This is a genomic window from Rhizorhabdus sp. (assembly GCF_018006725.1).
Taxonomy (GTDB): Bacteria; Pseudomonadota; Alphaproteobacteria; order Sphingomonadales; family Sphingomonadaceae; genus Rhizorhabdus.
On sequence record NZ_JAGMXV010000005.1, the window covers coordinates 1 to 55,994 of the forward strand.

A 55,994-nucleotide genomic window follows, 5' to 3' on the forward strand; every position below is an offset into this window, starting at 1 on the left:
GCTTCGAGGCTGTACTGATCGCGGGTATCGTCGCGCGTCGATACGAACAGATAGGCGCTTTCGCCGGTATAGTCGGACGGCAGGCTCGACTTCACCTTGCGATAGCCGCAGACGACGGTCAGCGAGCCGATGTCCTGCATATTGTGCTCGACCCGCACATAGCCGCCGTCGACATTGATACGGTGGCCGTTGAGCGTACCGGGGCAGGTCGGCGCATTGGCATTGCCACGGCACAGCGTCGTACCGGTGTCGAACGGGCTCGCGCCGGTGGTCTGGATGCCGGGGAAGCCGATCACGTCGAACAGGAAGCCGGCAGGGGACTCGTTGACGCTCGGCGGAGAGTCACCGCGGTCGCGAAGCATTTCGTAGGTGAACAGGACATTGGTGTCGGGACCCGGTTCCCAAAGCAGCTTGGCGCGCCCGCTGAAATAGCGGGTACCGCCCCAGCGCTGGCCGCGCGCGGGCACGTCCATTGGGATGAAGTCGACATTGTTGGTCTTGGTCAGCCGGTAATAGCCGTCGCTCTCCTGGAAGGAGCCGGCGACGCGGAAGAACAGATTGTCGGCCAGCGGCAGGTTGATCGCGGCCTTCACGTCCTTGGTGTTGAAGCTCGAGTAGCCGAGCCGCATTTCGGCGCCGAAGGTCTTTTCAGGCCGCTTGGTGATCACGTTAACGACGCCGCCGACGGTGTTCTTGCCGAACAATGTGCCTTGGGGGCCGCGCAGGACTTCGATCCGGTCGATGTCGAACAGGTCGAACAACTGGGTCTGGACGTGGGCGAGCACGAAATCGTCGACGACGACGCCGACCGCCGGTTCGAAGGTGAGGATGATGTCGCCGGTCGACTGGCCGCGAATACCGATCGAGGCGGCGTTGAAGCCCGGAACATTGGTGATGACGACGTTGGGAACGTCACCGGCCAGCGCGCGAATGTCGGTCGCGAACTTGCGGTCGATCGCTGCGGAGGAAAAGGCGGTGACGGCGACCGGCGTGTCCTGAAGAGACTCGCGGACGCGGCGGGCGGTGACGACGATGTCTTCCAGGCCGGCCGCCTGGCCCTGCCGTTCCGGTTCGGGCGCGGTCTGCGCCAGCGCCACGGTGCTCGTCGATGTCAAGAAGGCGATAGTCGCCGTTCCCAGGGCGCGCGTCGCACCCCGGAGCAGTCCTTTCATGGCTCTCTCTCCGTCCCTCGGGACCGTCCGCTGCTTGCGAGCGAATCGGCTGCCCCTCCTCGCGATCCATCCGATCGCCCTCATAAAGGAACATAGATGTTCATTTTTGAAAAGAGCAAAAAACATGCATGAATGATTTTTTCCCAGGCGGGTCGACCGGGATTTGGATACGTTGATCATTGCATTGTAAAATAACAATTGTTTCTGAAATGAGGGGACTGGGCGTAACCGCGACATGGGGCGTCGTCGCGATCTTTTCCCCAGCCTTTGTCTGCTCGGTTACCGACTATGTCGGCGGAAATGCTGCGCAGCATTGTCCGTGCCGAGGATAGCAGGCTGGTTCTTGCGCTTGACCTGCAGCGGACTACAGGCTGGGTTCGTGCGGTAGCGGCCCGTCGGCCGCAGGAGGAGAATGGCGTGATCCGGAAACATGGTCCCTGGGCCCTGCTGGCGGCGATCGGCGCCTTCGCGTTGGCGGTCGTTGCGACCAGCAGGGGCGAGATGATCAACGCCCTGTGGGTCGTTACGGCGGCGATCAGCGTCTTCCTGATCGGCTATCGCTATTATGCGCTGTTCATCGCGCGCACCGTGATGCGGCTGGACGGGTCGCGACCGACGCCGGCTGTCCGGCGGGGCGACGGGCTCGACTATGTGCCGACCGAGCGCAGCGTGCTGTTCGGCCATCACTTCGCGGCGATTGCCGGGGCGGGGCCGCTGGTGGGGCCGGTGCTGGCGGCGCAGATGGGCTATCTGCCGGGCACGCTCTGGATCCTGGCCGGCGTCGTGCTCGCCGGCGCGGTGCAGGACTTCATGATCCTGTTCATCTCGATGCGCCGCGACGGGCGCTCGCTGGGTGAGCTGGTGCGCATGGAAATGGGCATGGCGGCCGGCACGATCGCGCTGATCGGCGCCTTCATGATCATGGTCATCATTCTCGCCGTTCTGTCGCTGATCGTGGTCAAAGCGCTGGCCGAAAGCCCCTGGGGCAGCTTCACCGTCGCAGCGACCGTCCCGCTCGCGCTGATGATGGGCGCCTATACGCGCTGGATTCGCCCCGGCCGCATCGGCGAGGTGTCGCTGTTCGGTCTCCTTGGCCTGATCGCTGCGATCGTCTTCGGCCAGGCGGTCGCGCAGTCGCCGGTGTGGGGGCCGGCCTTCACCTTCACCCCGCTCCAGCTCTGCTGGATATTGATCGGCTATGGCGGCGTCGCGGCAATCCTGCCGGTCTGGCTGCTGCTGGCGCCGCGCGATTATCTATCGACCTTCCTCAAGATCGGTGCGATCGCCGCGCTTGCGGTCGGGATCGTCATCATGGCCCCGCCGCTGCGCATGCCGCCGCTGACGCAGTTCATCGGCGGGGGCGGGCCGGTCTGGTCGGGCGGGCTCTTTCCCTTCCTGTTCATCACCATCGCCTGTGGTGCGGTGTCGGGCTTCCACGCTTTGATCTCCAGCGGGACCACCCCCAAGCTGATTGCCAGCGAGGATCATGCGCCCGTCATCGGCTATGGCGCGATGCTGATGGAGGCCTTCGTCGCGATCATGGCGCTGGTCGGGGCGTCGATCCTCGATCCGGGCATCTATTTCGCGATGAACAGCCCGGCGGCGGTGCTCGGCAGCGACCCCGCCAGCGCGGCCGCCGCCGTCACCGCGATGGGCTTCCCGATCGCGCCGGACGTGCTGACCCAGGCCGCGAAGGACGTCGGCGAGGCGACGATCATTTCGCGCACCGGCGGCGCCCCGACGCTCGCGGTCGCGATGGCGGAAATCTTCAGCCATGTGATCGGCGGCAGCGCGATGAAGGCCTTCTGGTATCATTTCGCGATCCTGTTCGAGGCGCTGTTCATTCTGACCGCGGTCGACGCGGGCACGCGGGCGGGGCGCTTCATGCTGCAGGACCTGATCGGTACGGTGGTCCCGTCCTTCCGCGACAGCGGCGCGGTGGTGCCCGGCCTCATCGCCACGGCGCTGTGTGTCGGCGCCTGGGGCTTCTTCCTTCACCAGGGCGTCACCGATCCGCTGGGTGGGGTCAACACGCTGTGGCCGGTCTTCGGAATCTCGAACCAGATGCTCGCCGCCATCGCGCTGATGCTGGCGACGGTCGTCCTCTTCCGGATGAAGCAGGACCGCTATGCCTGGGTCACGCTGGTGCCGACCGGCTGGCTGCTGATCTGCACGACCACGGCGGGGTGGCTGAAGATCTTCTCGACCGATCCGAAGGTCGGTTTCCTTGCCCATGCAGCCCTTTTCTCGGACGCGGCCGAGCGGGGCGAACTCCTGGCCCCGGCCAAGTCGGCCGACCAGATGGCGCGGATCATCTTCAATGACCGCATCGACGCGGGCCTCTGTGCCCTGTTCCTCGTCGTGGTGCTGGCAATCGCCGTCTTCGCGCTACGCAGCTGCCTTGCCGCGCGGCGGCTCGACCGGCCGAGCGTCCATGAGATCGGCGGGGAGGCGGTTGTCTGATGGGCGAATTGTTCGGCATGATCGCGCGGACTGCGCGGATGATGGTCGGGCTGCCGGACTATGGCACCTATCTGCGCCATATGGCCGAGCATCATCCCGACCAGGAACCGATGGACCGCACCGCTTTCTTCCGCAACCGGCAGGACGCGCGCTATCGCGGCGGCGGCGGGCGCTGCTGCTGACGGCCGGGCGGTCCGCGTCGGCCATCAGCGGCTGGGCCGTCAGATGCGGGTGCCGCCGCGCGCCTCGACCATGTCCTGTCGGTTGGTGTCGAAGTCGCTCGCATCGTGCCGCTCGCGCAACTGCATGTCGGGGCTGCCGACCGCGCGGTTGACGATGCGCCCGCGCCGGACGGCGGGGCGATCGGCGACTTCCGATACCCAGCGGTCGAGATGCGGATATTCGTGGACCGACAGGAATTCCTGCGCGCCATAGGCGTCGCGCATGATCCCGCCATACCAGGGGAAGATCGCGATATCGGCGATCGTGTAGTCGTCGCCCGCCATGTAGCGATGCTTGGCCAGATGGGTGTCGAGCACGTGCAGCTGCCGCTTGGTTTCCATCGCGAAGCGGTCGATCGCATATTCGATCTTGATCGGCGCATAGGCATAGAAATGGCCGAGCCCCCCGCCGACATACGGCGCCGATCCCATCTGCCACATCAGCCAGTTCATGGTCTCGGCCCGGCGGTGGAGATCGGTCGGCAGGAAGGCGCCGAACTTTTCGGCGAGGTAGAAGAGGATCGACCCGCTCTCGAACAGGCGGACCGTGGGATCGACCGAGCGGTCGACCATTGCCGGGATCTTCGAATTGGGATTGATCGCAACGAAGTCGCTGCCGAACTGCGCGCCTTCCTGGATCGGGATCAGCCAGGCGTCATATTCGGCCCCGGCATGGCCGAGCGCGAGCAGCTCCTCGAGCATGATCGTGACCTTCTGGCCGTTCGGGGTGCCAAGCGAATAGAGCTGCAGCGGGTGCTTGCCGACTGGCAGTTCCTTGTCGTGGGTGGCGCCCGAGACGGGACGGTTGATGCTGGCGAAGGCGCCGCCGCTCGGCTTCTCCCAGGTCCAGACGCTCGGCGGGACATAGCCCGGGGGAAAGTTGTTCGCGGGGTCCTGATCGGCCATCGGTCGTTCCTTGGGGGATTATGTGTTGGGCAAGGCCAGAGCGAAGGCTATGGCCGGGGGCAAGCAGACATGATCGCAAAGATCGTATCGCGGCCAGAAAGTTCAACCACCGGACGGGTCGCGCACAGGCAAGAGGATGCACTATGCGGGTCAACGCACTCGACCATGTCAACATCGTCACCGATGATCTCGACGGCACGGCGCTCTTCTACGCCGAGCTTCTGTCGCTCGAACGCCGCGACGGCCCGGCGCCGCTGCTGCCCGAGCATGTCCAGTGGATGTACGATGCCGGCGGCCGGCCGATCCTCCACCTGAACAGCATGGATTGTCCTCGCTTCTACGACCGGCCGGTCGAAGCGGGGCCGACCGGGCCGATCCACCATGTCGCGCTCAATTGCTCGGGGTTCGAGGAGGTGCGCGGGCGGCTCGATGCGATGGGCGCCGACTACCGGACCAACAGCGCGGATTCGATCGGGCTGAAACAGATCTTCACCCAGGATCCCAATGGCGTTCTTCTCGAACTTAACTTCTTCGAGGGGCCTGCGCCCGCTTAGGGGTGGCCTGCCGCCGGGTCAGCACCTCCGCCTTGGCGAGGCATTCGCGCCATTCGCTCGCTTCGCTCGAGTCCGCGACGACGCCCGAGCCGATGCCATAGCGGGCGAATGGAGCGCCGGTCGGCCAGTCGAGGGTACGGATCGCAACGTTGAACTCGGCCGATCCATCGGGCGCAAACCAGCCGATCGACCCGGTGTAGATGCCGCGAGATTCGGGTTCGACCGCCAGGATGGCCTCTGTCGCGCGGATCTTCGGCGCGCCGGTGATCGATCCGCAGGGGAACAGCGCGCGCAGCAGGGCTTCGGCGCCGATGCCTTCGCGCAGGGTTCCGGTGACAGTCGAGGTCATCTGATGGATGGTCGGATAGGTCTCGACGTCGAACAGGCGCGGGACCGAGACGCTGCCGGGGAGGCAGATGCGGGCGATGTCGTTGCGCAACAGATCGACGATCATCAGGTTTTCGGCCTGCTGCTTGGGATCGTCCGACAGCGCCGCGACGGCGAGCCGGTCCTTCTCCGCGCTGGCGCCACGCGTAGCCGTGCCCTTCATCGGCCGGCACTCGATCGCCTGACCGTCGCGGCGAAAGAACAGCTCGGGCGAGAAGGAGAGGATCGATCGGTCGTCCGTGCGAAGGATTCCGCCATGCGGTGCGCGGGCATGGTCGCGTAGCGCGGCATAGAGCGCCACGGGATCGCCGCTCACCGGTACGCGGCAGGGAAAGGTCAGGTTGATCTGATAGACGTCGCCCGCCGCGATCAGCCGCTGGACCTCGGCGAAGGCAGCGGCATAGGCCCTTCGCTCGATCAGCGGCTCGGCGGCGCCGGCGGCGGCCTGCGCTGCGAGGTCGGCTGTCCAGTCGTCGGGCAGATCGGTGAAGCCCTCGAACAAGCCGAACCACAGCAGCGGTCCGCTCTCCGGCGGCAGCGGTCGCGCCAGTGCCGCCAGCCGGGGTTCGAGTGCCAGGCCCGCTTCGAAGGTCAGACAGCCTGCCGCGTGCAATCCGCTCGTCAGCGCCGCGTCGAGCCGGGTCAGCGCTTCGTCGACGTCGGCGCCCGTCCAGGCGACGATGGTGTCGACCGGCTGCGCATAGAGCCGATTCCTGCCCGATGCGGCCAGGACGGCGAAGCTGCCCGACAGATCGGGGACGGGGGGCATGGGGCGCTTCAGGCGCCTCGCGCCAGCGCGATGGTCGAGCGGGCGACGCCATTGGGCAGCGCCCCGGGCTTCGCCACCGAAATTTCGGCGCGCATCACGCGCGGATCGGCGAGCAGCGCCTCGCCTAGCTGGCGCGCGAAATTCTCGATCAGCCCGATGCTCCGGTCGGCCAGACGCCGGCATTCCTCGACGATGCGGTTATAGTCGATCGTATCGTTGATGGTGTCCGCTTCGGGCGGCAATATGTCGAGCTGGACCGCGACGATCAGCGACTGGCGCCGGTTCTTCTCATGGCTGTGCACGCCGATGAACGCCTCTACCCGAATGTCGTCGACGCAGACGCGCTGGTGGAGGACGACCGGGGCCGAACGGCTGCGCCGGTAGTGTGCGGTCGGGTCTAGCGATCCGTCCGCCGGGGCCCGGTCGATCATGCGCTTGCCTTGTGTCATGCGTCTTTCCCTGCAGGCCCGGATCACCCGGCTAGACTATCGCGGTCGGTTCGGCGAGGCGGCCGGGAGTCCAGGCTGTCGGGCCTCCGCATGATGCGTCCGCTCCGTCGGATCACGACCTCCCCAGTCCGATTCGCCGATTGCCATCGCTGGGCCGCGAAGGCAATGCGGGAGCCATGAGACTGCGCTCGCTCCTCTTCGTCCCCGGCGATCGGCCGGAGCGTTTTCCGAAGGCCGCTGCCAGCGGCGCGGATGCGCTGATCCTCGATTTGGAGGACTCGGTGGCGCCCGAAGCCAAGGCCCGTGCGCGCGAGGCGATCGGCGAATGGCTGCGCTCGGCGCCCCCGGTGCCGAGCTTCGTCCGCATCAACCCGCTCGATTCCGGGCATGTCGGCGCGGACCTGCGCGCGATCGTCGCGGCGCGTCCGGCGGGGATCGTCCTGCCCAAGGCCGAAGGGCAGGACTCGGTCGCACGGTTGCTCGAACTGGCGGGGGCCGATTGCCCGCCGATCCTGCCGATCGCGACCGAAACGCCGGCTGCCATCTTCGCGCTGGGCAGCTACCGGGCCTATGCCGAGCGTCTGGTCGGCCTGACCTGGGGTGCCGAAGATTTGCCGGCGGCGATCGGCGCAGCCAGTTCGCGCGAGGAGGACGGGCGTTACACCCCGCCCTATGAGATGGTCCGCGCGCTGACCCTGTTCGGCGCCCATGCGGCGGGGGTCGCCGCGATCGAGACGGTCTATCCGAACATCGCCGACAGCGAAGGCCTTGCCGCCTATGTCGCGCGCGGCCGGCGCGACGGCTTCACCGGCATGATGGCGATCCATCCGTCGCAGGTCGAAACGATCAATCGCGGCTTCAGCCCGAGCGAGGCAGAGATCGACCAGGCCAAGGCGATCGTCGCGCTGTTCGCAGCCCATCCAGGGGTTGGGGCCCTAAAGCTCGACGGCAAGATGGTCGATCGCCCTCACCTGAAACAGGCCGAGGCGCTCCTGGCCCGCGCGGGTGTGCTTTAGTCCGCAGGCTTCCGCCTCAGCAGCGCCGATCGCAGGCATTCGCAGACCACCTCGTCGCGCTGGTTCCGCAGGCGGTGGTGGAAGGTGACGATGCCGGCGTCGGGCCGTGACCGGGACTCGCGCAGTTCGACGACCTCGCTCTCGGCGCGCATCGTGTCGCCGATGAAGACCGGCTTCGGCATGACCAGCTTGTCATAGCCGAGATTGGCGACGAGCGTGCCCAGCGTCGTGTCGCCGACCGACAGGCCGACCATCAGCGCGAAGGTGAAGGTGCCGTTGACGAGGATCTGCCCGAACTCGCTCTGACGCGCGGCCTCGGCATCGAGATGGAGCGGCTGCGGATTGTGGGTCATCGTCGAGAAGAGGAGATTGTCGGTCTCGGTAACCGTCCGGCGGATGTCGTGCGTCAGGCGATCCCCCACCGTCCATTCGTCGAACCAGCGTCCCGCCATCCCGGCCTCCTTCTGCTTGCGCTGTCGGGAGGATAGAAGGCGCGGCGCGCTCGGCAAAATCGAAACATTGCCCGGCGGCGCATAGACGCGACCTATGGCCGGCGCCGCTTCAACTGGCGCTGGTCATGTCCGTACCTCGTCCATATCATGTCAAAACATTGCCATGTTCCGAGGTGCAATCTTTTGCAGGACAGGGCGGTTGACGCATTCGCGGTGCCCCCATACCTGAATCACCTCCGTCCCGATGAGGAAGACCGTGACGTCCAGTACCATCCTGTTGGTTGAAGACGATCCCTCGCTCCGGGTCCTGACCGCGCGCGCGCTGCAGGAGAATGGCTATACGGTCCGTCCGGCCTCCACGGCGCCGGAAATGTGGATCATCTTCAATGCCGAGCCGGTCGACCTGATCCTGCTCGACATCATGCTGCCCGGCACCAGCGGCATCGAGCTTTGCCGGCAGGTCCGCCAGAAGAGCGACGTGCCGATCATCTTCATCAGCGCCAAGGGCAGCGAGACCGACCGCGTGATCGGGCTTGAAATCGGCGCCGACGATTATCTGCCCAAGCCGTTCAGCACGCGCGAGCTGATGGCGCGGGTGCGCGCCGTGCTGCGGCGTGGCGGCATGGACCGGCAGAGCGACGTCAGCCGGCGCAACGAGGCATCGTTCGACGGCTGGACCGTCAATTTCCCACGCCGCGAGCTCACCTCACCCACCGGCGCCATCGTCGACCTTACGGGGGCCGAGTTCGATCTGCTCTCCAGCTTCGTCCACAATGCCCAGCGGGTGATCGCGCGCGAGAGGCTGATCGAGCTGTCGCGGACCCGGCTGGGCGACGCCTCCGACCGGAGCATCGACGTCCTCGTCAGCCGGCTGCGCCGCAAGCTGCAGAGCGCGGGCAAGGATGCGCCGATCACCACGGTGCGCGGCGTCGGCTATATGTTCAACGCCGAGGTCTCGCGCAGTTGATCCATCTGGTGCGCCCATCGCTTGGGCTGGTGGGGCGGATCCTGATCATCCTGCTCCTGACGGTATCCGTCGAGTTCTGCACCAGCACGATGCTGTACGAGCGGGCGAGCCAGTTTTCGTTGCGCGAGGACGAGGCGCACCGCCTGGCCGAGCATCTGGTCATCACCCGCAAGCTGATCGCCGAGAGGCCACCGCGTGAGCGGCCGGCGATGGCGTCGCTGCTGACCACCGATCGTTATGACGTGCGCTGGGGCGAGTCTCTGCCCGATCCGCCGCGCATGGCGCCCGAACTGCGCGAGATGCGCGACCAGATCGTCAGCTGGGAACCGTCACTGGCCGATTCCGAAATGCGGCTGCAGCTGAAGTCGCCGGGGCTCAACTCGATGGTCGTCGGCGGCATGACCCTGCCCGATGGCAGCTGGATCACCTTCGGCACACGCGACGTCGAGAGCGGCTGGGATCTCGCCATTGGTCGGGTCATCCTGGCGCTGGTCCCGGCGATGGCGCTGCTCGTGATCGGCAGCTTGCTGATCAGCAACACGCTGAAGCCGATCCGGATGCTGGCGCAAGCGGCCGAGCGCTATGGCTATGGCGACCGTATCATCCTGCCCGAGGTGGGGAGCGGGGAGGTGCTGCGCGTGGTCAAGGCGTTCAACGCCATGCAGGACCGCATCCAGCGCCTGATCCAGGACCGGACCCAGGCGCTGGCGGCAGTCGGCCATGATCTGCGCACCCCGATCTCCAGGCTGCGTCTGCGCATCGACATGGTCGCCGACGGCGCGACGCGCGACGCCATGCAGCGCGATGCGATCGAGATGGAAACGATGATCGCCTCGCTGCTCGCCTTCCTCGGCGGCGACGAGAATGACCAGCCGCGGGTCCGGTCCGATGTCGCGGTGATGGCTGCGACCGTCGTCGACGATGCCACCGACCATGGGCATGACGTGCGCTATGAAGGGCCCGAACATTTCGACGCCTTCGTTCGCCTCTACGATCTCAAGCGCGCGCTCGACAATCTGGTGACGAACGCGCTGCGCCATGCGCAGACGGTTACCGTGACTCTCATTCCGATGGACGAGCGCGTGATCCTGCGGGTGGTGGACAATGGGCCCGGAATTCCCGAGGCCGATCTGGAGGCGGCGAAGCAGCCATTCGTCAGGCTCGATACGGCGCGCGAGCGGAACACCGAGGGGCTGGGCCTGGGGCTTGCCATCGTCGAACGGATCGTGGGCGCCCACGCAGGGGAGTTGCGGCTGACCAACCGGCCCGAAGGGGGCCTGCAGGCCGATATCGATATTCCCGTGAAAGGCGCGCAGAAGCTCGCTTGACCGCTGTCCGCAGTCGTTTCGTCGACAGCAATGATTTTTTACAGGGACGCTGCGCCGCCGCAAAGAGACTGCCCGATATTCGAGGCTCCCGCCGTCTTACCGGCGCACATTTCGGAGTCCAGAAATGAACGAGCTGATCGGACGCGTAGTCACGTTCCAGTCCAATACATTTCCCAGCAACAGCGACCTTTATGGCAAGCTGGCTCGGGATGGGCAGAGTCCCAAGGCCCTGATGATCTCCTGCGCCGATTCGCGCGTGGTGCCCGAGTTCATCGTTCAGGCGGCTCCGGGCGACCTGTTCGTTTGCCGCAATGCGGGCAACATCGTTCCCCCTTATTCGCAGGCCAATGGCGGCGTTTCGTCGACGGTCGAATATGCGGTCATGGTGCTGGGTGTGCGCGACATCATCGTCTGCGGTCACTCCGATTGCGGCGCCATGAAGGCCCTTGCCAATCCCGGCTCGCTCGAAGGCATGCCCAACGTCGCCGCCTGGCTGCGCCATTCGCATTCGGCGCAGAAAGTGGCCGCTGAAGCCTATCCGCAAGCAGGCGACAATGATCGTGCGCGCATCATTGCGCTCGAAAATGTCGTGACGCAGCTGTCGCATCTGCGCACCCATCCGTCGGTCGCCGCTGCGATCGCGCGCGGCGAACTCGCTTTGCATGGCTGGTTCGTCGACATTCATGCGGGCGAAGTGCTCGGTCTCGACGGCAAGACCGGCCGGTTCACCCCGATGACCGCCGACAAGCCGCTTCCGGTCGCGCTTCCGGCTGCCCAGCGCCTGGCCGCCGACCTGCTTCAGGAAGCCGCAGAATGAAAGCCGCCTCCGCCTCCCTCTTTTCGGGGGCCACGCTGTCACGCGACTTCACGGCGTCGATCGTCGTGTTCCTCGTGGCTTTGCCGCTCTGCATGGGCATCGCCATCGCTTCGGGCGTTCCGCCTGAAAAGGGCCTGATCACCGGGATCATCGGCGGCATCGTCGTCGGCCTGCTCGCGGGGTCCCCGCTGCAGGTCAGCGGTCCCGCCGCCGGCCTGGCCGTGATCGTGTTCGAAATCGTCCGCGATTTCGGTCTGGCGGCGCTCGGTCCGATATTGGTGCTGGCGGGGGCTATCCAGTTCGTCGCGGGCGTTTTCCGTCTCGGCGGCTGGTTCCGTGCCATCTCGCCGGCGGTTGTCCACGGCATGCTCGCCGGTATCGGGGCGCTGATCGTCGTCGGCCAGTTCCACGTCCTGTTCGACGCCAAGCCGCTGGCCAACGGCCTGCAGAATCTGGCGGCGATGCCCGGCCGCATGCTCGGCCTGTCCGCGTCCAACATCGAGGCGGCCGAACTGGCCTTCGCGATCGGCCTGTTGACCATCGTCGCGATGATCGGTTGGGAGAAGCTCAGGCCCAAGTCGATGAAGCTCGTGCCGGGTGCACTGATCGGCGTGATCGCCGGTACCGTCGCCGCATGGGCGTTCGGCCTGTCGATCACGCGGGTCGACGTGCCCGAATCGATCGTCGCGGCCGTCGCTCCTCCGGGCGAGGGCTTCCTCGGCCAGATCATGCAGCCGGCGCTTCTGGTGACTGCGATCGCGATCGCTTTCATCGCCAGCGCGGAAACCCTGCTGTCGGCGGCTGCGGTCGACCGCATGCACGATGGCGTGCGGACCGATTATGACAAGGAACTGCGCGCTCAAGGCGTCGGCAATTTCCTCTGCGGTCTTGCGGGTGCCTTGCCGATGACAGGCGTCATCGTCCGCAGCTCGGCCAATGTGCAGGCAGGCGCGATGACGCGTCTGTCGGCGGTTCTCCATGGCGGCTGGCTCCTCGCCTTCGTCGCGCTGCTGCCCTGGCTGCTGCGCGAGATCCCGATGGCCTCGCTCGCGGGTGTGCTGGTCGTGACCGGCTGGCGGCTCGTGTCGGTCTCGCATGTCCAGCATCTGTTCAAGCATCATGGCGTGCTGCCGGCGATGATCTGGGTCGCGACCTTCGTCATGGTCGTCTCCACCGATCTGCTGACCGGCGTGCTGGTGGGCCTGGCCCTGTCGATGATCGAGCTGCTGCCGCATGTCCGCAAGCTGAAGCTGAAGGTCGACACCGCCGAGAAGGCCGACGAGAGCGAGGTTCGGCTCGAAGGGGCGGCGACATTCGTGGCCTTGCCCAAGGTCTCCAAGGTGCTGGAATCGATCCCCGGCGGTCGTCCGGTCCGCCTCGACATGCGCGAGGTTCCCGCGATCGACCACAGCATGGCCGAGATGATCGGCGAGTGGGTTCGCCGCCACCGATCGGGGGGCGCCCAGGTCCGGGTCGATTGCGACGAGGAGCACCTCCGCCGCATGGCAGCCTAACCTGCCCTAAACGTAAGGTGTTGCAACAGCGTCACGCTCCCCGAACAAGGAGCGTGGCGCTGTCTTTTAGAAACAATTTGTAACAATCTAGAAACGTACCGCTGAACCTCATCTCCATAATGAGCGTGTCGAATGGAGACGCGATCCGCATAGAGATGGCGCACGTCGATGAGGAGGGACGATCCTAAACCGAAAAGGGGATTGTCTTTATGCGCTTTCCGAAACTCACCGCCGCAGTCCTGGCTCTTGCTGCCGCCACGCCGGCTCTCGCTCAGGACGAGGAAAGCTCCGCCTTCACCGTGACCGGCAGCGTCGGTCTCGTTTCCGATTACCGCTTCCGCGGTGTGTCGCAGAGCGACAAGGAAATGGCGATCCAGGGCGGTATCACCATCAACCACGAAAGCGGCTTCTATGCCGGCACCTGGGGCTCGAACCTGTCGGGCTGGGGCACCTTCGGCGGTTCGAACATGGAACTTGACCTGTTCGGCGGCTACAAGGTGCAGCTGACTGACGCGGTCGCGGTCGACACCGGCCTGACCTGGTTCATGTATCCCGGCGGCGCCGACAAGACCGACTTTGCTGAACTCTTCCTCAAGCTCAGCGGCACCGCTGGCCCGGTCAACCTTCTCGGTGGTGTCGCTTACGCACCCAAGCAGGAGGCGCTCGGCCGCTGGTATTTCAACGGCACTTCGGCCGGCACGGGCATTCCCGATGCGCCGGGCGACAAGGAAGACAATCTCTATATCTGGGGCGACATCTCCAGCTCGATCCCGAACACGCCTGTGACTCTCAAGGGCCACCTCGGCTATTCGAACGGCAATTCGGGCCTCGGCCCGAACGGAACCAGCGTTGCACCCACCGGCAAATATCTCGACTGGCTGGTCGGAGCGGACGTCGCGGTCGGACCGGTCGTACTCGGCGTGTCCTACATCGACACCGACATCTCGAAGAGCGAGTCGGCCTATCTGTTGCCGAACTTCTCGTCGACGAAGAACGGCTCGTCGATCGCCAGCGGCAAGGTGGTCTTCTCGGTCAGCGCCGCTTTCTGATCCGTTGACAATGCAAGGACGGGGCGTGCCGCTGGCGCGCCCCGTTTTTCATGCCGGGAAGCGCATCGACGCTGAAAGAAAGTAGCAGAAACATTTCGTTGCAAAGATGCTAATGACGCATCGCAGCAATTTCTCCTGCAAAGATCGGCGGATATCCGCGCTTTCCGAAAGGGGCTGGCGAGCTGTGGCGCAATCGCCATAGGTGGGATTCAGCTGTCGTCCTGCGTGCCCGCTGATCGACCCTTTGCGTCGCTCTGATCGAGGAAGCCCGTTTGCCTATTTGCGAATCGATCGCAATAAATGGCGGCGTAGACGAAGCCATGCCCACCGATATGCTGAAGACCCTGACTTATCTTTCCCTGCACTTGACTATCGGGTTCGGCGTGGCCTATGCCCTGACCGGATCGGTTCAGATCGCGGGCGGCATCGCGCTGATCGAACCCTGCGTCAACGCCGTCGCCTTCTTCTTCCACGAACGCGCCTGGAAACGCCATGAGATAGCGCGACGCGTTGGCGCGCCCATCGCGGCCTGAGCTGCTTCAATCAGCGGCGGCGTCCTCTCGCCGGGCGAACCGCAGGATCAGGAAGCCGAGCATGCCGGCCAGAAGCGATCCGGCGAGAATGCCGATCTTCGCCTCGGCCTGCAGGATCGGCTGCCCGGCAAAGGCGAGGAGCGTGATGAACAGGCTCATCGTGAAGCCGATACCGCACAGGAGAGCGGTCCCGAACAGCTGTGCCGGGGTGGCGTGAGCGGGCATGTCGGCGATTCCCGCCCGGACCGCGACTAGGGATGTCCCGAAAACGCCCACGACCTTGCCGATCAGCAGTCCAAGGCCGACTCCAAGCGTTATCGGCGCGGTGAACGCCTCCGGCGGAAGGCCAATGACGCGCACTCCGGCATTGGCCAGTCCGAAGATCGGCAGGATCAGGAAGGAGACCGGCATGTGCAGCAAATGTTCGAGCCGATGCAGCGGGCTACGGGTCTCGGAGTCCGGACGACCGGGCGTTTCCTGCAGGGGTATGGCAAAGGCAAGGGCGACCCCCGCCAGCGTGGCGTGGACGCCGGAGCCCAGGACCAGCACCCATAGGATGAGCCCCATGAGCAGATAGGGGGAAAGCCGACGAACGCCCAGCCGGTTCATCGCAAACAGCAGGCCGGCGCAGCCGGCTGCGCCGGCGAGATGCGGCAGCGACAGCTCCGCCGTGTAGAACAGCGCGATGATGATCACGGCGCCGAGATCGTCGATGATGGCGAGCGCGGTGAGGAAGATGCGCAGGGAAACGGGAACGCGCTTGCCCAGCAGAGCCAGGACACCCAGCGCGAAGGCGATGTCTGTCGCCGCCGGTATGGCCCAGCCATGGGCCGTCGGACCCGGATTGAAGATCAGATAGACGAGCGCAGGCACCGCCATGCCTCCGGCGGCGGCCAGCCCCGGCAATATCCGGCGCGGCCAGGAAGACAGTTGCCCGTCGAGCACCTCCCTTTTGATCTCCAGCCCGACCAGCAGGAAGAAGATCGCCATCAGCCCGTCGTTGATCCAATGCTGGACCGACAAGGGACCTATGAAGACATGGAGTGCGTGCTCATAGGCCAGGCCCAGGGGGGAATTGGCGATGACGAGCGCAAGCGCGGCGCAGGCCATCAACATCAGGCCGGCGGACGCCTGGCCGTGGAAAAACTGGCGAAGCGCGCTGCGCGGTTTCAGGCGGGACAGGACCATCGGGCCTCCGGGCATGAGTCTGACCGCTGGCGGCCCGACCAACGGCAAAACCTGCCCGCCCCAGCGGGACGTGCACCCGCCGTTGCTATTGCAGAGGCCTATCCCCCTCGCAACCCCGCTCGGCTACCGACGTCTGTACCGAAAATACCAGACTTCGTGGCCCTTCGCCCGTGCCTTCGCTTCGTAGCGCGTTTCGGGCCAGTCGTCGGGGCGGACGAGGAAATCGTGCGGGGTTTCGCCGAGCCATTCGAAATCGGGGGAGCGGCCCATCACCATCATCGCCCAGCGAACATAGACGGGGTGGTCGGTACCGAAACGGAATTCGCCGCCGGGCTTCATCTTGCGCGCGATCAGGCCGATCGGCCCGTCGTTCATGAAGCGGCGCTTGGCGTGGCGCGCCTTCGGCCAGGGATCGGGATGGAGCAGCCAGGCCCGTTCGAGCGAAGCGTCGGGGAGCCGTTCGAGCACGTCGATCGCGTCGCCCATATGCAGCCGGACATTGTCGAGGCCCAGTTCGTCAATCTTCAGCAGCGCACCGACGACGCCGTCGAGAAAGGGCTCGCAGCCGATGAAGCCGTGGTTGCGGCGCTGCGACGCCTGCCAGGCCATATGCTCGCCCTTGCCGAAGCCGATCTCGAGCTCCAGCGGCCGATCGTCGCCGAACAGCACGGGCGCGTCGAGCGCACCGGTTTCCTGCACGCTGATCTCGGGCAACAGGCGCTCGACCAGTTCCGCCTGTCCCTGCCGCAGCTTGTGTCCCTGCCGGCGCCCGTAGAGGCGCCGGATCGAGAGCGGATCATTCATGGTCGCGACCTATTTCGTAGACGGCCGCCGGCGGCAGGTTGCGCAGCGTGCTTGACAGGCGCCGGGCCTTGAGCCCGAGCCGGTCCATGACGGGCTTCCGCACCGGGCAGACCGGGCTGTAGCTGAACTGGTAGAGGCGTCCGCCGGGGCGCATCAGATCGAAACAGCCGCGCATGATCTTCATCTGCTGGGCGACGTTCATGCTCAGGATCGGAAGTCCGGAGATGGTCGCACCGGCAAGTCCGTTGGCGAACAGCGCGCGGTGGCGGTGTACGCCAGCCGCGTCGCCGCGCACGACGCGGGCCTGCGGGAAGCGCGTTTCGAGCATGCGCGCGAAGTCCGCCTCATTCTCGATCAGGATAAGATCCGATTCCTGCAGTCCCCGGTCGAGCAGCGCCTTTGTGAAGACGCCCGTGCCGGGGCCGAGTTCGATCACCGGGGCCATGTCGGGGGTGATGTGCGCGGTGATGAGGCGGGCGAGCGAGGGCCCCGAAGGTGCCACGGCGGCAATACCGAGCGGATCCCGCGCCCAGGCGCGCAGGAAGGCTGCGAGATCCGACATGGGCGCTCCGCTCGAGGTCACGACGCTGCCCTACTCGCTTCCCGCCACACTGCGCCAGAGGAAAGAAACGGCTGTTCAACAATAAGCCCGGCCGGGACAGCCGGGCCGGGCTATGGCGATCAGGCGAGGGCGGCCTTGAGCTTGTCGACCAGGTCGGTCCGCTCCCACGGGAACAGGTCACCCTCGGCCTTGCGCCCGAAATGGCCATAAGCGGCGGTCTTGCGGTAGATCGGCTTGTTGAGGCCGAGATGGGTGCGGATACCGCGCGGGGTCAGCTTGCCAAGCGCTTCGATGCCCTGGATCGCGGTCTCGATCGCGGCGTCGGTGATGCCTTCGCTCGCGGTGCCGTGCGTGTCGACATAGAGCGAGAGCGGCTCGGACACGCCGATCGCATAGGCCAGCTGGATCGTGCAGCGGCGGGCAAGGCCGGCGGCGACGATGTTCTTGGCGAGATAGCGGCTGATATAAGCGGCCGAGCGGTCGACCTTGGTCGGGTCCTTGCCCGAGAAGGCACCGCCGCCATGGGGGGCCGCACCGCCATAGGTGTCCACGATGATCTTGCGGCCGGTAAGGCCCGCGTCGCCGTCCGGCCCGCCGATCTCGAAGCTGCCGGTCGGGTTGATGTGATAGACGGTCTTGTCCGACAGAAGCTCGGCCGGGAGGATGTCGGCGACGACCTGCTTCACATAGGCCTTGAGCTCGGCTTCCTTCTCACCCTCGTCATAGCCTTTGCCATGCTGGGTCGAGACGACGATCGCCGTCGCGGCGGCCGGCTTGCCATTTTCGAAGCGCAGCGTGACCTGGCTCTTGGCATCGGGTTCGAGGAAGGGGGCGGCGCCGGAGTGGCGGTCGGCGGCCATGCGCTCGAGAATCTTGTGGCTGTAATAGAGGGTGGCCGGCATCAGGTCGGGGGTCTCGTCGCAGGCGAAACCGAACATGATGCCCTGGTCGCCGGCGCCCTCATCCTTGTTGCCGCTGGCGTCGACGCCCTGCGCGATGTGGGCGGACTGGCCGTGAAGATTGTTCTCGAAGCGGAACTGGTTCCAGTGGAAGCCGTCCTGCTCATAACCGATTTCGCGCACCGTCTCGCGGACGATCTTCTCGATCTCTTCCTGCGCGCCGGCGGCCCAGGCGCCATTCTCATAGACGCCCTTGCAGCGGATCTCACCGGCAAGCACGACCAGCTGGGTGGTCGTCAGCGTCTCGCACGCGATGCGCGCCTCCGGGTCCTTCGACAGGAAGAGGTCGACGATGGCGTCCGAAATCTGATCGGCAACCTTGTCGGGATGGCCTTCGGACACGCTCTCGGAGGTGAAGAGATAGTTGCTGCGCATAGGTACTGACTGACCCTCTTGGGATGATAGTCGCCTGATAAGGCGCTCGCTGCGAATAGGATATAAAGAGTTCGTTATATCGCCCTTAGCGCCGCTTGCTCGCGTCCGCAACGGGCGACGTCCTGAGCCGCGGCTACTACGGATTCGGAACCGGCCTCTGAAAACCCCTTACGAAATATACCGGACATTAATCTGATTCGGGACATGAGCGAGGCTTGGACAAAAGGGGATTCGCCCCGAGGAACCACATTATGCCTTACAAGGTTGCGATCGACTGGCTCTATGGCTGCCCGCGAGACCCCTCCGCAGAGGAGAATCGTGCCACCACGGCCGCGCGGCGTGTTTTCGAGCGGGCCGGGATCGACGGCTGCACGGCCGAAAAGGATTATTTCGCGCAGGGCGGGCTGTTCGGCAACGAGGCTGCCATGACGGGCCTGGCAAGGGTCTGGCTGGACGCGCGCGATGCGGCCAACATGGCGGCGACCGAGAGCTGGCCCGATCCGACCCGCGCCCGCATCTCGATCGAGTGCCGACCGAACAGCTGACGTTTCGACAGGCAGAAGCGCCCCGGGGGCGGCGGGACGCTTCAGGCCCGGCCGCGCACCGCGAAAGCGAGACCTGCCGCAGTCAGCAGCAGCGCGAAGACCATCGGCAGCAGGTTGCCATGGCGCGAGAAAGGCGTCGTGGGGCGGACTGGTGGTAGCGGCGCGTTGATCGCCCCCGACTGTCGCCATGGGAGGGCGTGGAGCAACCGGCCGTCGGCATCGACGATCGCCGAAATTCCGGTCGGCGTCGATCGGATGACCGGGATGCCCTCTTCTACCGCCCGCAGGCGGGCCTGGGCGAGATGCTGGGGCGGGCCCCAGCGCCCGAACCAGGCGTCGTTGGACGGATTGAACAGGAAGTCCGGCCGGTTGCGCGCATCGACCACCTGTCCCGAAAAGATGATTTCGTAGCAGATCTGGATTCCGGCTTTGCCGAAGCCGGGAAGCGGCAGCGTGGCCGGGCCGGGGCCTGGCAGGAAATCGACATTGCCCTGGACGAGGCGCGACAGTCCGATCGCCGACAGTATCGGTCGTGCCGGCAGATATTCGCCATAGGGAACGAGATGGGCCTTGTCGTAACGGCCTATGATCCTGCCCTGCGGATCGAGGCCGAACAGGCTGTTATGCGCCGCCGTCAATTGCCCCGCGCGGTCGAAGATCAGCGAATCCCCGCCCAGCAGGATGCGGTCGCCCGGCCCCAGCAAAGCGGCAATCCGTGCGCGGGCGTCGGGATCGATCTCCAGAAAGTCGGCCGTGGCCGCCTCGGGCCACAGGATCAGCCGGGGCCGGGGGCCGGGCGGTCCCGTCAGCGTCTGCAGCCGCTCCAAATTCTTGCGCTGGAGCGCAGGATCCCATTTCTCGTTCTGGTTGATGTTGGGCTGAACCACGGTCAGCAGCGGCCCATTGCCGGGCGGCAGAGGGCGGAGCAACCAGGCCGACAGGATCTGAGCGAGCATCGCCACGAGCAACGCCCAGCCGACCCGTTGCCACCGGATCCGCTTCGTGCCCGGCAGGATCGCCAGCAACCAGATGCCCGACAGCAGCACGATCCATCCCGACAACCCATAGGTTCCGAACAGACGGGTCAGGCCGATCCAGGCGGGTTCCGCGCTGTCGGGCGCGACCAGGACTGCGCCGAGCGGGTTCCATGCGAAACCGGTGAACAGCGTCGCTCGCATATATTCGGTGACGATCCAGCTGGCGGCGAACAGGGGGATGAACGCCGCCGGTGCGGGCGCCGGCAGTTCGACCTCCCGGGCTGGCTCCATCCCCTCGGGAATGAGGCCCTTCAGCTTCGCCCGCCGCCGCTCTCCATCGAGACGGAAGCGACGCAGATGCAGCGCCAGCGGAAGGCGGTGCAACGACCAGGCGAGGATGCAGGCGAGCATCGGATAGACCGCCAGATAGAGCGCGAGCAGGAAGACCGCGATGCCGCCCAGCCAGTGGGGCATGGCGTCCTGATAGGTGAAGGCCTGCGCGATCCAGTTGTTGCCGAAGGTGAAATGCCCGACCCCGAACGCCCAGCCGCGCCACGCGACGTCGCGCAGCCGGTCCGCGCGCATCGTCAGCCCCATGAGCGCGGCGATGCACAGCAGCGTGATCGCCCACCAGTTGAGAGGAGCGAAGCCGAGGGCCGAGGCGAGGCCGAGCGCAAAAGCGATGGCCGGGTATTTCAGGGGGACGAGTTTCTGCATCACCGGCTTTTAGGATTGCGGTGGCCCCCCAATATCCTGTGGGCCAATCGACCGAAACCCGTGGTCGGCTATTTGGTGTCATGGAATGCAAAAAATTCCGCCGGGCCGCCGCTTGACAGCGTCATGGGGCCTTCACATATGCCCGCTAGCACTCGCTGACGGTGAGTGCTAAAAGTTTCCAGTCTGAGGGAATCGACAGGGCCGCTTCCGGCTCGTCGAAAGTTGCTAGGAAAGGGTGAAGCGCATGAGTTTCCGTCCGCTGCACGATCGCGTTCTTGTTCGCCGCGTCGAAGCCGAGGAAAAGACCGCTGGCGGTATCATCATCCCGGATTCGGCCAAGGAAAAGCCGCAGGAAGGCGAAGTCGTTGCCGTCGGCAACGGCGCCAAGGCCGACGACGGCAAGGTTACGCCGCTCGACGTCAAGGCCGGCGATCGCATCCTGTTCGGCAAGTGGTCGGGCACCGAGGTGAAGGTCAACGGTGAAGACCTGCTGATCATGAAGGAAAGCGACATTCTGGGCGTCGTCGGCTGAGCTGCCGCACCGGAATTTCCTGAACATCTACCCGTTATAAACATACAGCTAGAGGAATAGAGACCATGGCAGCGAAGGACGTTAAGTTTTCGCGCGACGCACGTGAGCGCATTCTGCGCGGCGTCGACATTCTCGCCGATGCGGTAAAGGTCACGCTGGGGCCGAAGGGCCGCAACGTCGTTATCGACAAGTCGTTCGGCGCCCCGCGCATCACCAAGGACGGCGTTACCGTCGCCAAGGAAATCGAACTGAAGGACAAGTTCGAGAACATGGGCGCGCAGATGGTCCGCGAGGTTGCCTCGAAGACCAACGATCTGGCCGGCGACGGCACGACCACCGCGACCGTTCTGGCGCAGGCGATCGTCCGCGAAGGCATGAAGTCGGTTGCGGCCGGCATGAACCCGATGGACCTCAAGCGCGGTATCGATCTCGCGGTCACCAAGGTCGTCGAGAACCTGAAGGCGCGTTCGAAGCCGGTTTCCGGTTCGAACGAAGTCGCCCAGGTCGGCATCATTTCGGCCAATGGCGACAAGGAAGTCGGCGAGAAGATCGCGGAAGCGATGGAGAAGGTCGGCAAGGAAGGCGTGATCACCGTCGAAGAGGCGAAGGGTCTCGAATTCGAGCTCGACGTCGTCGAGGGCATGCAGTTCGACCGCGGCTATCTGTCGCCTTACTTCATCACCAACCCCGAGAAGATGCAGGTCGAGCTCAACGACCCGTACATCCTCATCCATGAGAAGAAGCTCTCGAACCTGCAGGCGATGTTGCCGATCCTCGAGGCCGTCGTGCAGTCGGGTCGCCCGCTGCTGATCATCGCCGAGGACATCGAGGGCGAGGCTCTGGCCACGCTCGTCGTCAACAAGCTGCGCGGCGGCCTGAAGGTCGCAGCGGTCAAAGCACCGGGCTTCGGCGATCGCCGCAAGGCGATGCTCGAGGATATCGCGATCCTGACCAGCGGCGAGATGATCTCCGAGGATCTCGGCATCAAGCTCGAGAACGTCACGGTCGGCATGCTCGGCACCGCCAAGCGCGTCACCATCGACAAGGACAACACCACGATCGTCGACGGTGCCGGTTCGGCCGACGCGATCAAGGGCCGTGTCGAGGCGATCCGCAAGCAGATCGAGAACACCACGTCCGACTATGACCGCGAGAAGCTCCAGGAGCGTCTGGCGAAGCTGGCCGGCGGCGTCGCCGTCATCAAGGTCGGCGGTGCGACCGAGGTCGAGGTGAAGGAGCGCAAGGACCGCGTCGACGACGCGCTGCATGCGACTCGCGCTGCGGTCGAGGAAGGCATCGTTCCCGGCGGCGGTACCGCGCTGCTCTATGCCACCAAGGCTCTCGAGGGCCTGAAGGGCGCGAACGACGACCAGACCCGTGGTATCGACATCATCCGCAAGGCGATCACCGCCCCGGTGAAGCAGATCGCCCAGAATGCCGGCCATGATGGCGCGGTCGTCTCGGGCAACCTGCTGCGCGAGAATGACGAGACCAAGGGCTTCAACGCCTCGACCGACGTCTATGAGAACCTCGTCGCCGCCGGCGTGATCGACCCGACCAAGGTCGTCCGCACCGCGCTGCAGGACGCAGCCTCGGTCGCCGGCCTGCTCATCACCACCGAAGCGGCGATCTCCGAATCGCCCGAGGACAAGCCGGCGATGCCCATGGGCGGCGGCATGGGTGGCATGGGCGGAATGGGCGGCATGGACTTCTGATCGGCCTTGCGGCGGGCGCTTCGCCGTCCGCCGCAGCCATCGGTGTCCGCCGACCATCCGGTCATCGGAAAAGGAAAGGGCCCGGGGGTTATCCTCCGGGCCCTTTTCTCATGATCAGCCCCTGATGGGCCAGGCTGGGCGGCGCCGTGGCCGGCGGGTTATCGCGTCGACCCGGACAGGGCGAGCACCGGAGGCAGCACATTGCAGATGTCGACGCCGCCTGCCGGGCGGATGAAGAACACGTCCTGCCGGTTGGCGCGTGCTTTGGTCCAGGCGGCGAAGGTGGCGCTGTCGGTCTTCATCACCTCGAAGCGCGGACGCTCTCCGGCGGGCAGGTCCGCTGCGATGCGGGCGCTGGTGATCACGGGTCGCGCTTCGCCCTCCTTGTAGAAGCCGAGCATCTCGGTGCCACGCGGAAGCGCCGCCAGCATCTCCATGCCCGCCAGCACCCGGCCGACGGTCGCGATGTTGCGGTCGAGATGGCGTGGTGCGTGTCCGTTGACGACATAGAGTTCGGCTCCCGTGCCGGTATCGGGTGCGACGTTCCGGCCTACCCCGACCATGCCGTAGCAATGCGGCAGCCAGGCGAGCCCTTGGCCGTCGGCCGCCACGGGCCAGCCACCGGCATGGCCTACTTTGGCCGCATAAGGGTCCGGATAGGGCAAGGCACGCAGGTCGAGCCCCGCTGCAGGCCGCTCATATTCCGCAGGCGGCGCCGCGACGATCTCGGCGGGCAGCGGCTTCTTCTCGGTCGCGTCGCCCCACTGGACGACATAATTGTCCTGGACCCGGTTGATCGCGGTCCCGTCGAACCAGCCGGCGCGGACCAGCTTTCGGATATTGTCGACATGGACCGGGGCGAACTCCGGCGCGAGCGCGATCACGACGCGGCGCCCGCCGTCGAAGTCGAGCAGCAGCACATCCTCGTCGGGAAAGGCCTGCCAGTCGTTCGACTGGCTGGCGGCAAGAATTTCTCCCGCTGTGGCAGGGGCCTTGCCCGCATGCGGTGCCGGCGACGCCGCGAGCAGGGGCAACAGCGCCGACAGGATCAGAATGGCTTTCACACTTCGTGCAACGGAGCGGACGGGGTGGCTGGATGCTTTTGGGGTCATCCCCGCATGATACATGCTCCAGCGCCTTGCGGAAGCCGCCGCGCCAAGCTAGGGAGCCAGCCTTCCAGTGCATGCGGAGCGGTGGCCGAGTGGTCGAAGGCGCTCGCCTGGAAAGTGAGTATACGGCAAAACCGTATCGAGGGTTCGAATCCCTCCCGCTCCGCCATTCTACATTGAAAAATAGGCATAATTTCGGCGATTGGTTCGGCGTTACCAATAAGGCCCCCTAAACCGAATAATGCTTTGTCTCTCCATGAGCGGCTGACTGGCGTTTGGACGATTCGGCTCGTCGCATTTGTTTGCCGCGTTATTGATTTGTAGGATTTTCCCTACTACCTGAGACGGCAATGGAGCCCGCCAGGCCTCTGCCCCTCGGGGTATGCACACTTGGTGGGCCTTTTTTTTGTGAGCGAATTGCGGCTAAGCCAGCCCTATGGCTCGCACCTTTAGTAAACCCTCGCTCACATTGGCGCAGCAAATCGCCCACCTTCGCAATGAAGGAATGACGGTTGCGGATGTCCTGCGTGCGGAGCATTGGCTGGCCAACGTCAGCTACTATCGGTTGAGCGCCTATTGGCTGCCGTTTGAATATCCGAAAGGAAGTCCCGCGCCTCGCTTTCGGCCGGGAACCGACTTCGACACCATCACCGCTCTGTATACGTTTGATCGAAACCTAAGGCATCAAGTGGCGCGCGCTGCCGAGCATGTTGAGGTTGCGCTTCGCGGCAGTTGGGCCTTTGCCTTGGCGCAGCAGGGCGGCAGCCATGGCTATCTCAATGCCTCGCTCTACTCTGACCGGAAGATATTTCACGATAACCTTGGGCGGCTGGCGCGCGAAGTTGGCACCTCTCCCGAAACCTATATTGAGCATTACCGCCGCACATATAGCGAGCCAGCTATGCCAGCCGTGTGGATGGTAGCTGAAATGATGACCTTCGGGGCTCTTTCTCGCTGGTATTCATCGTTGGCGGACAAGGCGCTGCGCAATCGGATAGCTGCAAAGTTGGGCCTCCCGGAGGCGCTTCTAGTGCCGCTGGTCAAGCACCTCGTCACCGTCAGAAATATTTGCGCTCATCACGGCCGGCTGTGGAATCGCCGCTTCAAGGTATCTCCGCGCTTACCGCTAAAGCCCACCGATTTAGCGGGGACACTTGACTATACAGTCACATCGGCACCGGGCACCCTCTACAACACGCTCACCCTGCTAGCACACCTCATGCGCATCATCGCCCCAACATCGACGTGGCGCGATGACATGAAGGCTCTGCTATCAGTGCATCCGACTGGCGATCTACCCGCAATGGGCTTTCCTGCGAATTGGGCGACCCGGCCGTTATGGGCTTAAGATTATGATTGGACCGCCTTCTGGGCCGTTAGGCGCGTTCATCGGAGTCTAGCCGTGCCCAGCTCGGCAACTCCCATTCGGCATCCTGCTCGCGCAATCTGGCGATAACAGCCTTGCGAAACGGTAGCGATGCCGCGCGCGCAGCCCTATTGTCAGCAACGCGCTTCTGGTGCGACATGCCAGCATAGGTGCGGACGCGTCTGTTCACATCGTCCCAAAATGGATGATCGAAGAGGCCTTCCCAATGGAGGTACTGGCCTTTGACCCAGAGCCAAGGCTTGCCGTCACGCTCGTAAGCAACAATGCGCTCATGGGTGACGGTATCCTCCGCCAGTTGGTCCACCTCATCGATTTTGAAGCGCGGCAGTTTCTCGGCCTTACGGCCATCCCACCAGTGCAGTGCAGCGATAGCGATCAGGAAGGCCGCGCCAGCGGGCCAGCCATAGTCCCGGCCAAACGCATAGGTGCCCACGAATACCACGCCGACCATGACAACCTTATTGACCTCGCGGGATGCAATATTGCGGATTCGTTGATCCATTTGCAGGTAATCAATACGTCGATCGCGCTCCCGCTCGAACGCCTCCCGTGCACGTTCATTGCGCCGCACGTCCAACTTTCGCTGATCTTCGGCGCGCTCGTCGTCGGTACGCTCATCGTTTCCCAATATCTGCCGGAACGACTTCCCTATGTCGTCGTGCTCGTCGGTCATCCCATCCTCCCCCGAAAAGGCGTATCACCTCTGTTCTAACAATCCACATCCCGCACCAACCGCGCAATCTCCTTAAGATAGCGCACCGCCGCCAATGTATCGGCAGAATATCCCCCGTGCTTTCTCGCGTTCCGATTACCGATCGGCGCTCCCGGATTCGTCCCGCCGTGCATCCTGCAACGGCGTTTCCCCCTCACGACCAGGGACTGGCACTCCCCACCCGAGCGGGTCCGGGCTAGGCAGCGCGGCGCTTCTATCCGAGTCGCCTGAACCGATTGCATGGGATTGATCCGCATTTTTCGCCGTTTCCCTTCCCCCCGTGTGGAGATTTTCGGTGATGACGGCTTGGCCGCCGCGATTGTCGACATGGATATGGCGTACGACCTGTTCGCCCCCGCGCCGCATCCTCGCAAGCGTCTCCATTTGCCCCTGAGAGGTGCGCAGCAGCTTCGTGGCGAGGTTCCCGAAAGTCTGCACGTGCGGCACCCATTCCGCCGACCCAATCTGACTGAGTGCCCGGATTGCGGCATCATGGGTGACATACATCTGGACCAGCAACAGGGCTTCGGCTTGGTTTTGCGGGGCCATGCTTTCGATGAATGACAACGCGGCATTGTAGCGCGCTTCCGTATCCGCCCCGACCGATCCGAGATATTTGAGCAGTTCGTTTGCCCGCGCGTTGACGGGATCGATCGATACAGCGGCGAAAGCCTTTTGCAGCTTAAGCAAGCCCTGCGCTTCGCATTTCCCCAATCCAATCGACTTGCCACCCCCGGGCCTCTCGGAGAGCGTCACCTGCACCGGCTGTCGGATCTTCCGCTGCGCTATCGCGATCTCCGCCAGTTCGGCCCTCTGATCTTCGCTCAAATCAGCCCAGCCGGGGATGCTGGCCGAAAGAGAGCGTTTCGTTTCTTCCGTGTTGTCGGTGTCGGGAACGGCGATCGTGATGCTTTGGCTTTCGGGCGGCGCACTGTCGATTTTCGGGGTGCGGGGGCGCTTACGCTTGGTCATCGGTCTGAACCTTCATGTTGGAGATTGGCCCGGGCCTTCGCCCCGATGTTCTGAGAGGTGGCACAACGCTTACCGATGATGCGCCCTCCAGGTTCGAGCCTGTTAAGGTTTGCTAAGGTTGCCGCTGCTTGTGTCGCGCCTTTCAGTACGTAGGAGAGCGCCGCTTGCAGGTTGCACGAGTGCAGGTCGGGATTGCCCTTCTCCAGCCCCAGCCGCCCGCCTATGGGCTTGCTGTGGATCACGCTGCGCCGATAGGGCTGGCCGGTGATGCGGCGCAGCCAGTCGCGCTGCCGCCGGGCCATTCGATCGACGAGCGCCGCCGGGACGTGGGCAAGAATATGGCAGTGGCCGCCCTTGCCGTGGCCTCCCTCATGAACCCATAGCCATGCCGTGCGAGCGCCCCGCCGGGCCAGACACTTCGCCATCAGGTCAATGAACCTGCCCGTTGCCTTCGCCATGGCCTCCAGAGGCACTCCAGCCGCCTGCCAATGGATCGTAATCATGCGGTTGAGGGGGAGGCCGATCGCACCCGCATGATGCGCGGCGGCGGTCAGATTGCTAACCTGTGAGGCGGTTAGGCAGTGGCTTTCGCGATCGGCGCGGTTGCGAGCGCCACCCCTGCCGGGCTTGCAAGCGAAATACGGTACGCCACCTATAATAAGATAGCTAACAGCATGGGGCGTGCCAGATTGCGCGCGTGCCGGATTTTCGGGCTTTTCGTCGCAACCCGGCAAGTTTGAAACTTCACCGAAAATCGCATTCCGGTGAAGTTTCAAAGCGCCGCCATGTCGGGGCAGCTCGGAGCCTTTCGACATGGCGGCGACCATCATGATTCAGCGTGTTCGGCTGGGGTCGCAACCCAGACGATCGCGTCTTTGCCGGTAATGTTGCGACGGCGCTGGCCGCTGTCGCGAATGATGCCCTTGCGCCGCAATTCGGACGTGCGCGGCTGGATCGACCAACGGTCCATCTTGAGCCGGGCCGCCACTTCATCGGCGGTGAGGCCGGTGTCCCCGGCATCGCGGATTGCGGCCTCAGCCATGCGCTGGAGCCGCCCCAGCTTGGGAGCGAGCGCGTCGGCGGCGGCCATGCTGGTATCGATACCGCGATGGCCGGGCGCATCAGGATAGCTCGTCATGACGCGCCTCCATCTGCCAGAGGCGGCTGGCCGTGCTGATCGAGCAGCTTGACCAACCAATTGCGCTGCCGATCGGTCAGGGCCGGAGCGACGCAAACATGGCCCAGGAACCCGGCCGTCTTGTGCGAGAGGCCGGGAAAGCCGTTGAGCAGCGCGAGCGCGGCCGGGCGGTGATGCGGGAAGGGCCTAGCCATGCGCGCCGCTCCCGAAGCAAAGCTGCGCGATGTCGCGCGCCATCCACGGGGAAAGGCAAAAACGGGACGCGAGCAATTGCGCCTGCCAGTCCGAAGCGTTAGAGGGGGAGTGCAACCAGCCGCCAAGTTGATTGCGCGAGACCCCGCCGACGCAAACGGCGGGGTTTTGCATAATTGCGATCATGGATCACACCTCTCCGGTGACCAGCGCGCGAAGCGCATCGGCGGGAATGATGCGGCGACCGCCGACGCGAACGGTTCGGAGCGTCCCATCTGCAATTCTTGCGTATAGAGTAGTCCGACCTAGGCTGGACGCCTGACAGGCTTCCCGAATGCTATAACCGATCTTCGGGGGATCGTTCTGAATGGACTGCATAATGGCGTATCCCGGCGGTCCGAGCGGGATTGCGTCGGACTCGCGGGGCCACAAATGATGCTCAGATTTGGCCGTTGGCAAAGCTTTTAGGGTTCAGCCAGTCATGACGGGCGGCCGGGAATGAGGGTTGAACCCCCTCCAACAATCACGCTTTTCCGGCAGTTTTTGGGTTCCGCCCGTTTTTCTTCGCGGCGGACGCCCGAAGCCCGTTTTCGATGCTCTTCCGGTCTGGAAAGCCCGTGAGCATGGCTAGGCTATCGACTTGACTGCCCGTGCACGGCAGGTCCGGAAAGGCTGCAGCCCAAGCCGCCTCTATCGCGACTTTTCGATGCTCTTTGGTTGATGCTCCCTCAGCCGATTGCCAGCCTTTTTGGAGCGCAATCTGGATGGCGAACCGGAGGTAGGGTGACAGCCGCGCTAGGTCCGTGGTCGCTATGACTAACGGGGCATGGGCAAACGTCGAGACGGCGCTCATCAGCCCCTCGCGATCGACAAAGATATAGACGAACCATTGTCGCTGATTGGCTGCCGATGTCAGAAACCAGCGATCAAAGCCACCCTTGGCGGCAAATTGGGTAAGAGCGTCATCTACGTTCCATTCGTGCGGTGCCATGTCGCCAAGCACCCCGCCAGCCTTCAGACGATAGAACGATTGAAGTTTGCCATCCCGGCAGAGTTGGGCGATCCAATCGATGGCGAACCGCAATCGGGTGACGCAATCCAAATTGTCGTCGAAGTCGGCTAAATCTCGCGCGGCCTTTTCTTGGCCGCGACGTATCATGCTTTCGCGCTCAGCTTCTGTAAATTCTCTGCGAGTCTCCGGGCGCACCCCCGCTTGTCGCTGCGCAAGGCTGATCGGCGGTGGCGCCCGAGTTATAAGGCGATCTATGGAGCTAGGGTCAAAGTCCTTGGGCCGATCATACCAATGGTGAGCGTTCAGCTCTTGGCCTGTCCACTCGTCGCCATATCTAGCCTTGCCGACGATCCGAATGGCTTCGATCAAGCAGCAGCGCCCGGAATCGGCAGCCCGCGTTCCCAGCGCGGTTGACCATTCGATGATACGCTGGCCCGGCCGTAATGGATTTTCCGTACTGCTCATACCGCCTCCCAAGCGGCTCCCATGATGTGATGGGGAAGCGCGTGGGATGCGCGCTTTTCGGCTGGCCTGCCTATCCCCGCCCCGATATTAGAACATCATAGGAACACGATCCAGCCGCTCAATAGTAGTTTTCCGGTTCGCGTTCATCGATCGGGCCGCTTGCTTCCATCGGGCGGAATGCCCGGTGAAGCTCTATCCGGCCTCGGCTTGCCTGATCGGGGTAACGTTGCCGCCAGCCGCCGCCCTACTCGCGCAGTAGGTCGCCCAATCGGCCATCAACCTCCGCCGCTTGTCGAACAGATCGCCGCGCCGATAAGCGGCCTCCGCCTTGTTGCCGATTGTATGGGCCAGCGCCATTTCGCAAACTTCATGCGCATAGCCGGTGCATTCGGCTGACCAATCGCGGAAGGCGGAGCGGAAGCCGTGAACGGTCGCATCAGCCTTCATGCGGCGCAAAAGCATCGTCATTGCCATACTCGACAGCTGGCCGCTCTGTTCGCCGGGAAACAGCCAATCTTTGCCAAGATGACGGGTTGCCTCCAATATCTCGACAGCACGAGGTGACAGCGGAACGCGATGTTCCTTGCCCGCCTTCATACGATCCGCTGGGATCGTCCAAACCGCTTTTTCAAGGTCAACCTCGCCCCATTTCGCGCCGATGACTTCGCCAGTACGGGCAGCGGTAAGGATGGCAAACTCAAGCGCCAGCGCCGCAACAGCCTCGCGCTCCCGGAGCTTCGTCATGAATGCTGGGAGTTCGTCATACGCCATCGCCTTGTGATGGCCACGGGTAAGCCGGGCGCGGGCCGGGAGTATCTGGGCAATATGGCCGCGCCAGCGGGCAGGGTTCTCGCCTTGGCGATAGCCGCGCGCTTTTGCAGCATCCAAGATCGTTTCGATGCGCCCGCGCACCCGGCTGGCTGTCTCAGGCTTGGCCCTCCAAATAGGTTCTAGGATTGTCATCACATGTTCTGTGCCCACCTCTGCCACCGGAACATCGCCGATGACGGGATAGACATAGGTAGCGAGAGTGTTGCTCCATTGCTGCCGATGCTTTGCGTTTCGCCAGCTATGCTCATTCGCCTCGATATGGGCCTTCGCAACGTCCTTGAACGTCTTTCCGGCTATCTGCGCCGCCTGTTGCGCCGCAATGGCCTCAGCGGCCTTTATCTGGCGTTCTGCGAGCGGATCGATGCCGTCCTTCACCTTGAGGCGCAGCGCCGACGCCCTGAGGCGAGCATCGGCCAAGGTGATGGCATCGGGGCCAGCCGCCGGACCAAGCCCAAGGTCGCGCGACTTGCCCTTGAGCATGAAGCGAAAGACCCAGGAACGCGCGCCAGTGTCTTTGACTAGCAAGTGCAGGCCACCGCCATCGGCATGGCGACCAGCCGGTGCATGTTTCACCGTCATGGGGGTGAGCGCATTGACCAGTTTCTTTGGCACTTGGAATCCCTTGCCGGGAATCGAACCTGCCAGAGCCTTGCCATTGTGGCGGAGTGGCAGTCGTTCCCTAAACCGTTCCCCGATAGTACGTCGGTTTTATGGGAACGCAAGCGAACGCTATGGGACGATTATGGGTGCTACGCGAGGAATGAAGCCTGTTTTATAGGGGTTGATTGAATGGCGCTGGACGATGGCGAATGGCAGTATGGCGGACTCCCGCTCCGCCACATGCCCACAGTACGGACCAAAGACATGGGCGGCCGGTTGTATCGGTCACATGGGTGACAACCGCGTGCCGAACGGGGAGCGATGGTTTGCGGTTTCCTCCGTTGGAAACGAGACCGTCGGCAGATGTCTATAGTGGCAGATCGGATGTCAGCTTCACGGTCTTGAGCGTGAAGCTCGAATTGATTGAAATGATGAGCCAGGTCGGATGTGTGACGTGGTTCAGCTTGTCAGTCGCGGCTGGACGCCACCTGCTCATCGAACAGCGTCAGATAGTCGGCGGCGACCTGAGCGGCCCGATGACGGTCCACCAGCCAGCGTGAACTGGACACTGGCGCGTTGCGCTGCAAGCGCTCTTCGATCGCGCGCGCGATGGCTGCGGGATCGGCCGGGACGATCGTGCCGTCGTCGTCACAGCGGATGATCTCGCGCATGGCCGGCGAACAGGGCGTCGTGACGACGGGCACGCCCGTTACCAGCGCTTCGACCGCCACGGCCGGATAGCCTTCATAGCGTGAGGAAATCAAAAACAGACTCGCTGCCCGCAATGCTGGGAGCAGGTCGGGGACATGGCCGCCGAAAAGGACGCGATCCTTTATTCCCAACCGGCAGGCCAGCCGATCCAGCGCGCCGCGCAGCGGGCCAGAGCCATAAATCAGCAGCTCGATATCGAGCGCCCGATCAACCTGCGCGATGGCCCGTAAGGCAAGCGCAAAATTCTTCTGATCGACCAGGCGACCCGCGCACAGGATACGCGACCGTCCCGGCGGCAGCGGCCGCTGCGCCACCGGTCGCTCGTCGTCGATATTCGGTTCAGCGATCGTCGTGAGGTCGGCCTGATCGAGTATCGCCTGCGCCTCCATGGCGAGCGATGGCGCCATCGCGACGAAGCGATCGATCCGCCTGGCCTGACGACGCAGGAGCGCCCCGTACAGCCATTGAGACAAGGCGCTGCGGTTCGGCCGTCTGAGCGGATTGCTCAGCTTGCAGACGACCGGCGGGCATTGATCTCCCAGACTCGCGGAAAGAGCCGCCGCGACCGCGATGTGAAAATTGCCCGGAATGAACAGCAGATCCGGAGCGCTCGCGCCGATGGTCGGTGCGAGGCGTCGCCCCAGACGCATCCTGGACAGGAACCCGCGTGGCACGGCAGGGCACGCACAGGCGATTTCGACCGATGCGGACAAAAGTGCACGCGCCGGGCCTTCCGGATTGCCGACGAACAGGGTCACGCACCGCCCGGCGGCTGCCCAGCGGTTCGCCAGGCGTATGGCGATGCGTTCGCTTCCGCCGGTCGAGAAGTCATGCATCACGATGCCGATATGACGGGCGACTGGTCGCGGACTTGGCGCAGCTGTTTCCCCGATCCCCCAATAGCGGCCGGCCGCTGCCGGATCATATTTCATAGGCTGTCCCGTCCGGATGCATGTCCGGATGACGGCGCGGCGGGGGCTGGGCCGCAGTTTGCAGCAGTATCGGGAATATTTCTGGGATGGCATATCAGCGACTGCGGCGCTGATCGGCCGGCGGCGTCGATGGACTATGCGTCCGTCATCGCCCGCCCCAGCGCCGCTGCGCATCGCCTATGTCATCAACTCGATGGAAGGCGGAGGCGCTTCGGCCCCCATCGCCGCGATTACCGAGGTTCTCCGGAAATGCGGCGCAGAGGTGCGGGTGTTTGCGCTCTGCCGCCGGGACGGACGGGGTATTCCTGCCCTGCAGGTGGCGGATATTCCCGTCGACGTTCGCGATGGCGCCGAAAGCGATCATCTCTCGGCGTTCCGATGGCTGCTGGCACGGCTCCGTGACTATCGCCCGACCCTGTTGTGGACTTCGCTGACCCGGGCCACGCTGCTCGGACAGCTGGCGGGTCAGTGGCTGCATCTGCCGGTCGTCAGCTGGCAGCACGCCGCCTATCTGAAACCTGCCAATCGCCGCTTGCTGCGTGCTTCGCACGCATTTTCCACCTTGTGGGTGGCGGATTCCGATGTGGTCGCGGATTTCACCGTCGAGCGGCTCGGCGTATCGCCGCAGAGGTTGGTGAGCTGGCCGATCTTCCGGGCCGATCCCGCCGCGCGCCGCGCCGCGCCGGGGACGCAGGGCCGCCGCCTCAGGATCGGGAGTCTTGGGCGTCTTCATAGGGTCAAAGGCTATGACACGCTGCTCCTCGCTGCGGCCTCGCTGCGCGCGCTGGCGATCGATTTCGAACTGGAGATTGCAGGCGAAGGGCGTGAACGATCGGCGCTGGAAAAACAGGCAGCCGATCTCGGCCTCGACAACGTCGTCTTTTCGGGGTTCGCCACCGATGCGCAGACCTTTCTCGCAAGCCTCGATCTCTATGTTCAGCCATCGCGTTCCGAGGGCTTCTGCATCGCAGCGCATGAGGCGATGCAGGCGGGACTACCCGTTATCGCCTCGGCCGTGGGCGAACTGGCGCGTTCAATCTCACCGGGCGTGACGGGCGAACTGGTCCCGCCCGATCAGCCCGATCTGCTGGCGATCAAGTTGGGGCTGCTACTGAACGACACGGCGCGGCTGGCGCGCATGGGCGAAGAAGCGCGTCGGCAGACGGTGACACGGTTCGGGCCATCGGCATTCGAAGCTGCGGGTCGCGCCGCGCTCGACTGTCTGTTCAGCCTCGCAGCCTTGCCGGCAGTCGAGCCAGTTCGCGCCGAGCCTCTATCGCCAGACCCCGAACGGACAGCTTTGTCCGCTTGACGTCGATCAGGGTGACGGGGCCCGCCGCAGAAAGAGTGTGCATGCCTTCCGCATAGGGCATGACGCTGTGGGGTGGTGCGATCGGCCCATCCAGGCGCGCCGAGAAATGCTCGGTAGAGAGGGTACCGATGTCGAGCATAGCGATACCTCCGCCATAGGTTGTCAGGCAATTCTGGACGGGCAGCAGCAGCTTGTCATCGATCAGGACCGGCGTCCCACCCGGCCGTGCGCTTACCGGATCCTGCCGCATCGGGTTCCGGTGGTGCGGGCGCCATTCGCCGGTCAGCGAGTCCGAATAGGCCACATGGAGTTCGGCGACCTTGCTCTCGCGATCGCTGGCCGATGTGTAGAACAGCCACCAGCGCCCCTGATGGTGGAACGGGGTGGCGTCGACCGCGACGCAGTCGAGCGGGATCACCGCTGCCGGTTCCCAGCGGAAGGGGAAGTCGACCGCGCGATACAGTGTCAGCCGACCCGAGCGGTGTGCTTCGGGCAGCATCCAGGTCTCCCCGTTCGCCTCGAACACGAAGGGGTAGGAGAGGTGCCAGGGCTCCGTCAGTATCTCGCGCCGGTCCATCAACTGGAAGTGCCGGTCGTAGATCAGCAGTTCGATCGTTCCGCGCCGGTCCCGATAATCGAAGCGTTCTACGAACAGATGGAGCAGCCCGTTGCGCCACAGGCCGAACGGGTCCGCCAGAAAGGCATAGGGCCGCTGTTCGGGCAGCCAATGTAGCCGCGCATCCCCGACTCCGCCGACAGCGACGATGTCTTGCAGCGATCGTTCGACGATCGCCGGCCGCCAGATGTCCTTGCGCAGCGGCACGATCAGACGGCGATGGGCAGTTCGGCCTCGCACGTCCGCATAGGAGCCCCCAAGCGTCCGAGCACTGCGCGCGCCGCCCTGATGGCGGATGGCTCGCCGGTCAGATCGACGCTGTCCGCGAACAGGCGCTGCTGGATGGTGGCATAGCGGCTATGCGCGATCGTCGCCCATTCCAGTGCGGAACCGAGATCGGCAGGATCTGCGATAACCGGGCCGGCGGCCCAATGTGCATAATTGGGGTCGTCGCGCCAGGCGACCCCGTGGCTGTTGAGAAACACGCAGGGGCGAGATCGATACAGGAACTCATAAATCTGGCTGCTGACATCGCCGAGGTAGATGTCCGCGCCGAGCGTGTAGCTCATGTCGGTCGAGGCTGAACTGCCCAGATCGATATGGATATTGGGGGCGTCGTAGAAGCGCTGCTCGATCAGACCGGGGCGGTCGATGCGCAGCTTGTCGATCGTCACCACGAAAGGCCGGTGGAACAGCATGACGTGCGGCGCGAAGATCAGGTTGAAACGATCGTCGTGCAGGAAATGCTCGAGCACCGCCCGCCCGTGTCGATACCAGGACGACAAATGGGGGGAGGGGTGCGGATTGTAGAGGACGGTCGGCTTGTCGTCGTCCTGCATCGGCAGGCGCGGCCGCCGATCCTTGATGAGGTCGAACTTGGCATAGCCGACCATGCTGATCCGGTCGGGCGACACGCCGGCTTCCTCGGTCAGGCGACGACGGATCTTGGGGCCGGACACCAGCACATGATCGAAGCCCGCGCTGGCCTTGTTGAAGCCGATCGCACGGTCGCCCGCGCCATGGCGCGTGTGGATGACCGGTAAGTTCAGTCCATAACGGGTCTTGAGGATCAATGAGGTCTTTTCCGTCACGACCAACGCGTCGAGCGAGCGAAACAGCTCCAGATTGTCGCGGTACATGCCGATCTTGCGCACCGGCAGAGCCCATTCGAGCGCGCACGATAACAGGCGTGTCGAGGTTCGCCGCAACGACAGTTCGATGACCTCCAGTCCGCTGGCGTCGGGCCCGCCGAGGCGGAACACTTCGGCGGTCAGTGCCGGGTTGGTCGTGGCGATCACGACCTGCACCGATGGAGACAGATGCCGCATGGCGAGCGCGATGGGCAGGGCGTGGGCGACCTGATGAACCTGGTCGTGGTTGAAGAGAAAGCCGATCCTCATGCTCGCCACGACGCCGCTGTCGTGCACCTGCCGCAGCCCGTGGCCGAATTATTTTCGGGAGAACTGTGGGCGCGCCATCTCCGGGCCGTCTCGCCGCCAGATGGTAGGACGACCTCGATGAAAATGAACAGGAGCAGGCTGTCGATTGCGGTTCTGGCCTTGGCCGCTGCGGGGCTGTCGTGGAAGCCGACGCAAGGGGGAGCGCCTGTGCGGCCCGCGATCACCGCTTCAACCCTGTCGACCCGCGATGGGGTGCTTACCGTGATGACCTATAATGTCGAAGGCCTGCCCTGGCCGATCAGGCTGGGCCGCGATGCGGCGTTCAGCCGGATTGGTGACCGGCTCGCGGTGCTCCGTCGGCGGGGAGATCAGCCACACATCGTTATGCTGCAGGAAGCCTTTACCGAGGAGGCGAAAGCGATCGGTCGACAGGCGGGATATCGCTTCGTCGTGGACGGCCCGGGCCCCGATTTGCACGGCACAGCCGCACCGACGCCCGCAGATACCGCCTTTCTGCAACAGGCCAGCTTCTTGGCCGGGGAGCGCAGCGGTAAGCTGCTGGGCAGCGGTCTGCAGATTCTCTCCGACTATCCGGTCCGCTCGATCCGGCGCATGGCCTTTCCCGACTTCGCCTGCGCCGGCTTCGACTGTCTCGCCAACAAGGGGGCGGTGCTGGCGATGATCGACATTCCCGGCAGTGTCGTGCCGGTGGCGGTGGTCGACGTGCATCTGAACTCGCGGCGGGCTTCCCATGTCGACGACGCTCGGTCGCTCTACGCCTTCCGACGCCAGATGGATGCGCTGGAGGCCTTTCTCGCCGCCAATCTGCGCCCCGACACGCCGCTCCTTCTGGCGGGTGACTTCAACGTCGGCCCACGGCCGTCGCGCACGGCCTATTTTCTTGCGCGATTGCACGATCTCGGCAGTCATGTCCGCAGCGGCGTGCACGACGCGCTGCGGAGCTGTGCCATCGCTCCCGCCTCGTGCGGCGGACCTCTGCCGGCGGACGCAGCCTATTCACTGAAACGTGCGAGGGATTGGGAGATCGTGATGCCCGGCTCGCGCATGGCGATGGATGTGGCGGGAATCAGCGTACCCTTCGGTCACGATGCGGCAGGCGGCATGTTGTCCGATCATGTCGGTTACATCGCCCGCTATCGGATACGCCCTGCGGTCGCCGGTCGAGACCTGCGGGGCCATGGCGGATCCGCACGGGCCGCCTGAGCTTCAGCGATTGCCGGCTTCCAGCTTGCGCAGAAAATGCGCGACCGACACGCCGCGCATGAGACGTATGTGGTAGCGCATATTGTGCTGCGTGTTGGCCAGGTCGGCGTCGCTTTCGGGGAAAGCCGATGCGTCGGCCAGAAGTCCATCCATGTCCATCAGGGCGACGGCCGTGGGGCTGTGCCTGGCCCGTTCAAGTTCACTCCGCAGTGCCGGCAAGGCCTGTCGCATCCGCGTCGGCCAATCGGCGGATTGCAGGCCCTTGGTACGCGCCTCGACCGTTTCGGCGGGCAACCGGTCGCCGAACGCCTGGTTGAACAGCCAGGCCGTCTGGCCGTCGCGCAAAAACACGTCGGTCGGCACGCCCGACAGGAACTCGACGAGGCGGATATCGGATGTCGGATCGCGGGAGTCGAGGCCAGTGGCCGCGAGCATGCCCTTCATATGCTGGCCGAGATGGTCGACCCGCCACAGCACCATCCGCCGCATCGCATGCACATCGCCCCAGGCCCGAAAATGCGTGTCGAAACCTATCGTCTCGACATGCGACCGGAATGTCTCCGACCGGGCCAGATCCTCGCGCAGCGCCGTATATTCGCTGACCACATAGTCCTGTCGGCCGAATAGCCGACGGAGCAGCAGGACGATCGGGATCGGCAGATGAGGCACCAGGCTGACCGACAACAGGCCGCGCAGACTGTCGTGCCGGTTGCGATGCAGCGCTGCGACCTCGCGCGACCAGCGCAGCAGCCGCCCGCGTGCGACGAGTTCGGCCAGGCGCTGCGTGCCCAGCGTGCTGACCGTCATATTGCCGAACTGCCCGTTGAGCAGCATCGTCGCGCCGCGCGCGGCCGCCTGCCTGGCGATTTCGCTGTCCCACAAGCTGTTGGTCGGGTTGAGGACCGGATATTCGCAATAGAAGAAATGGCGGTCGAACTCGTCCCCCACCGTCCGCTCGGCGCAGTCGACCAGAACATGATCAATGTTCGGGTACATCGCGGCGGCTCGCGCTGCGCCGGGGCCTTCATTGCCGAAGCGTCCCGTCACCGGCGGCAGGTTCGCACCCGGCAGCGGGACATGGGTATAGGCGGTCAGCCGCCTGCCACTCTTGGCAAGCTCGGCCGCCGCGCTGACCGAGACCAGTCCGCTGTCGCGCCCCGCGCTCAAATGGCTGGCGACGCCGCCCGTCGTGCGCAGCGAGTCGGCAATGGCCCGGTCGAACAGTTCGCGAAACGCATCGACATAGTCGTCGACGCGCGCGAAGCGGGGGGAGCGGTCCTGCGTCCGATCGTACCAGTCCACCTGGTCGGTGCGGCCATCGCCGTAGATGCGCAGCATCTGGCCCGGTTCTACCCTATCGATCCCCGCGAAGAAGCTGCGCGGGCCGACCTGCGGCAGCAGCGCGATATGGTCGCGCATGCGCTCCGCATCGGGCGCGCGGGGAATGTCGGGCAGGGCGTGCAGCCCCTTCGCCATGCTCGCGACATGGATGCGGCCGGGCGCGCGGTGGACGAACAATGGACGCTGGCCCAGGGGATCGCGCACCAGCCGCAAGATCCGTGCGCGCGCATCCCACATTATGAAGGCAAAGCTGCCCTTTAGCCGGTCGAGCGCCTCCTCGCCCCAGCGCTCCCACGCGGCGAGGATATAGTCGGCATCGCCTATCGTCGTGGTCCGATCCGCCGACAGCCCCAGCGCTTCGGCCAGCTCGGGTCGATTGTCGATCCGGGCATCGGCGACAAGGTACAACCCGCCATCCGCGCCCTTCAACGGTTGCCGGTCGAACCGGTCTTCGGGGAGCATATGGGCGAGCTCGATGCCCAGCGCGATCGGTCCCAGGTCAATCCGGTCGCTGCGATAGCCGCCATAGATTGCGAGCGCGCGCTGCATCGCGGCGCAGGCGTCGCCTGCACCGGGCGCGCCGTCCAGATGCCAGCTGCCGCAGACTCCCGTCACCCGTCATTCCCTTTCGCGCCGCCGCGGAGACCGGCATCCGTCTCTACTGCCAGCGGGACAGGAGGCAACCGGCGATGCGCGGTTGACGATGATACCGACATGGTGGCATTGGGGCGCCCTCGGCAGACCATGCCGAAGGCCCGGTGAGCGGGTGTAGCATAGTGGTAATGCTCCAGCCTTCCAAGCTGGCTAGGAGGGTTCGATTCCCTTCACCCGCTCCAGCCCTCCGTGCTCCTCGCCCCTTGATCAGTTGAACAAGGCGTTCCCGCGCAGCCTTGCGGTGGCGAGCGTCACGAAGGCGCGGACCTTGGCGGGGGCGTCGCGGCCTTGCGGGTAGAGGATGTGGATGGGAAGCGCCGGCTCCTCATGCTCGGCCATCACGATCCGCAGCTCGCCCAGGCGTAGGGCCGGACCGATCTGATAGTGCAGCACGCGCGTCAGCGCATGGCCCGACCGGGCGGCCGTGATCGCCGCTTCGTTGGTGTTGCATTGCAGGGTCGCATCTATCGTCACGCGCTGGTCGCCGGCGAAGCGCCATTCGGGCGATGCCCATGCGCTGGTCGATGCGGCGATCCGGTGCTGCCTCAGATCGGCAGGCGAGGTCGGAACGCCATGACGTTCGAAATAGTCCGGCGACCCGCAAACGACCCTGCGCACCTCGCCCACCTTAGTCGCGGTAAAGCCGGAATCGGCCAGATGGCCGATCCTGATGGCCACGTCGACGCCCTCGTCGACGATATTGACCGGGCGATCGACGAACAGGGTGCGCCCGGCCGCAGAGGGATGCTGCGCGAGATACTCGGTCATGATCGGCAGGACATACATATGTCCGAACATCACCGAGGCGGTGACCGCGAGGGTGCCGCTGGGCGTCGCATAGGACCCTGCAGCGGCGGCTTCGGCCTCGGCGATGTCGGCAAGGATGCGCCGGCAATCATCGAGGTAGCGCGCCCCGGCTTCGGTCATCCGCACCGACCGCGTGGTGCGGACGAACAGCTGGGCGCCGATCAGGTCCTCGAGCGCGGCGACCGCGCGGGTCACGGCCGGGGCGCTCATGTGCAGGACGCGCGCCGTTTCCGCGAAACTTCCCGTCTCCGCTACCTTGGCGAAGATGCGCATTGCCTGCCATCGATCCATGCCAGCGTCCCCTTCGCTGGCGATCCTAGTCGACGCGAAGAGTGCCGTCGATCAGGCCGCCGGCCGGAGTGCCCGCCGGGCGGTCACAGGCCCAGATCGCTCAGGCCGGGATGATCGCCCGGCCGTCGGCCCAGCGGCCAGCGGAATTTGCGCTCCTCCTCGCGGATAGGCATTTCGTTGATGCTCGCATGGCGGCGCGCCATCAGCCCGTCCTCGGCGAATTCCCAATTCTCGTTGCCATAGGCGCGGAACCACTGGCCGCTGTCGTTGCGATATTCATAGGCATAGCGGACCGCGATGCGGTTGCCCGTGAAGGCCCACAGCTCCTTGATCAGGCGATAGTCGAGCTCGGTGTTCCACTTCCGGGGCAGGAAGGCCTGCGCCTGGTCGCGGTTCTCGGCGAAATCGACGCGGTTCCGCCAGCGCGTGTCCGGCGTATAGGCGAGCGCGACCTTCGCGGCGTCGCGGCTGTTCCAGCCATCTTCGGCAAGGCGCACCTTTTCGATCGCGCTCTCACGGGTGAACGGGGGAAGGGGAGGTCTGCTCATCGGCATTTCCTTCGTCTGTGGTCGTAATCGCTTGTCTGGGGGGGCCTCGTCACGGGGCCGCTTGCCGCCAGTCGCCGGTCTTCAGCGTATGGGGCGACCAGCCGCCGTCTTCGCGAAAGGACCAGCGCAGCGCCAGGGCACCACGGCGCAACACGATCCGGCGGGGGCGAAAGGTCCATAGCCGCTCGGCGCCCTGGAAGGCTTCGATCTCGGGCGAGTCGAACAGGATCTCGGCGTCCCCGATCATCTGCAGCACGTCGCCGCTGGCATGGTCGACGAACAGCAGGCCCGCCTTGCCGTTGAGCAGGATGTTGCCCAGCGTGTTGAAGAACAGATTGCCGTCGAAATCGGGGATGGTCAGCACATCGCCGGCACCCGCGCGCACGAACCCCGCCTTGCCGCCGCGATGCGATATGTCGACCTGCCGGCGCCCGTCGCGATCGGCATAGGAGGCGACGAAGAAGCTGTCCGCCGTTTCGATCATGGCGCGGGTCGCATCGTCCAGCGCTGTCAGACTTTCGACCGGTGCATCATGAGGCTGCGTCACATCGCGCGCGAAACGGGCATCGCGCAGCTGGATATAGCGGGGGCAGTTGCCGAAGCTCTGTTCGACCGCGACGCGCAGGACGCCGTCCGCGCCAGTCAGGGTGCCGTTCATCCGGTTGCGACGGCGGCTGTGCATCTCGATGCCCAGCAGGCCCAGCGAACGGCCGGCACCGATCCCCGATGCGGCGGGGTCACCCGCTTGCGGCCGGGCTGCGATGTCGAGCGTCGTCGGCGACGGTGACGCGATGAAGCCGGGCGGTCCTTCGAGGATCGTCGCCCAAACGTCGTCGGACTCGTCGACGCTTCCCACCAGGATGAACGGCAGCTGGGCATAGAAGGCGCGGTGCTGGTCGGGCATATGGTCCCGGATCACGCGGGTGCCCACCTCGGCCATGCGCTCGGCCACGCCGAGCCTTGCCTGGATGCGCCGCTCGCCATCGTGCCACACCGGATGTGTGCCGGGCTGTTCTGACATCGCCGGATCCTTTCGTGCCGCTATCGCGCAAGGCGCGCGCGCCTTGTCCGGTTCAGGCGGCGAGACCAATCGGCGTCCGTGCGAAGGGTACGAAGCCGGGCAAGGCTTCGACCCGACCGAGGAAATCGATCACGGCGGGATAAGCCGACAGGTCGACATTGCCCTCCGGCGCCCGTGCGACATAGCTGTAGAGCGCGACGTCGGCGATCGTCGGGGATGCCCCGGCCAGCCAGGCGCTCTCCGCAAGCCGGGCGTCCAGCAGCCCCAGCAGGCGGTGCGAGCGGGCGATCACCTCTTCTGCGTCGAACCCTGCGCCGAAGACGGTGATCAGGCGGGCGGCGGCTGGTCCATAAGCGAGTTCTCCCGCCGCGACCGACAGCCAGCGCTGGACCGCCGCCTCGCTCTGGGCATCGTCGGGCAGCCAGTCGGTGCGGCCGGACTTGCGGGCCAGATAGACCAGGATGGCGTTGGAATCGGTGATCACGACGTCGCCGTCGACCAGCACCGGCACCTGGCCGAAGGGATTGAGTTTCAGGAATTCGGGCTGCTTGTGCGCGCCGGCCGCGAGGTCGACTTCGACAAGTTCATGCGCGACGCCCAGAAGCGATGCAAACAGGACGGCCCGATGGGCGTGGCCGGAAAGCGGATGGTGATAGATCTTCATGGATGCGGCCTCTGGCTCGGGGGACCGGAGACGTTCCGACCCATGCGCCAAGATTGCGCCCATCCTTTCCCGGCCAGAAGCGGCCTTCTCGTAAGCTCAGCATTGCCGCCAGCGGAATAATCCGGTCCGGCCATAGCTGGTGAGCGGCGCGGCCATGCTATCGCATGGCGTCCATCACCCTCCGGCCACAGCGTAACGGACCTCCTGCAGGTCGAGCTCGCGCACCAGCTTGCGTGCGGTTTCGCTGCCCAGTTCGCGCTTGCGGACGCGGCGGAAGATCTCGCGGCGTTCGGCCTTGAGGGCGGCGAGGCGCAGTTCGCGCTCGATTGTCTCCAAGCTGCGGGCCAGTGCCTGTTCCTCCGCCGCGCCGCGATGGGTTTCCATGCGTGCGCGGTAGCCGTCCATGATCCGCGAGGCGGCTGCGACATAGATGTCGGCGTCGGGGCGACCGGCGGCCATGTCATGTTCGAGCTGCTCGACCGCCGCGATGGCCGCCTGCGCGGCAGCGACGCGGGCGCGGTTCTCTTCGGCCAGGTGCGATGGCTCCTCGGGTAGCTTCAGGTCGCGCAGCAGCCAGGGCAGGGTGGCGCTGGCGGTCAGCAGCGACACGATGATCACCCCCATCGCCAGGAAAATGGCGAGGTCGCGCGCCGGAAAGGGCGAGCCATCCGGCATGGTCAGTGGCAGAGTGAGCACGCCCGCGAGGGTGATCGCCCCGCGCACGCCGGCAAAGGACGTCGCGGCGACGGCGCGCCAATTGGGTGCGCGCTTCCATTCCCCGGCGCGGAAGAAGGTCCAGCGCAGCGAGACCCACACCCACAGGAAGCGCAGCGCCGCCAGCCCGACGTTCAGTGCGAGCACATAGACGGCAAGCCACCAGATTTCGCGGTGTCCGGTCGTCCGGACGATATCGGCCGCGCCCTCCAATATGCCGGGCAACTGCTCGCCGAGCAGCACGAAGATGATGCCGTTGGCGACGAACTGGATCACGTCCCAGATCGAGTTGCGGCGGATACGGGTGGCGGCCGCGACTTCGCCCCGGCTCTCGACGAAGCCCATGGTAAGGCCGGCTGCGACCGCCGCGAGAATGCCGGAGCAATGGATATGCTCGGCGAGCAGATAGGAACCGAAGGGGATCAGCAGGCTGATGACGATCTGCGCGCCGCCCTCCTCGCCATAGCGGCGGCTGATGAACGCCTTGGCGCGGGCGACGCCCCAAGTTACGCTGATGCCGACAGCGATTCCGCCGAGTGCGACCCACAGGAAGCTGAGCGCGGCCTGCTGGATCGAGAAGGCGCCCGTCAATGCGGCGGCGACGGCGAAGCGCAGGCAGACGAGTCCCGAGGCGTCGTTGAGCAGCGATTCGCCCTCCAATATGTGCATCATCCGCTTCGGGATGGGCACCCGCTGGGCGATGGCGGAAACCGCGATCGGATCGGTGGGCGAGATCACCGCCGCCAGTGCGAAGGCGACCGCGAGCGGCATGGTGGGGATCATCCAGTGAATGAACATCCCCATGCCGAGGACGGTGAACAGGACCAGCCCGAGCGCCAGTTCGAGGACGGTCTGGCTGTCGCGGAACAATTCCTCGCGCGGAATGCGCCAGCCGTCGAGGAACAGCAGTGGCGGGAGGAACAGCAGAAAGAAGATTTCGGGATCGAGCTCGACCCGCCAGTCCGCGACGAGACCGATCGCGGCGCCGAGGGCGATCTGGAACAGCGGGCGCGGCAGGGGCAGCGGGACGGCGCGCGACAGGATGCCGCTGACCACCACCGCGAGGAGCAGCAGGAGAATGATCGTGATGGAGTCCAAAAGCTCGGTTCCTGTGCGCGCCGGAAGAGCGCCCCTCTGTTGCGGCGCGGCGGACAGGCGTCAAGCGAAGAGGGAGCGGCGGTAACGAACCAGCGCAGGCCGAAGGCAGCGTCCGCTTTGACCGGAAGACTGCCTTCGCCGGGAAAATGGGCGCCCCCCTCAGCGGCCGGGGCGCCCGAGGATCAGAAGAAGCCGAGCTTCTTGGGGCTGTAGCTCACCAGCAGATTCTTGGTCTGCTGATAATGGTCGAGCATCATCTTGTGCGTCTCGCGACCGACGCCCGATTGCTTGTAGCCGCCGAAGGCCGCGTGCGCCGGATAGGCGTGGTAGCAATTGGTCCAGACGCGCCCCGCCTGGATCGCACGGCCGAAGCGATAGCAGGTGTCGGCCTCGCGGCTCCATATGCCGGCACCGAGGCCATAAGGCGTGTCATTGGCGATCGACAGCGCCTCTTCCTCGTCGCGGAAGGTGGTAACCGACAGGACCGGACCGAAAATCTCCTCCTGAAAGATGCGCATCTTGTTGTCGCCGCGAAAGACGGTCGGCTGAACATAGAAGCCATCGGCGAGATCGCCGTCGAGCTTGGCGGCCTCGCCACCGATCAGCAGCTCCGCGCCCTCCTGTCGGCCGATGTCGATATAGGACATGATCTTGTCGCGTTGTTCCGACGAGGCCTGCGCCCCGATCATGGTGGCTTCGTTCAGCGGATTGCCCTGCACGATCGCAGCCACGCGCTTCAGCGCGCGTTCCATGAAGCGGTCGTAGATCTTCTCATGGACCAGGGCCCGGCTGGGGCAGGTGCACACCTCGCCCTGGTTGAGCGCGAACATGGTGAAGCCTTCGATCGCCTTGTCGAGGAAGTCGTCATCCTCGCGCGCGACGTCCTCGAAGAAGATGTTGGGGGATTTTCCGCCCAGCTCGAGCGTCACCGGGATCAGGTTCTGGCTGGCATATTGCATGATCAGACGGCCGGTGGAGGTCTCGCCGGTGAAGGCGATCTTCGCGATGCGGCCCGACGTCGCCAGCGACTTGCCGGCTTCGAGGCCGAAACCGTTGACGATATTCAGCACGCCCGGCGGCAACAGGTCGCCGATCAGGTCGATCCACAGCATGATCGACGCGGGCGTCTGCTCGGCCGGCTTCAGCACGACGCAGTTGCCGGCGGCGAGGGCCGGCGCGAGCTTCCACGCGGCCATGAGTAACGGGAAGTTCCACGGGATGATCTGGCCGATGATGCCGAGGGGTTCGTGGAAATGATAGGCAATGGTGTCGTGGTCGATCTCGCCGATCGAGCCTTCCTGTCCGCGAACGACGCCCGCGAAATAGCGGAAATGGTCGATCGCCAGCGGGATGTCGGCGGCCATCGTCTCGCGGATCGGCTTGCCGTTGTCCCAGGTCTCGGCGATGGCCAGCTGTTCGAGATGCTGCTCCATCCGATCGGCGATGCGGTTCAGGATTCGGGCGCGTTCGGCTACGGGGGTGCGGGCCCAGCTACCCTTGGCGGCATCCGCCGCATCGAGCGCGGCCTCGATATCCTCGGCTTGCGAGCGCGCGGCCTCGCCCACCACCCGGCCGGTGACCGGCGTGACGTTGTCGAAATAGCGGCCCGCCTTGGGGGCGACCCACCGTCCGCCGATGAAATTGTCATAGCGTTTTGCAAAGGGCGATTGCAGCGCCCCAACCGGGCGATCCAGAACCGATGTGGTCATGGTTGATCCTCTTCTGTTGCTGTCCGGCGCCATTTGTCTGGCGTCTCATCGCATCCTATCGATGGCCGGCAGCGCTGCGGAAGAGAGGCGGTCCGGCGCATGCAGCAATGTGTCTCGTTAATGAGACAAGCGGTGGCGCCTATCGGTCGCCGGCCGCTTCACCCCGACAGGCCGGCGCGCGCCATACGGCGATAGAGGGTGGCGCGCCCGATCCCGAGCAGCCGCGCCGCCCGGCTGGCATTGCCTCCCGCCTGCGCCAGCGCCTGCCGCAACACCGCCCGCTCGGCGTCGTCGAACGACGGCAGGGCATCGTCCCCGAGCAACTGGCCCAGCGCCGGAGGCAGGGCCAGCGCGGCGTCGGTCAGGCCCAGGTGCAGCCGCGCCGCGCGGCTGGCGCCGACCACCAGATCGTCGCGGTCGACCGCCAGCAAGGCGCTGCCGGTCGCAGCGTCGTCGGACAGCAACAGGATGCGGCGGTCGGCATAATGGCGGCAGAAATAGTCCCGCTCGATCTTGCGGGCGGCATCGCGGACCAACGCTGCGATCATCTCTGCCATGGCGGGGCCATGGTCGTCGCGGCAACTCGAGACGTCGAGCGCGGCCACCAGCCTGCCATGGGGGTCGTAGACGGGCGCGTCCATGCAGCTGATGCCGACATAACGGCTGGCAAAATGCTGTTCGCGATGGATGACGACCGGCTTGCCTTCGAAAAGGCAGGTGCCAATGCCATTGGTGCCCTGCTCTGCCTCGCTCCACACCGCGCCTTCGACCAGTCCGGCGGCGGTGAAGCCGGCAACATCGCCATCGCCCGAGCGCCGCTCCAGGATGACGCCGTTCGCGTCGCTGAGAATGACCGCACAGCCCGATCGGCCAACCGAACGGAACATGTGGTCGAGCACCGGGGCGGCAACCGCCAGCATGGTCTCATGCTCCGCCCTCGCTGCCGAAAGCGCCGCTCCGTCCAGCCGTTCGCGCGTACGCACCTCGTCGGGATCCAGCCCGTGGGCGATGGCCGAACGGCACCAGGACGCCGTGATCGCGGAGGTCGCGGCACTGCTCGGCGAGCGGATCGCTTCGAGAACCGCATCGCCATGGTGGGGACTGGGCTGGCCCATGGCGGACATGGCTCGCAGGAAACAGGGGATCGAGTCAATCGCCAAGCTTCCTGATGCTCGCGGCCGTCGGCAGGTTGGCTTGGTGCAGCGGCCGAAGCGGGATCGATATAGCGTCGTCGGAATGGGATAGGGCAGATGCGCGCTCCGCCAGCTAGATCGGATGCGCAAAGCGAGAGGCGGCGATCGGATGGCGACCCATCATGACTTCATCATCATCGGCGCCGGATCGGCGGGGTGCGTGCTGGCCAACCGGCTTTCGGCCGATGGTGCCAGCGTGTTGCTGGTCGAGGCGGGGCCACCCGATCGCAGCGCGCTGATCCACATTCCCGGGCTCTTCTCCACCCTCTACCGCCAGGGGCGTTTCGCCTGGGAATATCGCACGGTGCCACAGCGCCATGTCGACGGGCGCGTGATGCGCGACGTGCGGGGAAAAGTGCTGGGCGGGTCGAGCTCGACCAATGGCATGCTCTACTGCCGTGGGGCGGCGGCGGACTATGACGGCTGGGCGGCGATGGGCAATGACGGCTGGTCCTATGCGGACGTCCTGCCCTATTTCCGCCGTGCCGAGGACCATGCCGATGGTGCCGACGCCTTTCACGGGGTGGGTGGTCCGCTCAAGGTGCAGCGAAGCCGGATGAACCACCCGCTGGCGCGCGCCTTCGTCGAAGCCGCGGTCGAGGCCGGTCATCCTTATAGCGCCGACATCAACGGTGCCGAGCGGCAGGGCTTCGGCCCGGCCGACTCTACTATTGCCGGCGGCAGGCGGTGGAGCGCGGCGCAGGCCTATCTTCGCCCTGCGGTGGCGCGGCCGAATCTCGAGGTTCTCACCGGCGCACAGGTCACGCGCATCTTGCTGGAAGGCACGCGCGCGGTTGGGGTCGAACTGGCGTTCAAGGGTGATAGAGTCCGCCGCATGGGGGGAGATGTCATCCTCGCGGCCGGCGCGCTCCAGTCCCCGCATCTGCTGATGCTGTCAGGGATCGGACCGGCCGATCATCTGCGCCAGACCGGGGTGACGCCGCATGTCGACCTGCCGGGCGTCGGATCGAATCTGCACGACCATGCCAGCGTCACGGTACACGCGAGCTGCAGCTATCGCGGTACGCTGGCGAAGCTGCTCAATCCCGTGCATGCAGCCGGGGCCTTCCTGCGTTACGTGCTGCACAAGGATGGGGTGATGGGCGAATGCTCGATTGAGGCGTCGGGTATGATGCGCAGTCCGGGCGCGGCGGTTCCCGACATCAAATGTCAGTTCGTGCCGATCCCGCTCGATCCGGTCAGCGGCCTGCCGATCCGCAGCCATGGCATGATCAACCGCATGGAACTGACCGTGCCCGAAAGCCGGGGTACGCTGCGCCTCGCGTCGTCCGACCCTTTCGCCGCGCCGCTGGTCGATCCCAATTATCTGGCCGAGCCCGCCGACCGTGCGAAGCTGCGTTTCGCCATCCGCGAGGCGGTCGAGATCTTTCGCCAGCCGGCCTTCACACCGTTCGGCATCGAGCCGCAATTGCCGGTGGCCGACATGGACGACGACGAGGCGCTCGACGCCTATGTGCGGGCGACGCTGACCAATGATCACCACGCCGCCGGAACCTGCGCGATGGGCAATGGGCCCGAGGCAGTGGTCGATGTGCGGCTGCGCGTTCATGGCGTGGAGGGCCTGCGCGTCGTCGATGCGTCGATCATGCCGAAGCTGGTTTCGGGCAACACCAATGCTCCCGTCATCATGATTGCCGAGAAAGCGTCGGACATGATCATGGATCGCGAGACAGTTGCCGCCACATAGGTCTTGACTCTAACTCTACATATGTAGAGTTAATCGTTCATGACCCGAAATCGCGCTCTTTCCCCTGCCGCCCGCCAGTTGCTTGCTGTCCTGATGGAGGGCGGATCGGGCTGGCTCCATGGCTATGATCTCTCCCGTCGGGCGGGGATCAAGTCGGGCACGCTCTATCCCTTGCTCATCCGCCTCGAAGGGCAGGGCTATCTGGAGGCTGAGTGGCAGCCTTCGACCGAGCCCGGCCGACCGCCGCGCCATGCCTATCGGCTGACCCAAGCTGGCCGCGCGCTGGCCATGGCCAACCCGCCGGTCATCGAGGCGGTGCGGGGCCGTGATCTGGGAAAGGCTTCGGCATGATCGATCGCCTGCTGCGCGCCATGGCGGAGATGATCGCCGCCTGTGCCGCCCTGATCTTGCCCGGCGCATCGCGCGACTGGGGCCGTGCCATGCGGGAGGAGGTTCGCGACATTCCCCGGAGCAGCGAGGCGCTGCTCTTCGCACTCGGTTGCCTGGTGGGGGCCTGCCGCGAGATCTTCGGGCCCGCCGATCTCGAAGAGGCAGCGCATGAGGGTGAACCATCGGGAGAGCCTGCCGGGAAGAATGCGCGTGCTCTATTGATCGTCTGTGCCACCGTCGCGGTGCTGCTGGGGCTCGGCCATATGCGTGCGGGCGGCGCGCCGACGACGATGATGCTGATGAACCTCATCGCGCTCGCGCTGGGGCTGTTGCTGCTGTCGACGACGTCGATGCTCCGGTCTTTCCTGCCCGCGCCCGATCCGCGCAGCCTGTCGCTGCTGCTGTCGCTGCTGTTGCTCGCCACGGCTCTGGCGGGGGTGACGGTGGATGGTGCAACGCGCTGGATCCGGCTGAGCGGCCTGTCGATCCAGCCGAGCCTGATCCTGCTGCCGCTGATCCTGCTGTGGTTCGTGCGGCGCGCTTCGCCCGCTTCGCTTCTTGCCGTCCTGCTGTCCGCCGTCGCGCTCGCGCTGCAGCCGGATCGGGCGATGGCGGGTGCACTGGCTGCCGGCCTGCTGGCCCTTGCGCTGGCGCGGTCCGACCGGGTGACGCTTTTCGCGCTGACCGCTGCCGTCGCCGGGTTCGTGGCCACGCTCGCCCGGCCGGACATCCAGCCTGCCATGCCCTTCGTCGACCAGATCCTGTGGACCGCGTTCGAGCTTCACCCGCTTGCCGGCATCGCGGTGGCCGGCGGCGCGGTGCTGCTGGTCGTGCCGGGGCTGATGCTCATGGCGGGCGGCACGGGCGATCGGCCGGTGGGCGCGGTGTTCGCCGCGACCTGGTTCGCGATCGTTCTGGCTGCGGCGCTGGGTAACTATCCGACCCCCTTGGTCGGCTATGGCGGGAGTGCGATCCTCGGCTACCTCGCCTGTCTCTGGGGCCTGCCGCGCGCTTCGGCCACCGATCGACGGTCCATGGACGGCGTCGCGCGCGCAGCGCCCGAGGAGAGCCGTCGAAACCTGCGGGCCGGCATGATTGCTACGCAAACAATAGTCTGATCGATCAAATCGGCTGGAAGGCGGCATCCAATCCTGTCATCGTCTGCGCAAACAGATGGTGAGAGGATGATATGGAAGAGTCGACCGTTGCCCCCGGCCTGACCCCGGCCAAGGGATTGATCGTCTTGCTGGGCGTCGTCGTGGGCGTCGCTACCTATCTTGCGATCGGCGGCGCGCTGGGCATCACGCCGCTATACGCCGGCTTCGCTTTCTCGCTTTATTTCGGCGGTCTCAAGCATAGCGACCCGAAGGAGTTTCCCCCGTCACTTGTCGGGTCGCTCGGTGGAATCGGCATGGCGGCGGCGTTGCACATATTGCCCGAACAGTTCGGGACGCCGGGCATGGTCGTCGCGCTGATCGGCATATTGCTCGCCATCTACGCGCTGCTGATGGGCTGGGTGCCGATGCTGGTGAACTATGCCTTCATGCTGATGCTGACGATCGCCACCATTCCGGCGGTGAAGGCTGAGGCGGCTTTTCTCGGCATGGCCTGCTCGGTCCTGCTCGCGGCCGCGCTGCTCGGCGCGCTGTTGCTCGCCGGCAGCAGGGCAGCGCGCAAGGCGCAGGCGACCGCCAGCGCCTGATTTGATGCGCGTCAGTCGTCCCGCGACTGGCGCGCCCTTTCGCGTTCAAGCTTCTTGCGCTCCTTGCGGTCGCGCTCCTCCTGCTTGCGCATCTCGCGGCCGCGATTGCGATCGGCCTCGTCCTGGCTGGTCGTGGCCCAGTCGACCCCCTTGCCGACGACCTTGAATGGGGCCGTGACCACCGTCTTCGCCGTGCTGACGCAGGCCGGCAGTACCAACAGGCTGCCGATCATCACCATCTTTCGCATCGTCTTCCCCACTCTTTGTCCCCGATGCTAGCCCGCAACCGCCTGAACCGTCTATGAAGTCCTTGGCGGTCGATGTCCGGCCCCTGTCGGGAGACGCGCGTGACATTGGGGCGCAGATTGTTGGGAGCCCTGGTCCGGCTGCGCGTCCGCCTGCTGCCGCCGCTGACGATCGGGGTCCGGGCCGTGGTTGTCGACTCCGCCGGACGGATCGCACTCGTGCGCCACACCTATGACGAGCGCTGGTATCTTCCGGGAGGAGGCGTCGACGCCGGCGAGACGATCGCCGCCGCCATAGAGCGCGAGGTGCGCGAGGAACTCGGACTGGACGGGGTCGTGCCCGACCGGGTCATCGGCCTGTTCCTCAACCTGAAGGAGGGGCGCGACGATCATGTGGTTCTGTTCCTGATGCGCGCGAAAGCGACGTTGCCCGATCGCCTGAGCACGTCGGCCCCGTTCGAGATTGCGGAGGCGGCCTGGTTCGCCCCCGACGCATTGCCTGACGCGACGTCACCCGCGACGCGGCTGCGGATCGCCGATTATCTGGCCGGCAAGGACAGCTTCGGCCCCTGGTAGGCCGCGAAGGGCGCGGTCAGCCTTCCGCCGCCTCGACGCGCGCCAGCACCGTTCCCTCGGTGACCTGCGCACCGACGCTTGCCTTGAGGTCGCACACGACGCCGTCGAAGGGGGCGAGCATCGCCTGCTCCATCTTCATCGCCTCGAGCACGAGCAATTTCTGTCCCTTGGTCACGCTCTGGCCCTCGGCCACCTCGACCGAGATGACCTTGCCCGGCATCGGCGCAACCAGCGCGCCGTCGGACAGCCCCGCGCCGCCGCCCGCCAGATCCGCGCGGGGCGGACCGAACGGCCAGGCTTCGCCGTCGACGAACAGGACCTGCTCCCGCCCGACCCGCCGGTCGCGTCCGGCGGCGTTGCCGACGTCGACGGTGGCGAGATGCACCTGGCCACCGATCTCGACGGCAACGCGCCGGTCTGCGGGCGCATTGGCGCGGAAGCCCGTCAGGCCGCTCCACGGTCCGCTGGCTTCGGGGAGCAACGCGCGCGCAGCATCGGCCACCACCGCTGCGGCCGGTTCGGCGGCCGGGACCAGCGACGCGGCATGGCGCTCGATGAAGCCTGTGTCGATCCGGCCGGCGACGAACTCGGGATGCGCGGCCGCACGGGCGAGGAAGGCCGCGTTGGTGCGGACGGGCCACACCTCGACCTTGGCCGCCGCGCGGGCCAGCTTCTCCGCCGCCGCCGCGCGGCTGGGCGCGGAAACGATCAGCTTGGCGATCATCGGGTCATAATGGGGCGACACCTCGCCGCCCTCCTCGACGCCGCTGTCGACGCGAATGCCGCGTGGCAGGCGCAGGCGGGTCAGCGGGCCGATCGACGGCAGGAAGCCGTTCGATGGATTCTCGGCATAGAGGCGGGCCTCCATCGCCCAGCCGCTGATCGCCAGCTGGTCCTGCCGCTTGGGCAGGGGCTCGCCCGAAGCGACGCGCAGCTGCCACTCGACGAGATCCTGGCCGGTAATCGCCTCGGTCACAGGATGCTCGACCTGCAGGCGGGTGTTCATCTCCATGAACCAGATGCGGTCGGCGCGCAGGCCTTCGGAGGCATCGGCGATGAACTCGATCGTCCCGGCGCCGACATAGTCGACCGCCTTGGCGGCTTTGACGGCGGCGTCGCACACTGCCGCGCGTGTGGCCTCGTCCATGCCGGGGGCGGGCGCCTCCTCGATCACCTTCTGGTGGCGCCGCTGCAGCGAACAGTCGCGCTCGAACAGGTGGACGACATGGCCGTACCGGTCGCCGAAGACCTGCACCTCGATATGGCGCGGGCCGAGGATGTACTTTTCGATCAGGACGCGATCGTCGCCAAAGGACGCGGCGGCCTCGCGCTGGCAGGACTGGAGCGCATCGGCAAATTGTTCGGCGGCGTCGACCTTGCGCATCCCCTTGCCGCCGCCGCCCGCGACCGCCTTGATCAGCACCGGATAGCCGATCCGATCGGCCTCGGCCTTAAGCCGCGCCGGATCCTGGTCCTCGCCCAGATAGCCGGGCGTCACCGGTACCCCGGCCTCGATCATCAGCGCCTTGGCGGCATCCTTCAGCCCCATCGCGCGAATTGCATGCGGAGGTGCCCCGACCCAGATCAGCCCGGCCGCTTCGACCGCCTCGGCGAACTCGGCATTTTCCGACAGGAACCCATAGCCCGGATGGATCGCCTCCGCGCCGGTCGCGCGCGCCGCATCGAGGATCTTCGCCTGTACGAGATAGGATTCGCGCGCCGCCGCCGGCCCGACGCACACCGCCTCGTCCGCCTCGCGCACGAAGGGCATGCCGGCGTCGACGTCCGAATGAACCGTGATCGTGCGGATGCCCATTTTCCGAGCGGTCCGGATGATCCGACGGGCAATCTCGCTCCGGTTGGCGATGAGAAGCGAGCGGATCATGCGGTCACCTGATTGTCGGGGATGGGTATCGGGTGGTTTTCGTCTGCACCGCAGACGGCGGAGATACCCCTCCACCGTCCTGCGGACGGTCCCCCTCCCCGTGCCGGGGAGGACTTTTGTCGCTCGTGCTGGTAAATCCTCCCCGGAACGGGGAGGGGGACCATGCGGAGCATGGTGGAGGGGAAGCGCCGATTCTGACGGGGCCCAAACGCACGGTCGAGCGCGCCCGCAAGCTGCGTCGGGCGCTGAGCCTTCCCGAAGTCTTGTTGTGGGGAGCGCTGCGAAAGCGTCCTCCGGGCTGGAAGTTTCGGCGACAGCATCCCGCGGGCCCCTATGTGCTCGACTTCTTCTGTTCCGAGGCGCGCTTGGCGGTCGAAGTCGATGGCATTGCGCATGATATGGGGAATCGGCCCGAGCGAGACACGGTTCGAGAGGCTTGGCTCGCTGGCCGGGGCGTCGTGGTGTCTCGTATTCCGGCGGCGGACGTGCTTCGGGACGTGAACGAGGTGGTCCAGCGGATCGTCGGCACCTGTGAGGCGCGCACTCCCCTCCACCGCCCTGCGGACGGTCCCCCTCCCCGTTCCGGGGAGGAACTCTGAGCGCTGTTCCATCCCCGTCACATCCGGAAGATGCCGAACTGCGCGCGATCGGGGATCGGGGCGTTCAGCGTCGCGGCGAGGGCGAGGCCCAGGACGTCGCGGGTCTGCGTCGGGTCGATGATGCCGTCGTCCCACATCCGCGCGGTCGCGTAATAGGGATTGCCTTCATCCTCATATTTCTGACGGATCGGCGCCTTGAAGGCCTCGGCCTCCTCGGGCGTCCAGCGCTCGGCGTCGCGGTGGACGGTCGCCAGCACGGCGGCGGCCTGCTCGCCGCCCATCACGCTGATCCGGCTGTTCGGCCAGCTGAACAGGAAGCGCGGCTGATAGGCGCGCCCGCACATGCCGTAATTGCCCGCGCCGAAGCTGCCGCCGATCAGGACGGTGATCTTGGGGACGCTCGCCGTGGCGACGGCGGTCACCAGCTTGGCGCCGTTCTTGGCGATGCCCTCGCCCTCATATTTGCCGCCGACCATGAAGCCCGAGATGTTCTGCAGGAACAGCAACGGCACCTTCCTCTGGCAGGCTAGCTCGATGAAATGCGCGCCCTTGAGTGCGCTCTCGGAAAAGAGCACGCCGTTGTTCGCGAGGATCGCGACCGGTTGTCCCCAGATATGGGCGAAGCCGCAGACCAGCGTCGTGCCGTAGAGCGGCTTGAACTCGTGGAATTCCGACCCGTCGACCAGCCGGGCGATCACCTCGTGCACGTCATAGGGCGCGCGGACGTCCTGCGGCACGATGCCGAGCAGTTCGGCCGGATCGTAGAGCGGGGGGCTGACCTCGGTCCTGTTCACCGGCGTGCTGGTCTGCGGGGGCAGCGTCGCGACGATGTCGCGTACGATCAGCAGCGCGTGTTCGTCATTCTCGGCCAGATGGTCGGCCACGCCCGACTTACGCGTGTGCAGGTCGCCGCCGCCCAGATCCTCGGCGCTGATGACCTCGCCGGTCGCGGCCTTCACCAGCGGCGGGCCGGCGAGGAAAATCGTGCCCTGGTTGCGGACAATGACCGTCTCGTCCGACATCGCCGGCACATAGGCGCCGCCGGCGGTGCAACTGCCCATCACGCAAGCGATCTGCGGGATGCCCTCCGACGACATCTGCGCTTGGTTGAAGAAGATGCGCCCGAAATGGTCGCGGTCAGGGAAGACCTCGGCCTGGTGCGGCAGGTTGGCGCCGCCGCTGTCGACCAGATAGAGGCAGGGAAGGCGGTTCTCGCGGGCGATCTCCTGCGCGCGGAGATGCTTCTTCACCGTCATCGGGAAATA

56 protein-coding genes and 2 tRNA genes (1 of these 58 running past the window's edge) are annotated in these 55,994 nt (G+C 65.4%); 24 read left to right on the plus strand and 34 right to left on the minus strand.

Translation table 11 applies throughout. The features are described 5' to 3' along the window. Positions 1-1,172, minus strand: a 1,172-nt coding sequence (locus KAY22_RS01605) for a TonB-dependent receptor plug domain-containing protein (protein WP_296619291.1), incomplete at its 3' end; no start/stop codon positions are given. A gap of 420 nt (positions 1,173-1,592) precedes the next feature. On the opposite strand from KAY22_RS01605, the gene KAY22_RS01610 reads away from it, so the two are divergent. Both KAY22_RS01610 and KAY22_RS01615 read left to right on the plus strand, forming a co-directional pair. After that, positions 1,593-3,635: a carbon starvation CstA family protein gene (locus KAY22_RS01610; RefSeq protein WP_296619440.1), complete on the plus strand. Its 2,043-nt coding sequence runs from the start codon at positions 1,593-1,595 to the stop codon at positions 3,633-3,635. Next, positions 3,635-3,817, plus strand: coding sequence for a YbdD/YjiX family protein (locus KAY22_RS01615; RefSeq protein WP_296619292.1), 183 nt, complete (start codon positions 3,635-3,637; stop codon positions 3,815-3,817). The genes KAY22_RS01610 and KAY22_RS01615 overlap by 1 nt, the downstream gene beginning before the upstream one ends. A gap of 39 nt (positions 3,818-3,856) precedes the next feature. Here the strand turns inward: KAY22_RS01615 and yghU are convergent, their stop codons facing one another. Next, positions 3,857-4,762: a glutathione-dependent disulfide-bond oxidoreductase gene (gene yghU / locus KAY22_RS01620; RefSeq protein ID WP_296619294.1), complete on the minus strand. Its 906-nt coding sequence runs from the start codon at positions 4,760-4,762 to the stop codon at positions 3,857-3,859. Between the two features lie 143 nt (positions 4,763-4,905). On the opposite strand from yghU, the gene KAY22_RS01625 reads away from it, so the two are divergent. After that, complete coding sequence (locus tag KAY22_RS01625; RefSeq protein WP_296619296.1) at positions 4,906-5,316, plus strand: VOC family protein; 411 nt, start codon at positions 4,906-4,908, stop codon at positions 5,314-5,316. Here KAY22_RS01625 and pabB read toward each other — a convergent pair. Next, a complete protein-coding gene (pabB, locus tag KAY22_RS01630) occupies positions 5,285-6,472 on the minus strand; it encodes an aminodeoxychorismate synthase component I (protein WP_296619300.1) in 1,188 nt (395 codons plus the stop codon). The genes KAY22_RS01625 and pabB overlap by 32 nt on opposite strands. Before the next feature lie 8 nt (positions 6,473-6,480). Further along, positions 6,481-6,921, minus strand: coding sequence for a dihydroneopterin aldolase (locus KAY22_RS01635; RefSeq protein WP_296619302.1), 441 nt, complete (start codon positions 6,919-6,921; stop codon positions 6,481-6,483). A 176-nt stretch (positions 6,922-7,097) separates the two neighbouring features. Between KAY22_RS01635 and KAY22_RS01640 the strand changes: the two genes are divergently transcribed. Then, a complete protein-coding gene (locus KAY22_RS01640; protein ID WP_296619307.1) occupies positions 7,098-7,937 on the plus strand; it encodes a CoA ester lyase in 840 nt (279 codons plus the stop codon). Here the strand turns inward: KAY22_RS01640 and KAY22_RS01645 are convergent. Beyond that, positions 7,934-8,389, minus strand: a complete 456-nt coding sequence (locus tag KAY22_RS01645; protein WP_296619310.1) for a MaoC family dehydratase — start codon at positions 8,387-8,389, stop codon at positions 7,934-7,936. The genes KAY22_RS01640 and KAY22_RS01645 overlap by 4 nt on opposite strands. 256 nt (positions 8,390-8,645) lie before the next feature. Here KAY22_RS01645 and KAY22_RS01650 point away from each other — a divergent pair, with 256 nt between their 5' ends. The 6 genes from KAY22_RS01650 to KAY22_RS01675 all read left to right on the plus strand — a co-directional run bounded on the left by KAY22_RS01650 (position 8,646) and on the right by KAY22_RS01675 (position 14,597). Next, positions 8,646-9,356 (plus strand): response regulator transcription factor, encoded by a 711-nt coding sequence (locus KAY22_RS01650; RefSeq protein WP_296619312.1) that lies wholly within the window; start codon positions 8,646-8,648, stop codon positions 9,354-9,356. An 8-nt stretch (positions 9,357-9,364) separates the two neighbouring features. Then, the gene (locus KAY22_RS01655) at positions 9,365-10,684 is read left to right on the plus strand and encodes an ATP-binding protein (RefSeq protein ID WP_296619314.1); all 1,320 of its coding nucleotides are present in this window, start codon (positions 9,365-9,367) and stop codon (positions 10,682-10,684) included. Between the two features lie 124 nt (positions 10,685-10,808). Further along, a complete protein-coding gene (locus KAY22_RS01660) occupies positions 10,809-11,501 on the plus strand; it encodes a carbonic anhydrase (RefSeq protein ID WP_296619316.1) in 693 nt (230 codons plus the stop codon). Further along, the gene (locus KAY22_RS01665) at positions 11,498-13,015 is read left to right on the plus strand and encodes a SulP family inorganic anion transporter (protein ID WP_296619318.1); all 1,518 of its coding nucleotides are present in this window, start codon (positions 11,498-11,500) and stop codon (positions 13,013-13,015) included. Before KAY22_RS01660 ends, KAY22_RS01665 begins: the two co-directional genes overlap by 4 nt. Positions 13,016-13,224: 209 nt before the next feature. Then, positions 13,225-14,064 carry a TorF family putative porin gene (locus KAY22_RS01670; RefSeq protein WP_296619319.1) on the plus strand — a complete coding sequence of 280 codons (840 nt, stop codon included), beginning with the start codon at positions 13,225-13,227 and terminating at the stop codon, positions 14,062-14,064. A gap of 320 nt (positions 14,065-14,384) precedes the next feature. Next, complete coding sequence (locus tag KAY22_RS01675) at positions 14,385-14,597, plus strand: DUF2061 domain-containing protein (RefSeq protein WP_296619321.1); 213 nt, start codon at positions 14,385-14,387, stop codon at positions 14,595-14,597. A 6-nt stretch (positions 14,598-14,603) separates the two neighbouring features. Here KAY22_RS01675 and nhaA read toward each other — a convergent pair whose 3' ends face one another. The 4 genes from nhaA to metK all read right to left on the minus strand — a co-directional run bounded on the left by nhaA (position 14,604) and on the right by metK (position 18,485). Beyond that, positions 14,604-15,785, minus strand: coding sequence for a Na+/H+ antiporter NhaA (gene nhaA, locus KAY22_RS01680; protein ID WP_296619324.1), 1,182 nt, complete (start codon positions 15,783-15,785; stop codon positions 14,604-14,606). 123 nt (positions 15,786-15,908) lie between these two features. Next, positions 15,909-16,589, minus strand: coding sequence for a tRNA (guanine(46)-N(7))-methyltransferase TrmB (locus KAY22_RS01685; RefSeq protein ID WP_296619325.1), 681 nt, complete (start codon positions 16,587-16,589; stop codon positions 15,909-15,911). Next, complete coding sequence (locus KAY22_RS01690; protein ID WP_296619329.1) at positions 16,582-17,151, minus strand: SAM-dependent methyltransferase; 570 nt, start codon at positions 17,149-17,151, stop codon at positions 16,582-16,584. The genes KAY22_RS01685 and KAY22_RS01690 overlap by 8 nt, the downstream gene beginning before the upstream one ends. Positions 17,152-17,270: 119 nt before the next feature. Then, the gene (gene metK, locus KAY22_RS01695) at positions 17,271-18,485 is read right to left on the minus strand and encodes a methionine adenosyltransferase (protein WP_296619332.1); all 1,215 of its coding nucleotides are present in this window, start codon (positions 18,483-18,485) and stop codon (positions 17,271-17,273) included. A 251-nt stretch (positions 18,486-18,736) separates the two neighbouring features. On the opposite strand from metK, the gene KAY22_RS01700 reads away from it, so the two are divergent. Then, entirely contained in the window at positions 18,737-19,030 is a 294-nt protein-coding gene (locus tag KAY22_RS01700; protein WP_296619335.1) for a hypothetical protein, read from the plus strand. 41 nt (positions 19,031-19,071) lie between these two features. Here KAY22_RS01700 and lnt read toward each other — a convergent pair whose 3' ends face one another. Beyond that, positions 19,072-20,724: an apolipoprotein N-acyltransferase gene (gene lnt / locus KAY22_RS01705; protein ID WP_296619338.1), complete on the minus strand. Its 1,653-nt coding sequence runs from the start codon at positions 20,722-20,724 to the stop codon at positions 19,072-19,074. 244 nt (positions 20,725-20,968) lie between these two features. Between lnt and groES the strand changes: the two genes are divergently transcribed. Together groES and groL are read left to right on the plus strand one after the other, a co-directional pair. Continuing rightward, entirely contained in the window at positions 20,969-21,256 is a 288-nt protein-coding gene (gene groES, locus KAY22_RS01710) for a co-chaperone GroES (RefSeq protein WP_296619342.1), read from the plus strand. 65 nt (positions 21,257-21,321) lie between these two features. Further along, positions 21,322-22,971, plus strand: coding sequence for a chaperonin GroEL (gene groL, locus KAY22_RS01715; RefSeq protein ID WP_296619346.1), 1,650 nt, complete (start codon positions 21,322-21,324; stop codon positions 22,969-22,971). Between the two features lie 158 nt (positions 22,972-23,129). Here the strand turns inward: groL and KAY22_RS01720 are convergent, their stop codons facing one another. Beyond that, positions 23,130-24,035, minus strand: a complete 906-nt coding sequence (locus tag KAY22_RS01720; protein WP_366514054.1) for a peptidylprolyl isomerase — start codon at positions 24,033-24,035, stop codon at positions 23,130-23,132. Between the two features lie 123 nt (positions 24,036-24,158). Here KAY22_RS01720 and KAY22_RS01725 point away from each other — a divergent pair. Both KAY22_RS01725 and KAY22_RS01730 read left to right on the plus strand, forming a co-directional pair. After that, positions 24,159-24,249, plus strand: a tRNA-Ser gene (locus tag KAY22_RS01725). Positions 24,250-24,516: 267 nt separating this feature from the next. Further along, entirely contained in the window at positions 24,517-25,428 is a 912-nt protein-coding gene (locus tag KAY22_RS01730) for an Abi family protein (RefSeq protein WP_296619354.1), read from the plus strand. 28 nt (positions 25,429-25,456) lie between these two features. Here KAY22_RS01730 and KAY22_RS01735 read toward each other — a convergent pair whose 3' ends face one another. The 10 genes from KAY22_RS01735 to KAY22_RS01770 all read right to left on the minus strand — a co-directional run bounded on the left by KAY22_RS01735 (position 25,457) and on the right by KAY22_RS01770 (position 33,032). Then, on the minus strand, positions 25,457-26,140 hold the full coding sequence (locus tag KAY22_RS01735) for a hypothetical protein (protein WP_296619357.1): 684 nt from the start codon (positions 26,138-26,140) through the stop codon (positions 25,457-25,459). 35 nt (positions 26,141-26,175) lie between these two features. Next, on the minus strand, positions 26,176-26,337 hold the full coding sequence (locus KAY22_RS27880) for a hypothetical protein (RefSeq protein WP_366514055.1): 162 nt from the start codon (positions 26,335-26,337) through the stop codon (positions 26,176-26,178). Then, complete coding sequence (locus KAY22_RS01740) at positions 26,276-27,151, minus strand: hypothetical protein (RefSeq protein ID WP_296619361.1); 876 nt, start codon at positions 27,149-27,151, stop codon at positions 26,276-26,278. The genes KAY22_RS27880 and KAY22_RS01740 overlap by 62 nt, the downstream gene beginning before the upstream one ends. Beyond that, a complete protein-coding gene (locus tag KAY22_RS01745; protein ID WP_296619363.1) occupies positions 27,148-27,981 on the minus strand; it encodes a hypothetical protein in 834 nt (277 codons plus the stop codon). The genes KAY22_RS01740 and KAY22_RS01745 overlap by 4 nt, the downstream gene beginning before the upstream one ends. Continuing rightward, on the minus strand, positions 27,978-28,289 hold the full coding sequence (locus KAY22_RS01750) for a hypothetical protein (protein ID WP_296619365.1): 312 nt from the start codon (positions 28,287-28,289) through the stop codon (positions 27,978-27,980). The genes KAY22_RS01745 and KAY22_RS01750 overlap by 4 nt, the downstream gene beginning before the upstream one ends. Further along, a complete protein-coding gene (locus KAY22_RS01755) occupies positions 28,286-28,483 on the minus strand; it encodes a hypothetical protein (RefSeq protein WP_296619368.1) in 198 nt (65 codons plus the stop codon). The genes KAY22_RS01750 and KAY22_RS01755 overlap by 4 nt, the downstream gene beginning before the upstream one ends. 187 nt (positions 28,484-28,670) lie before the next feature. After that, positions 28,671-28,859: an excisionase family DNA-binding protein gene (locus KAY22_RS27885; RefSeq protein ID WP_366514056.1), complete on the minus strand. Its 189-nt coding sequence runs from the start codon at positions 28,857-28,859 to the stop codon at positions 28,671-28,673. A gap of 145 nt (positions 28,860-29,004) precedes the next feature. Next, entirely contained in the window at positions 29,005-29,958 is a 954-nt protein-coding gene (locus tag KAY22_RS01760) for a hypothetical protein (protein ID WP_296619371.1), read from the minus strand. Positions 29,959-30,150: 192 nt separating this feature from the next. Next, complete coding sequence (locus KAY22_RS01765) at positions 30,151-31,401, minus strand: site-specific integrase (RefSeq protein WP_296619374.1); 1,251 nt, start codon at positions 31,399-31,401, stop codon at positions 30,151-30,153. Positions 31,402-31,856: 455 nt separating this feature from the next. Then, positions 31,857-33,032 carry a glycosyltransferase gene (locus KAY22_RS01770; protein ID WP_296619377.1) on the minus strand — a complete coding sequence of 392 codons (1,176 nt, stop codon included), beginning with the start codon at positions 33,030-33,032 and terminating at the stop codon, positions 31,857-31,859. Positions 33,033-33,060: 28 nt separating this feature from the next. Between KAY22_RS01770 and KAY22_RS01775 the strand changes: the two genes are divergently transcribed. Then, the gene (locus tag KAY22_RS01775; RefSeq protein ID WP_296619380.1) at positions 33,061-34,344 is read left to right on the plus strand and encodes a glycosyltransferase; all 1,284 of its coding nucleotides are present in this window, start codon (positions 33,061-33,063) and stop codon (positions 34,342-34,344) included. On the opposite strand, the gene KAY22_RS01780 is transcribed toward KAY22_RS01775, so the two are convergent. Continuing rightward, positions 34,259-35,200, minus strand: a complete 942-nt coding sequence (locus KAY22_RS01780) for a formyl transferase (protein ID WP_296619381.1) — start codon at positions 35,198-35,200, stop codon at positions 34,259-34,261. The two genes, KAY22_RS01775 and KAY22_RS01780, sit on opposite strands and share 86 nt — an antisense overlap. After that, positions 35,170-36,360, minus strand: coding sequence for a hypothetical protein (locus KAY22_RS01785; protein WP_296619443.1), 1,191 nt, complete (start codon positions 36,358-36,360; stop codon positions 35,170-35,172). Before KAY22_RS01785 ends, KAY22_RS01780 begins: the two co-directional genes overlap by 31 nt. Positions 36,361-36,477: 117 nt before the next feature. Here KAY22_RS01785 and KAY22_RS01790 point away from each other — a divergent pair, with 117 nt between their 5' ends. After that, positions 36,478-37,584 carry an endonuclease/exonuclease/phosphatase family protein gene (locus KAY22_RS01790; protein WP_296619384.1) on the plus strand — a complete coding sequence of 369 codons (1,107 nt, stop codon included), beginning with the start codon at positions 36,478-36,480 and terminating at the stop codon, positions 37,582-37,584. A 3-nt stretch (positions 37,585-37,587) separates the two neighbouring features. On the opposite strand, the gene KAY22_RS01795 is transcribed toward KAY22_RS01790, so the two are convergent. Then, the gene (locus tag KAY22_RS01795; RefSeq protein WP_296619386.1) at positions 37,588-39,540 is read right to left on the minus strand and encodes an asparagine synthase-related protein; all 1,953 of its coding nucleotides are present in this window, start codon (positions 39,538-39,540) and stop codon (positions 37,588-37,590) included. 147 nt (positions 39,541-39,687) lie between these two features. On the opposite strand from KAY22_RS01795, the gene KAY22_RS01800 reads away from it, so the two are divergent. After that, positions 39,688-39,761: transfer RNA gene (locus KAY22_RS01800), tRNA-Gly, on the plus strand. Between the two features lie 25 nt (positions 39,762-39,786). Here the strand turns inward: KAY22_RS01800 and KAY22_RS01805 are convergent. From KAY22_RS01805 to KAY22_RS01835, 7 genes are all read right to left on the minus strand, one after another. Further along, a complete protein-coding gene (locus KAY22_RS01805) occupies positions 39,787-40,677 on the minus strand; it encodes a LysR family transcriptional regulator (protein WP_296619389.1) in 891 nt (296 codons plus the stop codon). A gap of 83 nt (positions 40,678-40,760) precedes the next feature. Next, complete coding sequence (locus KAY22_RS01810) at positions 40,761-41,231, minus strand: DUF1348 family protein (protein ID WP_296619392.1); 471 nt, start codon at positions 41,229-41,231, stop codon at positions 40,761-40,763. A gap of 43 nt (positions 41,232-41,274) precedes the next feature. Continuing rightward, complete coding sequence (locus tag KAY22_RS01815; protein WP_296619394.1) at positions 41,275-42,246, minus strand: pyridoxamine 5'-phosphate oxidase family protein; 972 nt, start codon at positions 42,244-42,246, stop codon at positions 41,275-41,277. 52 nt (positions 42,247-42,298) lie between these two features. Next, positions 42,299-42,910, minus strand: a complete 612-nt coding sequence (locus KAY22_RS01820) for a glutathione S-transferase family protein (RefSeq protein ID WP_296619397.1) — start codon at positions 42,908-42,910, stop codon at positions 42,299-42,301. Between the two features lie 174 nt (positions 42,911-43,084). After that, the gene (locus KAY22_RS01825; RefSeq protein ID WP_296619400.1) at positions 43,085-44,722 is read right to left on the minus strand and encodes a Na+/H+ antiporter; all 1,638 of its coding nucleotides are present in this window, start codon (positions 44,720-44,722) and stop codon (positions 43,085-43,087) included. 182 nt (positions 44,723-44,904) lie between these two features. Next, the gene (gene adh, locus KAY22_RS01830; RefSeq protein ID WP_296619403.1) at positions 44,905-46,431 is read right to left on the minus strand and encodes an aldehyde dehydrogenase; all 1,527 of its coding nucleotides are present in this window, start codon (positions 46,429-46,431) and stop codon (positions 44,905-44,907) included. A 158-nt stretch (positions 46,432-46,589) separates the two neighbouring features. Continuing rightward, a complete protein-coding gene (locus KAY22_RS01835) occupies positions 46,590-47,546 on the minus strand; it encodes a GAF domain-containing protein (RefSeq protein ID WP_296619406.1) in 957 nt (318 codons plus the stop codon). A 187-nt stretch (positions 47,547-47,733) separates the two neighbouring features. Between KAY22_RS01835 and KAY22_RS01840 the strand changes: the two genes are divergently transcribed. The 4 genes from KAY22_RS01840 to KAY22_RS01855 all read left to right on the plus strand — a co-directional run bounded on the left by KAY22_RS01840 (position 47,734) and on the right by KAY22_RS01855 (position 51,424). After that, the gene (locus tag KAY22_RS01840; protein WP_296619410.1) at positions 47,734-49,332 is read left to right on the plus strand and encodes an FAD-dependent oxidoreductase; all 1,599 of its coding nucleotides are present in this window, start codon (positions 47,734-47,736) and stop codon (positions 49,330-49,332) included. Positions 49,333-49,371: 39 nt separating this feature from the next. Continuing rightward, entirely contained in the window at positions 49,372-49,683 is a 312-nt protein-coding gene (locus KAY22_RS01845; RefSeq protein WP_296619413.1) for a PadR family transcriptional regulator, read from the plus strand. Further along, positions 49,680-50,840, plus strand: a complete 1,161-nt coding sequence (locus KAY22_RS01850) for a hypothetical protein (protein WP_296619416.1) — start codon at positions 49,680-49,682, stop codon at positions 50,838-50,840. The genes KAY22_RS01845 and KAY22_RS01850 overlap by 4 nt, the downstream gene beginning before the upstream one ends. 71 nt (positions 50,841-50,911) lie before the next feature. Beyond that, positions 50,912-51,424: a hypothetical protein gene (locus KAY22_RS01855; RefSeq protein ID WP_296619417.1), complete on the plus strand. Its 513-nt coding sequence runs from the start codon at positions 50,912-50,914 to the stop codon at positions 51,422-51,424. A gap of 11 nt (positions 51,425-51,435) precedes the next feature. Here the strand turns inward: KAY22_RS01855 and KAY22_RS01860 are convergent, their stop codons facing one another. Continuing rightward, the gene (locus tag KAY22_RS01860) at positions 51,436-51,672 is read right to left on the minus strand and encodes a hypothetical protein (RefSeq protein ID WP_296619419.1); all 237 of its coding nucleotides are present in this window, start codon (positions 51,670-51,672) and stop codon (positions 51,436-51,438) included. A 117-nt stretch (positions 51,673-51,789) separates the two neighbouring features. Between KAY22_RS01860 and KAY22_RS01865 the strand changes: the two genes are divergently transcribed. Then, a complete protein-coding gene (locus KAY22_RS01865) occupies positions 51,790-52,245 on the plus strand; it encodes an NUDIX domain-containing protein (protein WP_296619422.1) in 456 nt (151 codons plus the stop codon). A gap of 16 nt (positions 52,246-52,261) precedes the next feature. Here KAY22_RS01865 and KAY22_RS01870 read toward each other — a convergent pair whose 3' ends face one another. After that, on the minus strand, positions 52,262-54,130 hold the full coding sequence (locus KAY22_RS01870; RefSeq protein ID WP_296619425.1) for a biotin carboxylase N-terminal domain-containing protein: 1,869 nt from the start codon (positions 54,128-54,130) through the stop codon (positions 52,262-52,264). Positions 54,131-54,255: 125 nt separating this feature from the next. Between KAY22_RS01870 and KAY22_RS01875 the strand changes: the two genes are divergently transcribed. Next, the gene (locus KAY22_RS01875) at positions 54,256-54,729 is read left to right on the plus strand and encodes a DUF559 domain-containing protein (RefSeq protein WP_366514057.1); all 474 of its coding nucleotides are present in this window, start codon (positions 54,256-54,258) and stop codon (positions 54,727-54,729) included. 17 nt (positions 54,730-54,746) lie between these two features. On the opposite strand, the gene KAY22_RS01880 is transcribed toward KAY22_RS01875, so the two are convergent. After that, positions 54,747-55,994, minus strand: the 3' portion of a protein-coding gene (locus tag KAY22_RS01880; protein WP_296619427.1) for a carboxyl transferase domain-containing protein. The gene runs 354 nt beyond the window's last position; the window shows 1,248 of its 1,602 coding nt (coding positions 355-1,602); its start codon lies off the right edge, out of view; its stop codon occupies positions 54,747-54,749.

Coding starts and splice junctions, on each gene's coding strand:
- KAY22_RS01615 (WP_296619292.1), top strand. CDS start 3,635: ATGGGCGAATTGTTCGGCATGATCGCGCGGACTGCGCGGATGATGGTC.
- yghU (WP_296619294.1), bottom strand. CDS start 4,762: ATGGCCGATCAGGACCCCGCGAACAACTTTCCCCCGGGCTATGTCCCG.
- KAY22_RS01625 (WP_296619296.1), top strand. CDS start 4,906: ATGCGGGTCAACGCACTCGACCATGTCAACATCGTCACCGATGATCTC.
- pabB (WP_296619300.1), bottom strand. CDS start 6,472: ATGCCCCCCGTCCCCGATCTGTCGGGCAGCTTCGCCGTCCTGGCCGCA.
- KAY22_RS01635 (WP_296619302.1), bottom strand. CDS start 6,921: ATGACACAAGGCAAGCGCATGATCGACCGGGCCCCGGCGGACGGATCG.
- KAY22_RS01640 (WP_296619307.1), top strand. CDS start 7,098: ATGAGACTGCGCTCGCTCCTCTTCGTCCCCGGCGATCGGCCGGAGCGT.
- KAY22_RS01645 (WP_296619310.1), bottom strand. CDS start 8,389: ATGGCGGGACGCTGGTTCGACGAATGGACGGTGGGGGATCGCCTGACG.
- KAY22_RS01660 (WP_296619316.1), top strand. CDS start 10,809: ATGAACGAGCTGATCGGACGCGTAGTCACGTTCCAGTCCAATACATTT.
- KAY22_RS01665 (WP_296619318.1), top strand. CDS start 11,498: ATGAAAGCCGCCTCCGCCTCCCTCTTTTCGGGGGCCACGCTGTCACGC.
- KAY22_RS01670 (WP_296619319.1), top strand. CDS start 13,225: ATGCGCTTTCCGAAACTCACCGCCGCAGTCCTGGCTCTTGCTGCCGCC.
- KAY22_RS01675 (WP_296619321.1), top strand. CDS start 14,385: ATGCCCACCGATATGCTGAAGACCCTGACTTATCTTTCCCTGCACTTG.
- nhaA (WP_296619324.1), bottom strand. CDS start 15,785: ATGGTCCTGTCCCGCCTGAAACCGCGCAGCGCGCTTCGCCAGTTTTTC.
- KAY22_RS01685 (WP_296619325.1), bottom strand. CDS start 16,589: ATGAATGATCCGCTCTCGATCCGGCGCCTCTACGGGCGCCGGCAGGGA.
- KAY22_RS01690 (WP_296619329.1), bottom strand. CDS start 17,151: ATGTCGGATCTCGCAGCCTTCCTGCGCGCCTGGGCGCGGGATCCGCTC.
- metK (WP_296619332.1), bottom strand. CDS start 18,485: ATGCGCAGCAACTATCTCTTCACCTCCGAGAGCGTGTCCGAAGGCCAT.
- KAY22_RS01700 (WP_296619335.1), top strand. CDS start 18,737: ATGCCTTACAAGGTTGCGATCGACTGGCTCTATGGCTGCCCGCGAGAC.
- lnt (WP_296619338.1), bottom strand. CDS start 20,724: ATGCAGAAACTCGTCCCCCTGAAATACCCGGCCATCGCTTTTGCGCTC.
- groES (WP_296619342.1), top strand. CDS start 20,969: ATGAGTTTCCGTCCGCTGCACGATCGCGTTCTTGTTCGCCGCGTCGAA.
- groL (WP_296619346.1), top strand. CDS start 21,322: ATGGCAGCGAAGGACGTTAAGTTTTCGCGCGACGCACGTGAGCGCATT.
- KAY22_RS01730 (WP_296619354.1), top strand. CDS start 24,517: ATGGCTCGCACCTTTAGTAAACCCTCGCTCACATTGGCGCAGCAAATC.
- KAY22_RS01735 (WP_296619357.1), bottom strand. CDS start 26,140: ATGACCGACGAGCACGACGACATAGGGAAGTCGTTCCGGCAGATATTG.
- KAY22_RS01740 (WP_296619361.1), bottom strand. CDS start 27,151: ATGACCAAGCGTAAGCGCCCCCGCACCCCGAAAATCGACAGTGCGCCG.
- KAY22_RS01745 (WP_296619363.1), bottom strand. CDS start 27,981: ATGATGGTCGCCGCCATGTCGAAAGGCTCCGAGCTGCCCCGACATGGC.
- KAY22_RS01750 (WP_296619365.1), bottom strand. CDS start 28,289: ATGACGAGCTATCCTGATGCGCCCGGCCATCGCGGTATCGATACCAGC.
- KAY22_RS01755 (WP_296619368.1), bottom strand. CDS start 28,483: ATGGCTAGGCCCTTCCCGCATCACCGCCCGGCCGCGCTCGCGCTGCTC.
- KAY22_RS27885 (WP_366514056.1), bottom strand. CDS start 28,859: ATGCAGTCCATTCAGAACGATCCCCCGAAGATCGGTTATAGCATTCGG.
- KAY22_RS01760 (WP_296619371.1), bottom strand. CDS start 29,958: ATGAGCAGTACGGAAAATCCATTACGGCCGGGCCAGCGTATCATCGAA.
- KAY22_RS01770 (WP_296619377.1), bottom strand. CDS start 33,032: ATGAAATATGATCCGGCAGCGGCCGGCCGCTATTGGGGGATCGGGGAA.
- KAY22_RS01775 (WP_296619380.1), top strand. CDS start 33,061: ATGACGGCGCGGCGGGGGCTGGGCCGCAGTTTGCAGCAGTATCGGGAA.
- KAY22_RS01785 (WP_296619443.1), bottom strand. CDS start 36,360: ATGAGGATCGGCTTTCTCTTCAACCACGACCAGGTTCATCAGGTCGCC.
- KAY22_RS01790 (WP_296619384.1), top strand. CDS start 36,478: ATGAAAATGAACAGGAGCAGGCTGTCGATTGCGGTTCTGGCCTTGGCC.
- KAY22_RS01805 (WP_296619389.1), bottom strand. CDS start 40,677: ATGGATCGATGGCAGGCAATGCGCATCTTCGCCAAGGTAGCGGAGACG.
- KAY22_RS01810 (WP_296619392.1), bottom strand. CDS start 41,231: ATGCCGATGAGCAGACCTCCCCTTCCCCCGTTCACCCGTGAGAGCGCG.
- KAY22_RS01815 (WP_296619394.1), bottom strand. CDS start 42,246: ATGTCAGAACAGCCCGGCACACATCCGGTGTGGCACGATGGCGAGCGG.
- KAY22_RS01820 (WP_296619397.1), bottom strand. CDS start 42,910: ATGAAGATCTATCACCATCCGCTTTCCGGCCACGCCCATCGGGCCGTC.
- adh (WP_296619403.1), bottom strand. CDS start 46,431: ATGACCACATCGGTTCTGGATCGCCCGGTTGGGGCGCTGCAATCGCCC.
- KAY22_RS01835 (WP_296619406.1), bottom strand. CDS start 47,546: ATGGGCCAGCCCAGTCCCCACCATGGCGATGCGGTTCTCGAAGCGATC.
- KAY22_RS01840 (WP_296619410.1), top strand. CDS start 47,734: ATGGCGACCCATCATGACTTCATCATCATCGGCGCCGGATCGGCGGGG.
- KAY22_RS01845 (WP_296619413.1), top strand. CDS start 49,372: ATGACCCGAAATCGCGCTCTTTCCCCTGCCGCCCGCCAGTTGCTTGCT.
- KAY22_RS01850 (WP_296619416.1), top strand. CDS start 49,680: ATGATCGATCGCCTGCTGCGCGCCATGGCGGAGATGATCGCCGCCTGT.
- KAY22_RS01855 (WP_296619417.1), top strand. CDS start 50,912: ATGGAAGAGTCGACCGTTGCCCCCGGCCTGACCCCGGCCAAGGGATTG.
- KAY22_RS01860 (WP_296619419.1), bottom strand. CDS start 51,672: ATGCGAAAGATGGTGATGATCGGCAGCCTGTTGGTACTGCCGGCCTGC.
- KAY22_RS01870 (WP_296619425.1), bottom strand. CDS start 54,130: ATGATCCGCTCGCTTCTCATCGCCAACCGGAGCGAGATTGCCCGTCGG.